Source organism: Pseudomonas sp. GQ91 (genome assembly GCF_059758795.1).
Genome location: NZ_JCAXED010000004.1, coordinates 344,632 through 402,302 on the forward strand (window position 1 = coordinate 344,632; position 57,671 = coordinate 402,302).

Below are 57,671 nucleotides of genomic sequence, written 5' to 3' on the forward strand. Positions count from 1 at the left end.
GCGGGTTCGCCGTGCTGTAGCCGTTCAAGGCCTGGCCCAGGTCCAGCGCCTGCACATGGGGCGCGATCGGCAAAGACAAGTGAGCCTGGGTCAGCAGCAGCTTGAGGCCACTGTCGTCGATCATGTAGCCCAGGCGCTCCTGCGGGTATTCCGGGTCCAGCGGCACATAGGCGCCACCGGCCTTGAGCACCGCCAGCAACGCGATGACCATTTCCAGCGAGCGCTCAACCGCCACGCCCACCAGCACATCCGGGCCGACGCCCAGCTCCAGCAGGCGGTGCGCCCACTGGTTGGCCCGGGCATTGAGTTCGGCGTAGCTCAGTTGCTGCTCAGCAAACACCAGCGCCAATGCCTCCGGGGTGCGCGCCGCCTGTTCCTCGATCAACTGCTGGATGCACCGGCCGGCCGGGTAGGCTACGGCGCTACGGTTCCAGTCTTCGAGTATCACTCGTTCATCCGCCGCCGCCAGCAACGGCAATTGGGCGATGCGCTGCGTCGGGTCAGCCACCACCGCTTGCAACAGGTGCTGCCAGTGTTGCGCCAGGCGCTCGAGGGTGCTGGCGGCGAACAGATCCGTGGCGTACTTGAGCACGGCTTCAATGCCATGGGCATGTTCGACAGTGTTGAGCACGAGGTCGAACTGGGCGGTCTGGCTTTGCCATTCCAGGCGTTCCACGCTCAGTTCACCCAGGCCGGTTGGCGCATCGTTGCGGCTTTCGGCCTGGTGATTGAACATCACCTGGAACAACGGGCTGTGGCTCAGGCTGCGACCGGGCTGCAACGCTTCCACCAGTTGCTCGAAAGGCAGGTCCTGATGAGCCTGGGCGTCCTGCGCGGTCTGGCGGACCTGGCGCAGCAACTCGACGAATGAACACTGGCCATCGATATCAGCCTTGAGCACCTGGGTATTGACGAAAAAGCCGATCAGGCGCTCGATTTCAGCGCGTCCACGATTGGCGACGGGCACACCGACACGAATGTCCTGCTGACCGCTGTAACGGTGCAAGAGTGTCTGGAATGACGCCAGCAACAGCACGAACAGCGTGGTGTTTTCTCGTTTGGCCAGGGCCTTGAGGCCTTCGGCGAGCGTCTCATCCAGCATCAGGCGGTGGCTGGCACCGGCAAAACTCTGCACCGCCGGCCGAGGGAAATCGGTGGGCAGTTCAAGCACCGGCTGTTCGCCGCCGAGCGTGTCTTGCCAATAAGCCAGTTGTCGCTCCTGCTCACCCGCTTCCATCCATTGTCGCTGCCATTGCGCGTAGTCAGGGTACTGGATCGTCAATTCCGGCAGATGAACCGCCTGGCCCTGACTGAAGCCGGCATACAACTGCACCAGTTCCTCGACCATAATCTGCAGCGACCAGCCGTCGGAGACGATGTGATGCAACGTCACCACCAATACATGGTCGTCAGCGGCCAGACGCAACAAACGCGCGCGCATCAGCGGGCCCGTCTGCAAATCAAAGAGTTTGCCTGTTTCCTGTTCGACGAATGCCTGCAGGTGAGCCGTCAGAGGCTCGCCCTGCGGCAGGTGCAGTTCATCGACATCCAGTGCAAAAGGCCCTGCGGGCAGGACCACTTGCACGGGCTGATCATCTTGTTGAGTGAACACACTGCGCAGGCTTTCGTGTCGGTCGACCAGGGCCTCGATGCTGCGTTGCAACGCAGCCACATCCAGCCGGCCCTTGAGTCGCAGGGCCGTGGGGATGTTATAAGCCGTGCTCTGCGGCGCCCACTGCCAGAGGAACCACTGCCGTTGCTGGGCATAGGACAGCAACAACGGTTCTTCGGCCGCGCGCTGGAAAACCGGGGCAATCGTGAAAAGGTTCAGGCCTTTCTGTTTGAGCAGAACTGCCAGAGCCTTTCTTTGTTTGGCCGAAAGTTTCCCTACCGACTCAATTAACTCTTGCACGCGTTGTCCTCACTCAAGAAATCAGTTTTTCAAGATCATCGAGAGATAGACGTTTGAGGGTCTCCAGAGATTTAGCCAATTCATCCTGAACCGGCGACAAATCAGCGCGCAGGGCTTGGATGCGGTCACAGAACTGTTCCAGGGTGTGCGCAGCGAACAGCTCCCTGAGCGGCACCTGGTCACCCAAGCGCTCCTTGATTCGCGTCACCACCAGGGTCGCCAGCAACGAATGGCCGCCGAGGTGGAAGAAACTATCGTTCAAGCCGATCTGCTGGACGTCCAGCACTTCCTGCCAGATAGTCGCCACTTCCCATTGCAAGTCGGTGCGCGGTGCCTCGTAAGCCAATTGCCGTGGGTTGCCACCGAGTGCCAGCAGGCCTTTGCGGTCGAGCTTGCCATTGGGTGTCAAAGGCAACGCCTCGATCAGGTGCAAATGGCTTGGCACCATGTGCGCTGGCAGGCTGGCCGCCAGATGGCTGCGCAGGCTGTCCACCAGGCCGGGCTGTTCGCCGACCTCCGCTTCAGCCACCACATACGCCAGCAGCTGCTTGCCAGCAGCACCTTCCTGGGTCAGCACCACCGCCTCGCGTACCGCAGGATGCTTCAGCAGGCGGGCTTCGACTTCGCTCAACTCGATGCGGAAACCACGAATTTTCACTTGGTGGTCGGCCCGCCCGATGTACTCGATGTCGCCCTCCGCACCTTGGCGTACCAGGTCGCCGCTGCGGTACAGCCGCTCACCCCGGGTGGAGAACGGGTCAGGTACATAACGCTCCGCGGTCAGCCCCGGACGCATCAAGTAACCACGGCTCACCCCGGCGCCCGCCAGGTACAACTCGGCCGCGACGCCCGCCGGCAGCGCTTGCAACTGTGGGTCCAACAAATAGGCCGTGGTGTTTTCCAGCGGCCGCCCGATATTCGCCTGGCCGCCTGCCACACGCAGGGTGAAGGTCGAATAGGTGGTGTCTTCCGACGGCCCGTACAGGTCGTAGATGCGCTCCACCGCCGTGCTGGCGTACAAACTGTCGACCAGCGCCTGCTTGAGCGGCTCGCCCGCCAGGTTGATGGTTTGCACCGAGGACGGAATCTGCCTGGCCCGCTGCAAGGCGGCAATCGCCGATGGCACGGTATTGATCAGCCGCACCCGCTCCCGCGCCGGTAACTCGGGCAAGGCCAGGGCGTTGTCCGCAAGTACCATGAAACCCCCGCCGGCCAGGGTGACAAAAATCTCCCAGACCGACAGGTCAAAGCAGATCGACGTCGAGGCCAGCACCCCTTGCAGGGCTTCACGCGAATAGGTCGCCAACGACCACTGGACCAGGGCCGCGACGTTGCCATGGGTGATGGCCACACCCTTGGGCTTGCCGGTGGAACCCGAGGTGTAAATCACATACGCCAGGTTGGCCGCGCAGGTCAGCGACGCCGGACAGGTGTGCGGCCAGTCGTGCAGCCATTGCGCGCCGGGCTCGACCAACAGCACTTGCGCCTGCAACACCGCCGGCAATACCTCGCGCAACGACGCTTCGGCCAGCACAACGGCGGCCTGGCTGTCGTCGAGCATATGCAGCAGGCGTTCCTGCGGGTACTCCGGATCCAGCGGTACATAAGCACCGCCCGCCTTGAGGATCGCCAGCAGGCTGATGACCATCTGCGGGGTACGGCGCAGACACACGCCGACTCGCACTTCCGGACCCACTCCCAACGCCCGCAGCTTGTGCGCCAACTGATTGGCCCGCGCATCAAGGGTGGCGTAATCCAGTTGCTCCTCGCCAAACAGCATCGCCAGCGCTTGCGGATCATGCCGGACCTGGGCTTCGATCTGCTCCACCACTCCAGTAGTGGCCCGTGCACGACTCGGCGAACGCCCCCAGGCCAATGCGGCCTGGCGCTGGTCCGGGGACAACAACTCCAGCTCACCCAGCGGCTGGCTGGCATCGGCCATGAACTGGCGCATCAGGTGTTCCAGTTGCTCGGCCAAACGCTGGACGCTTGCTGCATCGAAACAGGCCTGGTCAAAACTGCAACCCAGGGCCAACTCGCGACCCGCCACCGCCACCAGGGTCAGCGGGTAGTTGGTTTGCTCCTGGCGGCGAATCGGCGAAAACCCCAGGCCACTCCCCTGCCCTTGCTGCAAGGCTTCGGACATCGGGTAATTCTCGAACACCAGAATACTGTCAAACAGCGAACCGGCACCCAGTCCGGCCCAGCTTTGAATCTCATACAGGGGCGTATGTTCGTGTTCACGCAGGGCCAGGTTAAGGTCTTGCACCTGCTGCAGCCACTGCGTCACCGTCAGGTGCGGCGACGGCGTGGCAACCACCGGCAAGGTGTTGATAAACAGCCCAATCTGCTGCTCGACCCCGGGCAAGTCCATCGGCCGCCCAGCCACGGTGGCACCGAAGGCAACCGTGGTCTGGCCGGTGTAGCGCTGCAACAGCAACAGCCAAGCCGACTGCATCAGGGTGTTGAGGGTGATCTTTTGCTCACGGGCAAAACCGTTCAACCGCGCGGTAAGCTCGGCGCTGAACAGATGTTCATGGTCCGCATAACCGTTGCCCAGTACGTGTTGCGGGCCCATGGCGCCAGCCAGGCGTGTCGGCTCCTGCAAGTTACCCAGAGCCCCACGCCAGAACCCTTGGCTGACCTCGGCATCACGCTGGCTCAACCATTCGATGTAATCGCGGTAGCGCCCCTGTGCCGCGGCCGGCGCCTGCCCGGCATAGCGCTGCAACACCTCGCCAAACAACTGCGAGGTGCTCCAGCCGTCCATCAGAATGTGATGGCTGGTGTAAATCAGGTGATGAGTACGCGCGTCGGTGCGCACCAGGATTACCCGTAGCAACGGCGCATGATCAAGCTGGAAACCCGCTTGCAACTCCTCGCGGGCCAACTGATCGAGGGCCTGCTCAAGGTGCGCCCGGCCCTGCCAGTCGTGAATCACCAGAGGCATAGACACGCTGCCCAGCACGATCTGTACCGGCGCACTCATCTCCGGAGGCCAGACAAACGCCGTGCGCAGGATGTCGTGGGCGTCCAGGGTCTGCTGCCAGGCTGCGCGGAAGCGCTCGGCGTCGAGTTGCTGGACGTCGACCCGCAACTGGTTGGTGTAGGCCGGGCCGTCCGGCTCGTGCAGGGTGTGGAACAGAATCCCTTGTTGCATGGGCGACAGCGGATAGAGGTCGGCGATATCCCGTGGATTCACTGGCAACCGCTCCAACTGCGCCTGGGTGAAATTCACCAGGTTGAAATCCGACGGCGTCACGCCACTGTGCTGTGCGCTGCAGCAATGCTCGATCAACGCCGCCAGTTCAGCCGCGTAATCGTCGGCCAGAGCCTGCACCGTGTGGCGCTGATACATGCCAGTGCTGAAGGTCCAGCTCAGCTCCAGCTCGGCGCCGTACACCTGACCGTTGATGCTCAGCCAGTTGCTCAACTCCCCCAGCTCGCTGCGCGCGGCACCGTCGGATTCGGCTGCTGGCACAAACAGCGCACCTTGGTCGGCGGCAAAATCAGCGTCGAACTGGCCCAGATAGTTAAAGGTAATCCGTGGTTCGCCAAGGTCGGCCAACGCCGCCTGGCTGGCCGCATCACCGCAGTAACGCAGCAAGCCGTAGCCGATGCCTTTGTTCGGCAGTTGACGCAGTTGCTCCTTGATTTGCTTGATCGAAGCGTCGAGATCGGCAGCCGGGGTCAGCTTCACCGGGAATAAACTGGTGAACCAGCCCATTGTCCGGGAAATGTCCAGTTCATCGAACAAGGCTTCCCGGCCATGCCCCTCCAATTGGATAGCCACTGCCGACTGTTGGCTCCAGCGGCACAGCACGCGGGCCAGTGCGGTCAGCAACAGGTCATTGACCTGGGTCCGGTAGGCGGCTGGCGCGACCTTCAGCAGTTTGTGCGTCAATCCCCGATCCAGGCGGGTCGAGACGACGTGGGCTTGAGACAGGCTCAAGCCGCCGTCCGGGTTGTCGCGGGGCAGGTCCAGCGCGCAGCCCTGCAAGCAATCCTGCCAATACCGCAACTCGGCCTTGAGCACGTCGCTCTGGGCATGGCCCTGCAACCGCTCGCCCCAGGTTTGCAGCGAAGCCCCCTTGTCCGACAGCTTGACCGGCTCCCCGCGCGTCGCCTGGGTATAGGCGCTTTGCAAATCTTCCAGCACTACCCGCCAGGAGACGCCATCCACGACAGTGTGATGAATCACCAGCAGCAGGCGCTGCTGCCCCTCGGGCAGTTCCATCAGTACCGCGCGCAGCAACACACCTTGCTTCAGGTTCAGGCTGCGCTGGGCCTGGTCGGCCAGGGCCTGGACCTCATCCGCCGCCGCCAGGGCCGGCGGCGTCCATAGCCACTCGCCGGGCACGCGGGCCTGATAGTCGGCGCGCCATTGCCCGTCCTGTCGCGTGAAGGCGAGGCGCAGCGCATCGTGCTGCGCAAACAGCGCTTGCAGTGCCAGGTTCAACGCCGTCACATCCAGGCGGGCCTGAGGGTGCAGCAGGATCGACTGGTTCCAGTGATGACGCTCGGGAATCTCCATGCCAAAGAAGCGTGCCTGGATCGGCAACAGCGCTTGGGTTCCGTTGATCTGCAGGGCGCTGGCCGGGGTCGCGGGGGCCTTGACCTCCAGCCATTTGGCCACTTGCGCCAATTGGGCAATGGTCTGTTTTTCGAACAACTGCTTGGGGGTCAGCTTAATTCCGCGGCGCTTGGCCCGGGCAATGATCTGCAGGCTGAGAATCGAGTCGCCGCCCAGTTCAAAAAAGTTGTCGCCCGTGCCTACCTGCTCAAGCTTGAGCACCTGGGCCCAGACTTCGGCCAAAACCTGTTCCAGTTCATTGCTCGGGGCCACGTAGTCTTGAACCTGTGCATCCGGGGCCGGCAGGGCCCGACTATCGAGCTTGCCGTTGGCCGTCAGGGGCAAGCGTTCGAGCAGGATGATCCGTGCCGGCACCATGTAATCCGGCAGCCGCCCCCGCAGTTCGCGGGTCAGTTGTTCGGCATCGGTGGTGGCCGTCGGCGCCGGCACACAGTAAGCGACCAGTTGCAAACGTCCGGCATCCCCCTCCATCGACAACGCCAGCACGGCAGCATCTTGTATGTCATCCAACTGCCGCAGAATGTGCCGGACCTCTCCAGGCTCGATCCGGTAGCCACGGATTTTCACCTGATCGTCGCCGCGACCGAGAAACTCCAGCACGCCGTCGACCCTGCGCGCACGGTCACCGCTGCGGTACACCCGCTCGCCCTTGCACCCTTGCGGATCGGGAACGAAACGTTCAGCGGTCAGCCCTGGCTGATTCAGGTAGCCCTGGGCCACACCGGCACCGCCCAGATACAGCTCCCCCGCCACCCGCGCGGCGACCGGGTTGAGGTAGGCATCCAGCAGGCGCGCGCGGGTATTGGCCAGGGGTTGGCCAACGGGCACGCTCAGGGTCGCGGGGCGTTCGTCCGTCACCTCATGGGTCAGCACGCCGACCGTGGTTTCCGTCGGGCCGTAATGGTTGATGATCCGGCACTCCGGCGCCAATTGCGCCACCTGCTGTACCAACGACCAAGGACACGTCTCGCCTCCCAGCACCAACGCATGGGCCGGCAGTACATCCGCCGGGTTGCCGGCCTGCAACAGGCTGTGCAAATGGCTGGGCACGACTTTCAGCGCGCCGACACGGTGCTCGCTCATGTAACCGGCGAAACGGTCCGGGTCGAAAGCGTATGCCTGTGGCACCAGGTGCAACAGGCGACCGCTGGCCAGCGCGGCAAACAGCATGGTGTGCCCGAGGTCCGCCGCCAGGGTGGAAATCATCGCCAGGCTGGCATCGGTCGGCAGGCGCAGGCGCTGCAGAATCGCTTGCACGTAGTTGCCCAACGCCTGGTGGCTGACCAGTACACCCTTGGGCTGACCGGTGGAGCCCGAGGTGAAAATCAGGTATGCCGGTTGTTCCGGGGCCACGTCAAGCGCCAGTGGAGCAGCGCTGCACGAGGCAAACCGCGCCTCGTCATAGTCAAGCACCCGGCACTGACAATCGATACGTTGATCGCCCGCCGTGCGCAGCAGCCAGGCAGCGCCACTGCGACTCACCACCTGCTGCAAGCGTTCCGCGGGTTGCTGGACATCCAGCGGCAGGTACACGCCACCAGCCTTGAGCACCGCCAGCAGGCCTACGGTCCAGGCCACGCTGCGCTCCAGTGCCAGGGCCACCACCTCACCGTTACGCAATCCCTGCTCGCGCAAGTGCCGGGCCAGGCGGTTGGACTGCTGCTCCAGCGCGGCAAAACTGATGAGTTCTTGCTCGCAGCGCACGGCGATGGCAGCGCCACGGGTTTGGCCGTTGGCCTGCCACAGCGCCAGGAAATGCGGGTGCGGGAAATCTTCCGTGAGCTCTTCGCCAGTCACCCCGGCCACGGCCGGCCGTTGATCAATCAGCGCGGCAGGCGCCGCGACCATGTCCTGCAATACCCCCTGCAACGAGTCGGCAATCGCCTCGACGGTGCGCCGCTCGAACAGATCGGTCGCGTAGCTGAAACTGATCTGCAGGCCATGTTCAGTGTCGGTGAAATCCAGCGCCAGATCGAAACGCGCGTCGTTTTCGGCGATCTCGAACACGTCAATATCCAGCGCGGAAAAACTGCCCTGGCCATTCTGGCTCAGGCCACTGCCCGCCAGGTTTTGGTTGATCTTCACCTGGAACAACGGGTTGTGGCTCAGGTTACGCTCAGGCGCCAGGGCGTCCACCAACTGTTCGAAGGGCAAGTCCTGATGGGCCTGGGCTCCGAATACGGTTTCTTTGACCTGAGCCAGCAACTGCTCGAAGCTCTGCTGCTCATCGACCTCGACCCGCAGTACCTGGGTGTTGATAAAGAAGCCGATCAGGCCTTCGGTTTCGCTGCGATTGCGCCCGGCGTTCGGCGCCCCCAGACGAATGTCGCGCTGCCCGCTCTGACGTGCCAACACCACCGAAAACGCCGCCAGCACCAGCATGAACACGGTATAACCGCGCTCGCTGCCAAGGTTTTTCAGGGCCTGGGACAAGGCTGGCGAGCAATCGGCGGTCAACACCGCGCCCCGGTAACTCGGCACGGGTGGACGCTCGCGGTCCAACGGCAACGCCAGCAGCGGTTGCTCGTCGCCCAGCTTCTGCGTCCAGTACTGCAATTGGCGCTCGCTTTCCCCAGCCTCCATCCAACTGCGTTGCCACAGCGCGAAGTCCGCGTACTGGATCGGTAAGGCCGGCAGTCGCGGCTCATGCTGATGGGCGATAGCGTCATACAGATGGACAAATTCCTCGACCATCAACTGGCTCGACCAGCCATCGGAAACGATGTGATGCAGGGTCACCACCAGCACATGTTCATGGGCGTCGAGACGGTACAGCTTGACCCGCAGCAACGGGCCATTGATCAGGTCGAAGGGCTGCGCCAGTTCCTCGGCGACCAGCGCCTTGAGCCCTGACTCCCCCGCGTCCAGAGCCGCAGTTGGGACGTCGATGCGTTGCAGATTCACCGGCGCGCTATCGTGGATTTCCTGATAAAAAGCTCCGTCTTCAGACACAAAGCGGGTACGCAGCACCTCATGGCGCTGCACCAGCGCGTCGAAGGCCTGGCGCAATGTGGTTTCGTTCAGTTCGCCCTTGAGGCGTACCGCGCGCGGTACGTTGTAGAACGAACTCAGCGGCTCCATCTGCCACAGAAACAGCAGACGCTGTTGCGCAAAAGACAAAGGAATGCGTGGCACGTCATGGCGACAGGCGACAATCGGCAACAGCTTGAAACTGTTGTTGGCCTCGTTCATCTTCGCCAGGATCTGCCGCCGCTGCTCCAGACCCAGGCCGATGAAACGCTTGGCAATACGCTCTGCGGTAGTCTTATCCATTTCAAGCCTCCTCCATCAGGTCCATCATTTTTTCAATATCCGACAGCCCTTCCTCACTCAGCGCCGAGCGGCTTTCGAGCACCGCCTGGGCGAACTCGGCGAGGGTCGGCGCTTCAAAGATCAGGCGCAGCGCAATGTCGATGCCCAGTTGGGAGTTGATGCGCGAGACCGCCTGGGTCGCGAGCAGCGAATGCCCTCCAAGATCAAAGAAGTTGTCACCCAGACCAATGCGCTCGACGTGCAGGATGTCCTGCCAGATCGCGGCGATCTGTTGTTCAATCTCGGTTTCAGGAGCCTGGTAGGCCTGCTGTACCAACAGCGGATCAGCCTGGGGCAAGGCTTTGCGATCCAGCTTGCCATTGGGGCTCAACGGCATCCGCGCCAGGACGATCCATTGCCCAGGCACCATGTAGTCCGGCAGGTGGCGCACCAGGCTTGCGCCCAGCGTGGCGCCATAACGCGACTGTTCCTGCTCGCTGCTCTCCAGCAGTTGCGCATCGCTTGGCACCACGTAAGCCACCAGGCGTTTGCCGGTCGGCCCGTCCTGCGCGATCACTACCGCCTCGACCACCGACGGCTGTTCCATGAGACGCGCCTCGATTTCACCCAGCTCGATGCGCAAGCCACGGATCTTCACTTGATGATCGATACGGCCGAGGTACTCGATCACCCCGTTGACCCGATGCCGCGCCAGGTCACCGCTACGGTACAAGCGCCCGGCACCAAACGGGTTCGCCACAAAACGCTCGGCGGTCAACCCCGGCCGGCGGTGGTATCCACGGGCCAGGCCTGCGCCGCCCAGGTACAACTCACCGGCCACGCCCACGGGCAACGGTTGCAGATCCGGGCCGAGGATATACGTGCCAAGGTTGGCGATCGGCTGACCAATCGGCACGCTGTCGCGCCCTTCGTCGACGCATTGCCAATGCGTCACATCGATGGCGGCTTCGGTGGGGCCGTACAGGTTGTACAACCGGGTCTGCGGCAGTTGCTTGAACAACTGCTGTTGAGCGTCCACCGGCAATGCTTCGCCGCTGCACATCACCTGACGCAAGCCGTGGCAACTGGCCGCGCGCGGGTCCAGCAGGAAGGCCTGGAGCATCGAGGGCACAAAGTGCAACGTGGTGACGGCGTGCTGATTGATCAACTCGACCAGCGCGCCCGGATCACGATGCGCCCCAGGTGCGGCCACCACCAGGCGTGCGCCGGTCATCAGCGGCCAGAAGAATTCCCAGACCGAGACGTCAAAGCTGAACGGGGTTTTCTGCAACACCGCGTCCGCGGCATCCAGTGGATAGGCCTCCTGCATCCAGCACAGGCGGTTGGTCAACGCGGCGTGCCGGTTGCCGGCGCCCTTGGGTTGCCCGGTGGACCCGGAGGTGTAGATCACATACGCCAGGCTTTGCGGGTCCAGTTCGCGCTGTAGCCGATCGGCACTGAAGCTGGCCACCGACTCGCCGAGATCAAGCGGCTGCACACCCTGAGGAATCGGCAACTGCTCGCGCAGGTGCGCCTGGGTCAACAACAGGCCGATGCCACTGTCCTGCATCATGTAGTTCAAGCGCTCCGGCGGGTACTCGGGGTCGAGCGGTACATAAGCGCCGCCGGCCTTGAGCACGGCGAGCAAGCCGATGACCATCTCCAGCGAACGCTGGGCTGCCACACCGACCAGCACATCGGTGCCCACCCCCAGACTGCCGAGGCGCCGGGCCCATTGGTTGGCGCGGGCATCGAGTTCGGCGTAGGTCAGTTGCGTATCGCCGAACACCAGGGCGATGGCCTCTGGCGTACGCTCGACCTGAGCCTCAATCAACTGGTGTACGCCCAGATGCAGCGGGTACTCGACCCGGGTCTGGTTCCAGTCCAGCAGCACCTGCTGGGTCTGGGCCTCGGTCAGCAGCGGCAATGCGGCAATCCGTTGCGTCGGGTCGGCGACAATCGCCTGCAGCAGGTTCTGCCAGTGGCCGATCAGTTGCGCCATGCTCGCCGGGGTAAACAGGTCGACCGCATAGGTCAGGGTCGCTACCAGCTGTTGGTCTGACTCGTAGGTTTCCAGGCTCAGGTCGAACTGCGTGGTGCGGCCACGGGCTTCAATACCGCACAGGGTCAGGCCCGGCAAGGCAATGTCGAGCCCTTTGCGGCCTTCGCCGAGATGGTTGTACATCACTTGGAACAACGGGCTGTGGCTCAGGCTGCGCTCCGGTTGCAAGGCTTCCACCAGTTGTTCGAACGGCAGGTCCTGATGGGCCTGGGCTTCCAGCGCAGTCTGTTTGACCTGCTCGAGCAATTCGCGGAAGGCGCCCTGCCCGTCCACCTCAGCCTTGAGCACCTGGGTATTGACGAAGAAGCCGATCAGACGCTCGGTTTCCACCCGGTTACGGTTGGCGATGGGCACCCCGACGCGAATCTCGTTTTGCCCGCTGTAGCGGTGCAGCAACGTCTGGAACGAGGCCAGCAGCAGCATAAACAACGTGACCTGCTCACGCTGGGCCAGGGCCTTGAGCGAGTGCAGCAGGCTGGCCGACAACGTCACCCCCTGGCTGGCGCCGACAAAGCTCTGGACACTCGGCCGTGGGTAGTCGGTCGGCAGGGCCAATACGGGCTGCTCGCCGCCCAGCTTGTCGGTCCAGTAGGCCAGTTGTCGCGCCTGTTCGCCGTCTTCCATCCACTGCCGCTGCCATTGCGCATAGTCGAGGTACTGCAACGGCAGTGCCGGCAGACTCGGGGTTTGCCCCTGGCTGTAGGCGGCATAGGTTTCAAGCAGTTCGTCGACCATCACCTGCATCGACCAGGCATCAGAGACGATGTGGTGCTGGGTGAGGATCAGGACATGCTCGTCAGCCGCCAGGCGTAACAGTTTCACCCGTAGCAAGGCGTCATGCTTGAGGTCGAACGGGCGATGCGCTTCGGCGTCCACCGCGGCATCGATCCCGGCCACGCTGTCCAGCGCTTGCACCTCCAGTTGCAGGCTGGCCTGGGCCTGAATCACCGGCAGGACCTGGCTGTCATTCTGGGTAAAACCAGTACGCAAAATTTCATGCCGGGCAATCAGGCTGTTGAAGCTGCGCTCGAGTGCCGACACCTCCAGCTGGCCTTGCAGGCGCAGGGCCAGAGGCAGGTTGTAGGCGACACTCTGCGGCTCCAGTTGCCAGAGGAACCATTGCCGCTCCTGGGCATAGGACAGGCGTAGTACCTGGTCGCGAGCCACTGGCAGCAACACCGGCGCCGAACCGGCCATGTCCTGCCCCAGGGCCTGGACAAAGGCGTGCAAGGTACTGTGTTCGAACAAGGTGCGCAGCGCCACTTCAGTGTTCAGCAACTGCCGTACCCGCGACATGACCTGGGTGGCCAGCAACGAGTGCCCGCCCAGTTCGAAGAAGTTGTCCGCCAGTCCCACCCGCTCCAGCTTGAGCACTTCTTGCCAGATCTGCGCGACGTGTCGTTGGCGTTCGGTGCTCGGCGCCATGTAGCTCTTTTGCACCTGGCTGGCGTCCGGCTTGGGCAGGGCCTTGCGGTCCAGCTTGCCGTTGGGCGTCAGGGGCAGGCGCGCCATGAACAGCCAGTACTGCGGCACCATGTAATCCGGCAATTGTTGGTGCAGGCGGTGTTTCAACGCTTCACGCAAGGTTTCTTGCGCCGCGTCGGGCGCCACCAGATAACTGACCAGCACCGGGCCTTGCGCACCCTCCTGGGCCACCACCACGGCTTCGCGCACCTCGGCGTGTTCCAGCAGACGCGCTTCGATCTCCCCCAGTTCGATGCGGAAACCGCGGATCTTCACCTGGTGGTCGATCCGGCTGAGGTAGTCGATCACCCCGTCCGCGCGGTAGCGCGCCAGGTCGCCAGTACGGTAGAAGCGCCCTCCCGGCTCACCATACGGGTTGGGCAGGAAACGCTCGGCGGTCAATGCCGGACGCTCGAAATAGCCCCGCGCCAGGCCATCGCCACCGATCAGGAGCTCACCGGCGACCCCCACCGGGTTGGCCGACAGGTCTTCACCGAGGATGTACAGCGAGGTGTTATTGATCGCCTTGCCCAGATGCGGCTGACTGTGCTCGCTGTTCAACGGCTGCAAGGCCGACCAGATAGTGGTTTCGGTCGGGCCGTAGAGGTTCCAGGTTTGCGCCCCCAGCGCGGTCATGCGCACCGCCAATTCATCGGCCAGCGCTTCACCGCCACACAGCAGGCGACGGCCCGCGAGGACGCCAGCGTTGGGGCTTTCCAGCAGCATGCGCCAGGTCGACGGCGTGGCCTGCAACACGCTGATGCCCTGCGCTTGCACCTGCTTGAGGATCAGTTCCGGATCACGCTGGGTAGCCTGGCTGGCCAGGACCACACGACCACCGACCATCAACGGCGTGTACAGCTCCAAGCCGAAGATGTCGAAGGAGAACGTGGTCAGCGACAGCAGGCGATCCTGCGCGCCGATCCCGGGCGCGGCGGCCATGCTCACGATAAAGTTGGTCAGGGCGCCATGGCGCACCATCACGCCTTTGGGCTTGCCAGTGGAGCCGGAGGTATAGATCGCATAGGCGAGGTTTTCCGGGTCCAGCGGCACCTGCGGGTTCGCCGTGCTGTAGCCGTTCAAGGCCTGGCCCAGGTCCAGCGCCTGCACATGGGGCGCGATCGGCAAGGACAAGTGATCTTGGGTCAGCAGCAGCTTGAGGCCACTGTCGTCGATCATGTAGCCCAGGCGCTCTTGCGGGTACTCCGGATCCAACGGCACATAAGCGCCACCGGCCTTGAGCACCGCCAACAACGCGATGACCATTTCCAGCGAGCGCTCAACCGCCACGCCCACCAGCACATCCGGGCCGACGCCCAGCTCCAGCAAGCGGTGCGCCCACTGGTTGGCCCGGGCATTGAGTTCGGCGTAGCTCAGTTGCTGCTCAGCAAACACCAGCGCCAGTGCCTCCGGGGTGCGCGCCGCCTGTTCCTCGATCAACTGCTGGATGCACCGGCCGGCCGGGTAGGCCACGGCGCTACGGTTCCAGTCTTCGAGTATCACTCGCTCATCCGCCGCCGCCAGCAACGGTATTTGGGCGATGCGCTGCGTCGGGTCAGCCACCACCGCTTGCAACAAGTGCCGCCAGTGTTGCGCCAGGCGCTCGAGGGTGCTGGCGTCGAACAGCTCGCGGGCATACACCAGCGAGGCACTCAGGCTGTCGCGGGACTCGTAGGTTTCCAGTGTCAGGTCGAACTGCGCGACCTGGTTTTCCCAGGCCAGGCCTTCGACCCGCAACCCTGGCAAATCGACGTCGATGCTTTTCTTGCCTTCGCTCTGGTGGTTGTACATCACCTGGAACAGCGGGCTGTGGCTCAGGCTGCGCTGCGGTTGCAGTGCTTGCACCAGTTGTTCGAACGGCAGGTCCTGGTGGGCCTGGGCGTGCAGCGCGGTTTGCTTGACCTGGCGCAACAGCTCGATGAACGCGCACTGGCCATCCACCTCGGCCTTGTGCACCTGGGTATTGACGAAGAAGCCAATCAGGCGCTCGATATCGACCCGCTGCCGATTGGCCACCGGCACACCGACGCGAATGTCGCTTTGCCCAGTGTAGCGATGCAACAGGGCCTGGAACGACGCCAGCAGGAGCATAAACAGGGTCGAGCCTGCGCGTTGTGCCAGTTGTCGCAGGCCGGCGCTCAACGCCGCATCCAGCGCAATGTCCAGGCGGACGCCGCGCTGATCCTGCACGGCCGGGCGCGGCCGATCAGTCGGCAGCTCCAATACCGGTTGTTCACCCCCCAACTGGTGGCGCCAGTAAGCCAGTTGACGTTGCAACTCACCGGCCTCCATCCACTGCCGCTGCCATTGCGCATAGTCGGCGTACTGGATCGGCAGGGCTGGCAGCTCCAGGTGCTGGCCCTGGCTGTAGGCGCGGTACAGGGCAATCAGCTCTTCCACCAATACCTGCATCGACCAGCCATCAGAGATGATGTGGTGCTGGGTCAGCAACAACACATGATCATCCGCCGCCAGCTGCAGCAATTTCACCCGCAACAACGGCCCCTGCTGAAGATCGAACGGCGCCTGGGCTTCGGCTTCCACGGTGGCGGCGATCAACGCGTCACTGGCCAAGGGTTCTGCCACCAGTGGCAATGCCACCGGGGCGTCAATGATTTGCAACGCCTGCGGGTCCTGGGCAAAGCGCGTACGCAGGCTTTCATGGCGTTCGATCAGCGCATCGAAACTGCGAGCCAAGGCTGCAACGTCCAGGCCTCCACGCAGGCGCAGCGCCAGCGGGATGTTATAGGCCGGACTCTGGGGCTCCAGCTGCCAGAGGAACCACTGACGCTCCTGGGCATAGGACAGCAAGAGCGGCTGTTGACGATCCACCGCCAGCAGCGCCGGCTCGTCACCCGCACTGTTCTGACCGAGTGCCTGGACAAAGGCTTGCAAGGTGCTGTGTTCAAACAGCGTACGTAGCGGCAGTTCGATGTTCAGCGCATGGCGCACCCTGGAAATCACTTGGGTCGCCAGCAACGAATGACCGCCCAGTTCGAAGAAATTGTCATTGAGGCCGACGCGCTCCAGTTTGAGCACGTCCTGCCAGATCTGCGCGATGCGCTGCTCCGTTGCAGTGCGCGGGGCCACGAAACGCTGCTGCAACTGACTGGCATCCGGCGCCGGCAGCGCCTTGCGATCCAGCTTGCCATTCGGGGTCAGTGGCAGCACTTCCAGGAACACCCACTGCAACGGCACCATGTAATCCGGCAGGCGCTGGCGCAGGCTGTCACGCAGACTGTCACGCAATGCGTCCTGGGCCAGGTCGGTCGACGCCGGCACCACGTAACCCACCAAGGCCTGGCCGGTGCCACTGTCGTAGACATCGACCGCCGCCTCGCGCACCGCGTCCAGCTCCAGCAGGTGCGCACTGATTTCGCCCAGCTCGATCCGGAAACCACGCACCTTGACCTGGTGGTCGACGCGTCCCACGTACTCCAACAGGCCGTCGTTACGCCGACGGCCGAGGTCGCCGGTGCGGTACAGCCGGCCACCGGCCTCCAGGGCGAACGGGTCCGGCAGGTAGGCCAGGGCCGTGCGCGCCGGGTCACTCAGGTAACCACGGCCAACCCCGACGCCGGCCACCCACAGCTCACCCACCGCGCCCACAGGCACCGGTTGCAACTGGCCGTCGAGCAGATACAGGCGGTTGTTGTCCGTCGGACTGCCGATGGGCAGGCAAGCACCCTGGGTCGCGGCCATTTCCACGCGGTACAAGGCCACATCGTCCGAGCATTCGGCCGGACCGTAAGCGTTGACCAGGCTGATCCTCGGGTAGCGCTGCAGCCAGCGGCGCGCCAGTTCCGGCGGCATCGCCTCACCGGTGGGCAGCATACAGCGCAAGTGCTCGAACGCCATCACCGGCTCATCGAGCAAGCCCTGGATCAGCGACGGCACGCTTTCCAGAACCGTGATGCCGGCCTGCCGTACATGGGCCAGCAAGGCCGCTGGCTCTTGGGCAATGTCGCTCGGCACGATGTCGACGCGCGCTCCGCACAGCGGCGCGGTGAGGAACTGCCATACCGAAATATCGAAGCTCTGCGAGGCGGTCTGGGCGATCACGTCCTGTTCCCCCAGTTCCAGGTACGGCAGTTTGCTCAATTGGTTGTTGAGCATGCCGCCCTGCTCGACCAACACCCCTTTGGGCGTGCCGGTGGAGCCGGAGGTGTAGATGGCATACGCCAGGTGACGGGCGCCGACGTAGATGTGCGGGTTGCCCTGCGCAGCCTCTCCCTGCTGCAGGTCTTCCCAGACCAGCAGCCGTGGCGCGCCTTCTGATGCAAGGCTGGCCAACAGGCTGCGGGCACGCTCGGCACAGGCGGCCGTGCAGAACAACACCGGCGTGCGGCTCAACGCCAGCAGGCGCAGCAGGCGTTCATCCGGCAAATGCGGATCGAGCGGCAGATAGCCAGCACCGGCCTTGAAGCTGCCGATGATCATGCCCAGCAACGGCAGATCACGTTCGGCCAACAAGGCCACCGGCTGGTCAATCTGCACCCCAGCCGCCATCAGCCCATGACCGGCACGGTTGGCCTGGCGGTTGAGTTCGTTGTAGCTCCAATGCCGGTCCAGGCACGACGCCACCGTGCGCTCGCCGTACTGCGCCACGCTGGCCTCGAACAGGCGTACATAACCCTGGTCCAGCGGGTAGGTGCGTTCGGTCTGGTTACAGGCTTCAACCAACTGGTAGCGGTCCGCGTCGGACAGCAGCGCCAAGGCCGAGAATTCGCCATGGAAGCCGCTGACCAGTGCGGCCAGTACGCGCTTCATATCGTGCAGCAAGCGATCAATCGTTGCTTCGTCGAAGAAGCGCTGGTCGTAAGACAGGTGCAGCCCCAGTTCGTCGCCGGGGTAGACCACCACCGTCAACGGATAGTTGGTGTGGGTCCGCGCGCTGTCGGCAATCGCGCTCAGTTCCTGGGCGCCGCTGACCACCGCGCTCTCCAGCGGCGCGTTCTCGAACACAAACAGGCTGTCGAACAACTGCTGGCTGCTGTCGATGCGGCTGCATGCCTGGATTTTCACCAGCGGCAGATGCTCATGCTCACGCAGGGCCAGGTTGTGCTCGAACAATGCCTGCAGCCATTGCTTGACGCTGCCGGTCTGCGGGATGCGCACCCGCAGCGGGATGCTGTTGATGAACAGGCCGACGGTGTCCTGCATTTCCGGGCGACTGATCGGCCGGCCGGCCACAGTCACGCCAAACAACACATCCGACTCACCGCTGTAGCGGTGCATGACCAAGGCCCAAGCCGCCTGGGTGAAGGTGTTGACGGTCAGTTGATAATGCTGGGCCAGTTCCCGCAGGGCGCGACCTTCGCTGCGTTCCAGGTTCAGGTAACGGTCACCTATCTGCGACTGGCCACCCTGACGCTGCATCGGTCGGTCGTAAGGCAACCAGGTCGGTTGCTCGACGCCTTGCAACTCTTCGCGCCAGGCGCTGATCGCCGCCGCCTCGCCCTGCTCTTGCAGCCAGGCAATGAAGTCGCGGTAGCGCGCCGCCGGTGGAGGCATTTGCTTGCCCTGGTAAAGGGTGAAGAAGTCTTGCAACAGCAAGGATCGGCACCAGGCATCGATCAAGATGTGGTGGTTGCTGAGGATGAACCAGTATTGCTGGGGCGCACGACGAATCAGGCGCAGGCTGAACGGTGGCTGCTCCAGCAGGTTGAAGCCTTGCTGGCGCTCGCTCTCCAGCAGGCGCTGCAAATCGGCTTCGTGCTGCTCGGCTGGCACCCCGCTCCAGTCCAGGCAGTCGAGCCGCAACGGAGCATGGCGGTGAATGATCTGCAGCGTTTCACCCTGGTGATCGAGGTTGAACGAAGCCCGCAGGGCATCGTGACGCTGGATGACTTGCTGCCAGGCACTCCGGAAGCGCGGCAGGTCGATGTCACTGTCGATGCAGTAGCGGTCCTGCATGAAGTAAATGCCCGAATTCGGCTCCAGCAAGGTGTGCAGCAACAAGCCTTCTTGCATCGGTGACAGCGGGTAAATGTCTTCGATCTGCGCCAGCGGGGTCGCCAGTGTATCCAGACGTTCCTGAGTCAGGCGGGCCAGCGGGAAGTCCGAAGGCGTGGCGCCACCGGCTTCGGCTTGCAGGCAATGAGCGATCAGCGCGCTCAACTCCTGGCGATAGTCTTCAGCCAATCGCTCGATGGTCGCACGCTCGTGCAACTCACGGCTGAAGGTCCACTGCAACGACAGTTCACCCGCATACACCTGGCCCTCGATGCTCAACCAGTTGGCCAGCGGGGCTTGCTCGTCCTGGGCCACGCCTGACTTTTCGGTGGACGGCACGAACAGTGCGCCGTCGTCGAACTGAGCGTCGAACTGCCCCAGGTAGTTGAAGGTGATGCGTGGTGCCGGCAGTTCGGCCAGGGCCGCCTGTACCTGCGGCTCGCCCAGGTAACGCAGCACACCGAAACCCAGGCCTTTGCCGGGTACTGCGCGCAGTTGCTCCTTGACCGCCTTGATCGAACCGGCCAGATCCTGTGCCGGGGTCAGCTTGACCGGGAACAGGCTGGTGAACCAACCCAGGGTGCGGGTCAGGTCAATCTCTTCAAACAGCTCTTCGCGACCGTGCCCCTCGAGCTGGATCAACACCGATGACTCACCGCTCCAGCGGGCAATGACGCGGGCCAGCGCGGTCAGCAACAGGTCATTGACCTGGGTGCGGTAGGCCGCCGGCGCCTCTTGCAACAACTGGCGCGTCAATTGGGCATCGAAGGTCACGGCGACCTTTTGCCCCAGGGCATTACTCAGCCCGCCTTGTGGGTGATCGCAGGGCAAATCGGCGGGCGCATCGGCCAGCGCCTGCTGCCAATAGTCCAGTTCCTGGGTCAGGGCCGGGCGCTGGGCATAGTCCTGCAACTGTTCGGCCCAGGCCTTGTAGGCGCTGGTTTTCGCCGGCAGCGCCAGGGTTGCAGCGGCCTTGGCCTGGTTCAGCAGGCTTTGCAGGTCTTCCAGCAGCACGCGCCACGATACCCCGTCCACCACCAGGTGATGGATCGCCAGCAGCAGTCGCTGGCTACCGTCCGCCATATTCACCAGCAAGACCCGCAGCAGCGGACCTTGGCCCAGGTCCAGGCTGCGTTGCGCCTCATCACAGAGGGCGTTGAGTTCTTCGGCGGTGGCCGCCTGGCGTTGCCATACCGGCGATACATCCGGCATCGCGGCGTGGGCCTGGGTCCAACCTTGGGCGCTGGCCTCGAAACGCAGGCGCAGGCCATCGTGCTGCTCGATCAGGCGCAATACGGCGGCGTCCACATGGGCCAGGTCAAGGGTTTCCCGCGGGGTCAACAACAACGATTGGTTCCAGTGCGCGCGCTGGGCCATCGGCAGTTCGAAGAACCATCGTTGCACCGGGGTCAACGGCACCTCCCCGCTGACCGGGCCTTGATCGATGGTGACGTCAACGTCGGCTTGGCAAACCTGCGCCAGGCTGCGCACGGTCTGGTGCTGGAACAAGTCCCGCGGGCTGAAGGCAAGCCCGGCTTGACGGGCACGCCCGACGACCTGGATGGAGACGATGGAGTCGCCGCCCAACTCGAAGAAATTGTCTTCCAGGCCGACCTGCTCCACGCGCAAGACGTCACGCCAGATCGCCGCCAGGGCTTTCTCGATATCACTGGCAGGCGCAATGTAGTGCGCCTGCATGCCGACCTCGGCGCGTGGCAGGGATTTACGGTCGAGTTTGCCGTTGGGCGTCAACGGCAGCGCCGTCAGCTGCAGCAGGTGCTGCGGCAGCATATATTCCGGCAGGCCCAGCAGCAGGCTGGCCTTGAGCTGTTCGCGCCAGTCGGCCGGCGGTTGCTCGCAGGTCAATACCAGATAAGCCACCAGTTGCTTGCCGTCCTGGGCCAGGACCACAGCTTCACGGACCAGTTCGTGGTCACACAGGCTGGCTTCGATTTCACCCAGTTCGATACGCAGGCCGCGCAGCTTGACCTGATGATCGAGACGCCCGAGGTATTCGATAACCCCATCGACCCGATAACGCGCCAGGTCACCGGTGCGGTACAAGCGCTCGCCGGCATTGAACGGATCGGGCACGAAACGCTCGGCGGTCAGTCCCGGCCGCCGATGATAACCACGGGCCAGGCCAACACCGCCCAGGTACAGCTCGCCACCCGCGCCGACCGGCAGCAGGCTCAGGCCGGAACCGAGGATATGGGTGCGCAGGTTGTCGATCGGCACCCCGATGGGCACGCTGGCCCGGCGTTCGTCGACACACCGCCAGTGCGTCACGTCGATGGCGGCTTCGGTCGGGCCATAAAGATTGAACAGAGCGGCCCCCGGCAATTTGCCGAACACCTGCTGCTGGGCATCCACCGGCAGGGCTTCACCGCTGCATAGGATGCGCTTGAGACTGCCACAGGCCTCGACCCCGGTTTCATGGATAAAGGCCTGCAACATCGATGGCACGAAGTGCAAGGTAGTGACCTGGTAACGCCCGATGGTTTCGATCAGGCGTGCCGGCTCGCGGTGCTCGCCCGGCAGCGCCACGGCCAGCCGCGCACCGACCATCAACGGCCAGAAGAACTCCCAGACCGAGACGTCGAAACTGAACGGGGTCTTTTGCAGCACCGTGTCGCGCGCATCCAGACTGTAGGCGCGCTGCATCCACCACAGGCGGTTGGTCAGTGCCGTGTGCCGGTTGCCCGCGCCTTTGGGCCGGCCGGTGGAGCCCGAGGTATAGATCATGTAGGCCAGTTGTTCCGGCAGGCATGGCAGGGCCGGATTGACTTCGCTGTAGCCTTCCAGCCAGTCGCCGTCCTGGTCCAGGCACCAGGCCTGGACAGCATCGCCCAGCGGCAGGCTGTCCAGCAGATGGCTCTGGGTCAACAGCAAGCGCACGCCACTGTCTTCAAGCATGTAGCGCAGGCGTTCGCTCGGGTATTCCGGATCGAGCGGCACGTAGGCACCGCCAGCCTTGAGCACCGCAAGCAGCGCCACGACCATTTCCACCGAGCGCTCGGTGGCCACGCCCACCAACAGCTCAGCGTCAGCCGGGGCCGATTCGCGCAACTTGTGCGCCAGGCGGTTGGCACGCTGATTGAGTTGCCGATACGTCAGGACCTGTTGATCGAACAACAGGGCAATCGCCTGTGGCGTGCGCTGCACCTGTTCCTCGAACAACTGATGCACACCGCGCCGCGCCGGGAACTGCGCCTCGGTACGGTTCCAGTCGAGTACCTGGGTCTGTACCTGCAGGGCATCGAGCAGCGGCAGCTCACTGACCCGACGCGCGCTGTCGGCGACGATTTCGCTCAGTATCTTGAGCCAATGACCGGCCATGCGCTCGACGCTCGCCAGGGCGAACAGATCGCTGGCAAACGTCAGGGCCGCCTTGAGCGTGCCACCCTTCTCGTAAGTATCCAGGGTCAGGTCGAACTGGGTGGTACGGCTGTCCCATTCGAGACGGCTCAAGCTGAGCCCGGAACTCAGTTTCAACGCCTCGAGGTCGGCCACTTCCGGCTGATGGTTGTACATCACCTGGAACAGCGGGGTGTGGCTCAGGCTGCGCTCCAGCTTGAGCGCATCCACCAGGCGCTCGAAGGGCAGGTCCTGATGGGCCTGCGCGGCGTTGACCACCTCTTTGAGATCCTGCAACAGGCCAGTGACCGGGGTCTGCTCATCAAAACGCGCACGGATCACCTGAGTGTTGACGAACAAACCGATCAGGCCTTCGACTTCCAGCCGGTTACGGTTGGCAATCGGCACGCCGACCCGCAGGTCGGTCTGGCCGGTGTAGCGATACAAGAGAATATTGAAGGCCGCCAGCAAGACGGTGAACAACGACACATTCTGCTGGCGCGCGAACTGACGCAGTTCATCCGCCAGGGCCGGCGGCAGGTCGAACTCATGACGACCGCCTTGATAGCTGGCCACCGCCGGACGTGGGAAATCGGTCGGCAACTCAAGCACCGGATGCTCGTCGCCCAGTTGCGCCTGCCAGTAGGCCAATTGGCGCTCCTGCTCACCGGCTTCCATCCAGCGCCGCTGCCACAGGGCATAGTCGGCATACTGGATCGGCAGCGGCTCGAGGTTAAGCGCCTCGCCACGACGGTGAGCATCGTAGAAGCGGACGAACTCGTCGATGATGATACTCATCGACCAGCCATCGGAAACGATGTGGTGCAAGGTCAGCAACAGCACATGCTGCTCAGCCTCGAGCTTGATCAGCTTGACCCGCAGCAACGGCCCGGCAGCCAGGTCGAACGGCAGCATTGACTGTTGCTGGGCTTCGCTGCGGACCCTGCGCTCACGCTCGTCATCGGGGAGGATGCTGAAGTCCTCGCGCTCGACAACCAGCGGGGCACTGGCGGGCACTTGTTGCAGACGCTCGTCGGGCAACTGGCGAAAGACCGTGCGCAGGGCTTCGTGGCGCGCCACCAGGCTGGCAAAGGCCTGCTCCAGTGCCGGTTCGTCGAGCCTACCCTTGAGCCGCACGGCACTGGGCAGGTTATAGGCAGCGCTTTGCGGATCAAGCTGCCAGAGGAACCACATCCGTCGCTGTGCGTAGGACAACGCCTGACGATCCTCGACCGCTACACCCGCCGGGATCGGAAACCGAGCAAAATCCACCCCTTCCTTTTGCAAGGCCGCGAGGAACAACCGGCGTTTTTCCAGGGGCAACCCGATAAACCGGCGAGCGAGTTTCAAGGAGTCTTCAGCATTCATTTCTTAGCATCCGGGTCAATAGGCAGGAAGCGCAAAGGCACGTCATCCCTATAAAACGAATGCAGCCGGGGAAAATTAGCGACGGAGAACAACTAACTTGTAGTCGCTGGCGCAGGCTGGAATCAGCCCGGAACGACCTTGAAGCTTGAGGATTTTTGCGCCCGGCGCGGCGGCTTGCAGGGCAGGTCGATAGCGCCACCCTGATGCGGGTCAGATCGCTCCCGCTGGCGCGGGAACGATCGAGGATACCGATTACAACTGGTCGGCGGAAAAGCCTTCGGCCATGGCCACGATGACCTTGCGCTTGCCTTCGAAGGGCGCACGCGCGTGAGCCGCAAGCATGTTGTCGAGCATCAGCACATCACCTGACTGCCAGGGGAAGCTGACCATGCACTCGTCGAGTACCGCGCGGATCTCGTCGAGCACCTGGTCTTCAATAGACGAGCCGTCACCGTAGTAGACGTTGCGCGGCAAATCTTCCTCGTCGACGATGTCCAACAGCGTCTCGCGCACCTCCGGCTGCAGGTTGGAGATATGGAACAGGTGCGCCTGATTGAACCAGACCATTTCACCCGTGCGTGGATGGCGAGCCACCGCCTGGCAGGTCTGGCGGGTGCGCAGTTCGCCGTCATCCTTCCATTCGCAGACAATCCCGTGAGCATCGCAGTACGCCTCGACGACTGTCCGGTCCTCGGTATTGAAGACCTGCTCCCACGCCACATCCAGGCCGTTGCCGAAGTTGCGCACATACATCAGGCCCTTGCTGACGAAACGCTCGCGAATATACGCCGGGATGCGCTTGTAGACTTCGCGGCTATCGGCAATCGGCGTCTCGCCCCCCGCCTGCGCGGCGAGCATGCTGTAGAACCAGATCCGCATTGGCCAGTCACGGGAATAAGCCTGCTCGTTATGCAGCGGAATACTCTGGTGCGCCGGATACTCGGTGGAGGTGTACACCCCTTGCGTAACACTGCTGCGCGGGGTCGAGCCAAACTCATAGTTCAACAAAGGGTGACCAAAACTGGCGGCAAATTCGCGAAACTGCTCGGCGCCCGCCAGGGTAAACCCACGAAACAGAATCCCGCCGTCGCGCAACAGATGCTCATCTACCAACGCCTTGAGTGCTTCAAACACCGCCAGCAGACTGGTGTCTGGCTCAGTGGCCTCGACCAGCAGCGGCAAACGCCCCTGCCCCACCCGTAACGGACCAACGGAAAATCCCAAGGCAACACCCATGACGGGCCTCCTGTAAACAATCAATTGCGCCAGCGGGCGCGGTTCTAGCGAGCGAGTGCGCGCATCTGGACGTAGCGGCGATGATGCGCCTCCAAGTGTTCCTTGATGACCCGCAGCACCCGCGCTTCATGCTCGTGAATAAAGAAGTGGCCACCGGTCATCATGTCCACCGAAAAACTGCCGGCGGTTTCCTTGCGCCAACCCATCAGTTGCTCCGTGGTGGCCTTGTCTTCTTTGCCTCCGAGTACGTGTACCGGGCATTTGAGTGGTGGCCGCTGCAGAGGGCGGAAACCTCCGCACAGCAAGAAGTCGGCACGCAGCACTGGCAGGGTCAGACTCATCAGCTCCTTGTCCGCCAGCACCGCCTCACTGGTGCCCTGGAAAGTGCGCAACTGATCAATCAGCTGCTCATCGGTCTTGGGCTCGGCAAAGTCACGGTCGTAGTCGCTGCGCAGGGTTGGTGCCGCCGTGCCCGAGGCGAACAGCGCCACCGGTTCGGGACAGCCCAAGGCGCGCAACGCATGCGCCATTTCGCACGCCAGCAAGGCTCCCAGACTATGCCCGAACAGTGCATAGGGCGCTTCGAGCGCCGGCTTGTGTTCCGCGGCCAACTGGCGAGCCAGGGCGCGCATGTCAGTGTGCAAGGGCTCATCAAAACGCGAGCCGCGGCCTGGCAGCTCCACCGGATGCACGTGCAACCATTCCGGCAGCTTGCGCCGCCACCGACTGTAGACCATGGCGCTGGCGCCGGAGTACGGCAGGCACAGCAGTGTCAGCTGGGTCACCACGTTTACCTCAATCCATTACGTGTAAAAGGAACGGATGAGCACGCGGGCAAATTAGGCACACGCCAGGCCGTCCGCGGCATCTCCTATAAATTTCATGCAGCAGTGCTCGTTCCCTTGTTCAGACCAATACCCGATACAAGAGGGATCACCGTGGATTTGCATGCCATTCTGACCAAGCTGTTTGCCAATGCCGGTGCCGTCGGCATTGAAGGTATTTTTCAGTTCGCGTTCGCGCCCGAGCAGGCATTCTGGTCCGAGGTCAAGGCCCACAGCCGCACCGAGCGGGGTCGCCATGCCCACCCCGACGTGACCATCGAGGTGACGGAGCAGGATTTCCTGGGGATCATGGGCGGCGTGGCCAACGTCGAAGAACTGTTTGCCAGCGGACGCCTGAAGATCAGCGGCAACATGGGCCTGGCCACGATGCTGCCGCAGATCATCGACCATGCACGCCAGGGTGGCACCAAGACCGAAAAGGTCGACATGAACAAACGCTACCCAACACCGGCACGCTTCAGCGAACGAATTTCAGCCAGCCTGCCGCCTCTGCGCAGCGTGGAACGCCGGCCGCGCAGCGAGGTTTCGGTCAGCGAATTTCGCAGCCGCTACCTGCCCCACGGCATCCCCCTGGTCATCAGCGATGCACTGCAGGATTGGCCACTGTTCAAACTCAGCCGCGAAGAATCCCTGGTGCATTTCGCCGAACTGCAAGGGATCACCCGTCACGGCGATTACGTGAAGAAAACCTTCTCCGCCGATCGCGACTTTCGCTCCACCTCCATGGCGGACTTCATCGCCTCGCTGGACACTCCCGCATCGAAAAACGCCGACGGCACGCCGCCCGCCTACATGGGTAACAACATTTTACCGGCACAGCTGATGCAGCAGATCAAGCACCCGCCCTACTTCGAGCAGTCGCTGTTCATCGCACCACGCATCTGGATCGGTCCCAAAGGCACCCTGACACCACTGCATCGCGATGACACCGACAATATGTTTGCCCAGGTCTGGGGACGTAAATCCTTCATCCTCGCCGCGCCCCATCACCGTGAAGCGCTGAGCACCTGGTCGACATCGCCGGAAGGCGGACTCGACGGCTGCGAAGTCAACCCCGACGCACCGGACTACCAACGTTTTCCGGCCTCCCGCGACGTGAACTTCCTCCGAGTGACCCTGGAGGCAGGCGACCTGTTGTTCCTGCCGGAAGGCTGGTTCCATCAAGTGGAGTCAGTGTCCACCTCGTTGTCCGTGAATTTCTGGGTCAACTCCGGGCGCGGCTGGTAAGGCCCGTCCCATCGCCAGCAGGCCGCCCCCGTTTCACGGCTACAGCGTCCGCTCCCTGACCTTCAGATGCCGCGCATACCAGGGGCGCCTGGGCACCTTGCGCAACAGCGGGGTGAGCTGGTCGTCGTCAGCAGCAAAGGTGATACGCAGCGCCAGCTTCATGGTTTCCGGATCCATCTCCACTGACTTACCCATCTGCAACCCCGGTGTGGTGCTGCAACCGTGAGTCACCGGACCGAGCCAGGGGTCCGCCACTTCCACCCAGCGTCCCGGCGCGAACCAGGGCACGCCATTGACCTCGAGGCGACTGACTGTACCTGGGTGAAAACGCTCGTGCGCACGAAACCAGTCCTCGATACGGTCATCGATCCAGCCATGGAAATACCAGAACACCGGATTCACATGCGAAGAAAACGGATCACCGAGAAAGTCGTTTTGCGCCGTGTACCAACGACCGGCGAAGTCCGCCGGGTCGCGAGCGAACGGCACCGGGGCGCCGTTGGACGGGTCCCGCGGTACCGAGGCCCAGCGCATGTGCAGCCAATCGTGCAGCCCCAGCTCGACCTCCGAGCCAAACTGGCCCAGGGTGAGTTTCGCCAGATAACGCGGATCGCGGTACCGCGATTCCCAGACCTGGAAATTGCTGTGGTAGGTCTCGGTCGCCTTGATATCGCTGACCCATTGGGTGTAGTCGCTATCACCACTGGCCAGCCAGGTGGGCGGAAGTGCAAAGCCATCGTGATTGTCGAAGTAGCGGGCAAACCCCTGGCGGTCACGCTCAAGCTCCGGTTGCGGCGCAGGGAAACGCGGCCAGGACGGCAGGTCCTGCATCGAGCGCGCCGTCCCCAGCATGTGCCGATGCATGAAAAAGAAGTCGATCCCCGAACCGTTGCGGTCCTTGCGCGGACCACGCGCATCGCGCTCCTTATCCCGTGGCCCGGGCTGCCAGCCAATGCCGCGCAAGGCGTCACGCTTGTCTTCGGCCAGCTTGTGCCACTGGTCGCGAGAGGCGTGCCAGAGCTGGTGAAACAGGCGATGTTCAGGAGCGATCAACCAGGCCATCAATGTCGCATTCAAACCGATACGTTCCCGAGCTTCGGGAAACAGTTGCTTGATGGCAACAAAGCGGCTGTCTTGTTCGGGCAGCGCCAAAGGTCGGTCCAGGCGCAGGATGTGCCCGCTGAGGGTGCCGCTGCCAGCATTGCCAAACTCCGCCCAGACCTCATCCAAGGTCATTTTCAGTTCATGGGTCGGCGCGCCGCCAGGCGTCTCGCGGTCGATCAGCCGCCAATACAGCTCGGATGCATTGCCTGGCGCCAGATCGCCCATCACCTGATAACGCGGCTCGGCGTCGCCACGCAGCTGTTCGGCGGTGCCCAGGTAACCCCGCAGCCCGCGCCCGCGCGGGGCAATATCAAGAAACAACTCCAGCCCTTCAAGCGGCAGGCCGTCGAGGCCAGCCTCGCGACCTTCCAGACGCAGGCTCCAGACACCTCGCAAGGAGTCGGCAAGGCGCTGACCGACGGTGTCGGCCAGATCGACAGTCGCTTCCTCCGGCGTCACCGGGAACTCTTCACGCGTCAACTCGCGATGGGCATAAAAGGCCGCGGGCACTGCAGCGCCCGTCAGCGCCAGGCCTGCAATGAACCCTCGTCGAGAAATCGTCATTTTCCTACCTGCATTGTCCCGCCTGAAAACAGCCATGAAGCAGGCTTTATCCAAGCTAGAACGTTTGTTGCGGGGGGAAATTTACCGCCACGGACCAGGTGCCTAAATTTTTCTCCGCAGCGCTCGTTCTTCCCAGATAGCGAAGGCCCTTGCGCCTGCACTTCGACGGCGAACTGATTGAGATGGCAATGACAAAACCACGTTCGAGAAAGGCTCTCTACATTGGCCTGCCGCTGGCACTCGCCATGGGCGCCGGGGCCGGCTTTCTGGCCTGGGATCACTGGTTCAGGGGCAACGCCGGTTACCCACTGGAGGTGATCAAGCACGCCAATGAAATGCAGGATCGCTTGCTGTCCTTCGACAGCCACATCTCGGTGCCGCTGAATTTCGGGACCCACGGCCACGAAGCCGACAAGGATGGCGATAGCCAGTTCGACCTGGTCAAGGCCAACCGTGGGCGCCTGTCCGGGGCCGCTCTGACCATTTTCGGCTGGCCCGAAATGTGGAACGGCGCCAATGCCCCTCATCGCCCGACCGCAGGCTTTGTCGAGGAGGCGCGCAACCAGCAGGAGGTGCGCTACAAAATCATTTCCGGAATGGTCCGCGACTTCCCCAATCAGGTGGCCATCGCCTACACCCCGGACGACTTCCGACGCCTGCACGGCGAAGGCAAGTTCGCCATTTTCATCAGCATGCTCAACGCCTACCCACTGGGCAGCGACCTCAACCTGTTGGACATGTGGGCCGCACGCGGCATGCGCATGTTCGGTTTCAGCTATATCGGCAATAACAGCTGGGCCGACTCCTCACGCCCGCTGCCGTTCTTCAACGATTCCCCTGATGCTCTCAACGGCCTGTCGGACATCGGCCAACAGGCCGTGCAGCGGCTCAATGACCTGGGGGTAATCATCGACGTCTCGCAGATGTCGACCAAGGCCCTGGAACAAGTCGCGCAACTGAGTCGTACACCGATGGTGGCCTCGCACTCGGCACCACGGGCCTTCGTCGACATCCCGCGCAATCTCTCCGACAAAGAGATGCAACTGATCAAGAACAGCGGCGGCGTGGTCCAGGTGGTGGGGTTCTCCCAATACCTGCGTCCACTGACCCAACCTACCCAGGACAAGCTCAACACCCTGCGTGCGCGTTTCGACCTGCCGCCGTTGCCGAACCTGGCCATGGCGCTGATGCCAGGCGACCCGATCATCTCCGCCTGGTCCGAACAGAAGTTCGGCCAATACGCCAGCGGCCTGTATTCGATCCTTGAAGAAGAGCCCAAGGCCAGCCTCAAGGACTACGGCGACGCCATCGACTACACCGTGCGCAAGATCGGTATCGACCACGTCGGCATTGCCTCCGACTTCAACGAAGGGGGCGGGGTCAAGAACTGGGACAACGTCGGTGAGATTCGCAACGTGACCGCCGAACTGATTTCCCGGGGTTACTCCGAAGCCGACATCGCCAAACTGTGGGGAGGCAACTTCCTGCGGGTCTGGGAGCAGGTGCAAGCAGCCGCCAGGCCGGTGGCCGAGCGCTGATTACCTTCCCTTTTGCCGACAAGTGAACCGAGCACATGACTGATCGCCGCACGTTTCTCAAACAGGCCGGGGTACTCGCCGCCGGTCTTCCGCTGGGCACCGCCGTGCTGAATCAGCACGCCTTGGCGAATACACCACCGCCCGTGCCCGAGGGAAAATGGGCGCAATTGCGCCAGTTATTCACCCAAGACCCGGACTACATCCACTTTTCCAATTTCCTGGTCACCTCCCACCCCAAGCCCGTGCGCGACGCAATCGATCTGCACCGCGCACGGATAGACCGCAACCCCGGCCTGGCCATGGACTGGGACTTGCAGGAAGCCTGGAAACGCGAAGCCGAGGTGCGTGACTGGGCCGGCCGCTACCTGCAAGCAAAACCGGGGCAGATAGCCTTGACCGGCAGCACCACCGAAGGGCTGGCGATGATCTACGGCGGCATACATGTGCGCCCGGATCAAGAGATTCTGACCACGGTCCACGAGCATTACTCCACCGAATTCACCCTCGATTACCGGATGCGGAAGGAAGGCACCCAGGTCCGCAAGATCAAGCTGTTCAAGGACGCCCAGCGGATTTCGGTGGATGAAGTACTCAGCGCGATCAAAAGCCATATCCGCCCCAACACCCGGGTGCTGGGTATGACCTGGGTGCAATCGGGCAGCGGCGTGAAACTGCCCATCGGCGAAATCGGCAAGCTGGTGGAAGAGTTCAACCGCAGTCGCGACGAGAAAGACCGCATCCTCTACGTGGTCGACGGTGTCCACGGCTTCGGCGTCGAGGACCTGAGCTTTGCGCAGATGCACTGTGATTTCTTCATCGCCGGCACCCACAAGTGGATGTTCGGACCACGGGGGACCGGGATCATCTGCGCCCGCTCCGAGGAACTCAAGGACGTGACGCCGACAGTGCCGACCTTCTCCGAAGACACCAACTTTGCCACCACTATGTCCCCTGGCGGCTACCACGCCTTCGAACATCGCTGGGCCTTGAACGAAGCCTTCAAGCTGCACCTGCAACTCGGCAAAGCCGAGGTGCAGGCCCGTATCCATGGGCTCAACAGTGACTTGAAGGAGCGCCTGCAGGCCCACCGGCAGATCGAACTCGTGACGCCCACCAGCCCCGAGCTATCGGCAGGCTTCACCTTCTTCCGGGTCAAGCAGCAAAACAGCGACCAAGTCGCTGCCTATCTCATGGAAAACCGAGTGGTCTGCGACGCGGTGCACCGCGACGCCGGGCCGGTGATCCGCACCGCACCGGGATTGCTGAACAGCGAGATCGAAGTCGAGCGTTTCATGACGTTGCTTGGCAAAAAACTCTGATGCCGCCGTTGAGCACCGATTACTTCTATCGAGACGACTTATGACCTCCACTCCCACTACCGCGACGCGTTCCCTGAAGGCCTTGGCGGCGCTGGCCGCCGCCCTCTGCCTGCAGCCAGGCCTGGCTGCAGCTGCAACCACGACACCGCAGCCGGGCAAGGTCTTCAAAGACTGCAAGGATTGCCCGGAAATGGTCGTGTTGCCGGCAGGTACCTTCACCATGGGCTCCCCGGACGCTGAAGTCGGCCACGAGCCTGACGAAAGCCCGCAGCATCCAGTGACTTTTGCCAAGCCCTTCGCCATCAGCCGCTTCCAGGTACTGGCCAGCGAGTTCAATGCCTATCAGAACGAAACCGGCGCCCGCCTCGATGACTTCGATGTACGCCCCGGCCGCCGCTGCACCAATGGCAAACCGAGCTACCCGCAAAAGTCGCAGCAGCCCGCGGTATGCATGAACCTGGCCGAAGCCCAGGCTTATATTGCCTGGCTGTCGAATAAAACCGGCAAGCAATACCGCCTGGTGAGCGAAGCGGTGCGCGAGTACGCCGCTCGCGGCGGCAGCCCTGGCCCCTTTCCGTTCCCCTTCGATGAAGGCCAGAACTACCAGATCTCCAAACACGCCAACACTTACGGCCCGGCCGACGGCTATACCTACACCAACCCGGCCAAGGCCTTTGCGCCCAACGCCTTTGGTGTTTACAACATGCACGGCAACGTCTCCGAATGGGTTGCCGATTGCTATCACCCGAATTACCTCGGCGCCCCTGCTGACGGCAGTGCCTGGGTCGAGAAGAACTGCGAGCTGCAGAGCATTCGCGGCAACGACTACCTCGAAGCGCCGGTCTTCTCGCGCTCCGGCAACCGCAACAACATGTACCCCAACGAGAGCGGTGACTGGCTGGGCTTTCGCGTAGAACGCGACCTCTGATCCGGCCAGCGGACCGCGGTCTTGCGCGGTCCTTTAAATAAACTGCCTGGCCATTCGTTTTCGTGAGTAGCGGCCCTACGTTCTTCTCCTGACAGGAAACCTCAATGAACAAGCCAACACGCGGGGCTATCAAAGAACTGCTCGCCCTGCTCAAGCCCTTCCGCCTGATCGTCTGCCTCTCCATTGTGCTCGGCATGATCGGCGGCCTGAGCGTCACCGTGTTGCTGGCCACGATCAACAATGCCCTGCACGCCCCCGAGGGCCTGACCCAGACCGTCATCGCAGTGTTCGCCGGCCTATGCCTGCTGGCGCTGGCCAGTTCGATCCTCTCGGACATCGGCACTAACTATGTGGGCCAGCACATCATTGCCAGGCTACGTAAGGAGCTGGGAGAAAAGGTCCTGTCGACCCCCATCGAGCAGATTGAACGCTATCGCACTCATCGCTTGATTCCGGTGCTGACCCATGACGTCGACACCATCAGCGACTTTGCCTTTGCCTTCGCCCCGCTGGCGATTTCCCTGACCGTGACCCTCGGTTGCCTGGGCTACCTGGCAATGCTGTCGTGGCCGATGTTCGTGATGATACTGGTCGCTATCGGTATCGGCAGCGTGGTCCAGTCGATCGCCCGGGCCCGTGGTATCAAGGGTTTCATCGCCGCGCGCGAAGCAGAAGACGAATTGCAAAAGCACTACAACGCGATTGCTGAAGGTGCCAAGGAACTGCGCATTCACCGGCCCCGCCGCCAACGCATGTTCACCCTCGGGATCCAGCGTACCGCCAACGCCATTCGCGACACCCAGATCAGCTCGATCAACACCTTTATCATCGCCAAGAGCTTCGGCTCGATGCTGTTCTTCGTGGTCATCGGGCTGGCCTTGACCCTGCAATCGCAATGGCCAAGCGCCGACAACACGGTCATGAGCGGCTTCGTACTGGTACTGCTGTACATGAAAGGCCCGCTGGAACACCTGATCGGCACCTTGCCGATCATCAGCCGCGCACAGATCGCCTTCCGGCGTATCGCGCAACTGGGCGAACAGTTTTCCTCACCCGAGCCGTACTTGCTGCTCAGCGACAAGGGCGCGCCTGCTACTCCCGTGACGACTCTGGAGCTGAACAATGTCAGCTACACGTTCCCGGCCACCGAGGGCAGCGCACCCTTCCGTCTTGGCCCGGTGAACCTGAAGATCAACCAGGGCGACATCACCTTTATCGTCGGCGAGAACGGTTGCGGCAAAACGACGCTGATCAAATTGCTGCTGGGGCTGTATGCGCCGCAACAGGGCGAGATCACGCTCAATGGCGCCACGATCGATGCGACCAACCGCGATGACTACCGTCAATTGTTCACCACGATTTTTGCCGACTATTACTTGTTCGATGACATTGTCCAGGGTGACCAACACCTCCCGGACGACGCCAACCGTTATCTGGAACGCCTGGAAATCGCCCACAAGGTCAGCGTGCGCGACGGCAATTTCACCACCACCGACCTGTCCACGGGCCAGCGCAAACGCCTGGCGCTGGTCAACGCCTGGATGGAAGAGCGTCCGGTCCTGGTATTCGACGAGTGGGCGGCGGACCAGGACCCGACCTTCCGCCGGATTTTCTACACCGAACTGCTGCCGGACCTCAAACGCCTGGGCAAGACGATCATCGTGATCTCCCATGACGACCGTTATTTCGATATCGCCGACCAACTGGTGCGCATGGAAAGCGGCCGGGTCATGACCCAGGCGCAACCCGCGTGAGGGCACGCTGAAAAAAGTTGCGCGACGCTTCCGTTTTTCTTCACCCCCAACGTCTTAATAAGAATTATCTGCCTCCTATTCACAAGGTAAAAAAATGACAAGGCCAGTTCCTCGACCAATGAATCCGTATGTCAAAGCCTTTCTTATGTCTCACGCCCTGAGCAAGCGCTTCTCCCTCACCGCTCTCAACCTGGCGATGGCCATGGCCCTGCCCCTGGCGGCACATGCACAAGAGCAGGCGGTGGATTTCAATATTCCGCAACAGCCACTGGCCGATGCCCTGCGGACATTCGGCCAGCAGTCATCGGTACAGGTGCTGTACAGCCCGGATGATATTCAGGGGTTACGCAGCGCACGGCTCAACGGCAGGTTCAGTGCGCAGGAGGGACTGGCGAAGTTGTTGCAAAATACCGGCGTCAGTTACAGCTTCCAGGGTAATTCGGCGAGCATCAGCCGCAAAACCGGGGATGCCATGGAGCTGGCTACAACCACTGTCGTCGGTCAATCCGGCCTGGGCGTCAACACTGAAAACACGCGTTCCTACACCACCGGCGCGGTGACCATCGGCAAGAGCGAACGCAGCCTCAAAGAGATACCGCAAACCGTTACGGTACTGACTGCGCAACGTATCAAGGACCAAAACATCACCACCCTCAACGACGTCTACGGCCTCGTGCCAGGGGTGGTCACCTATGGCGCCCTCAACGGCGACAACCAACCGTACGCCCGTGGCTTCGAGATCGACAACTTCCAGGTCAACGGCATTCCGATCCCGGCCGGCACCAGCACCGGTATCAGCTCGCTGAACTGGTCAGACCTGATCTCCTATGAACGCGTGGAAGTACTCAAGGGCTCGGCCGGACTGTTCCAGGGCGCGGGTTCGCCAGGTGGCGCGATCAATCTGGTGCGCAAGCGCGCCGGTGGCGACTTCAAGCTGAGCACCGTCACCCAGGCCGGGACCTGGGACAGTTACCGCCAGGAAGTCGATGTGCAAGGCGCACTCAACGAAGAAAAAACCCTGCGCGGTCGCCTGGCGACCTCCTACAGCACGCGCCATTACTTCTATGACGGCGGCAAGAGCAAGCGGGCATCGACCTATGGCGTACTGGAGTTCGACCTCAACCCGGATACCTTGCTGAGCGCCGGCTTCACTTATCAGAATGCCGATAACCGCTCGACCATGGACTGGGGCCTGCCGGGCTACAAGGACGGCTCGAAGATCGACTTCAAACGCTCGACCAACCTCAGCTCGCCGTCGGACTATAACGACGTCGAGTCGACCCAGTACTTCTTCGAAGCCAAACATCAGCTCAACGACGACTGGAAAGCCACCCTGGCCACCAACTACACCCGCTTCAACCTGGATGCCCTGTACAGCAACACCGGCGGCCAGATCGACCCGGTCGACAACTCGGGGGCCTACAACTGGGCCGAGGGTCGTGGCGAAAACAACTACCAGTACAACACCGACCTGTTCGTCAACGGCAATTTCGACATGCTGGGCCATCGCAGCGAAGCGATCCTGGGCGCCAATATCTCCCACAGCAAGCGGGTCGCCGGGCGTTATAACGTGACCGACCACAAGGGTGCCTACGATTTTATCCCGGACATTCTGAATTTCATTCCACCCAAATACGAGCGCACCGACAAGTACCGCACCACCACCTCGACCCTGGACCAGCAAGGCCTGTACGGTTCGCTGCGGGTCAATGTGTTCGAGCCGCTGGACGTGATCGTCGGCGCGCGTGTCAGTTGGTGGGATTACAAGCAGGACATGCTCAACGAAACGAACGGCCGACACACCAAGAGCGACATGCAAACCAATGCCAAGGTGGTACCGTTCTATGGCCTGGTCTATGCGCTGAACCCCAACTGGTCGGCGTACGCCAGCTACGCGGAAATTTTCACCCCGCAACTCAACGTCGAAACCGCTGCGGGCAATGCCTTGACACCGCGCTCGGGTGATACCTACGAACTGGGCCTCAAGGGCGAGTTCTACGACGGTACGCTGAACACCAACTTCGCGCTCTTTCGCACCACCTACTCCGGCCTTGCCCAGCGCGACCCTAACCAGCCAACCACCTGCAATTGCTATGTGGCAGGTGGCAAGGTCCGCGCCCAGGGCTTCGAAGCCGAGATCACTGGCAGGGTCATGCCCGGCCTGGAGCTGACCGCGGGCTACACCTTCAACACCAGCAAGTACGTCAAGAACCCGAACAACCCGGACCTGGAAGACACCACATTCCAGACGTCCATGCCCGAACACATGCTGCGTGCCTGGGCCAACTATCAGTTGCACGGTGAATACTCGAAGTGGCAAGTGGGTGCGGGCACTACCATCCAGAGCGGCGTTTATGGTCGCCATGTGGGGGGCAACGTCGGCACCGGGATCAAGAATGAGACGGGTGGCTACGCAATCTACAGCGCGCGCGTGGGCTACGACGTGACCAAGAACGTCAATCTGGCGGTCAATATCGAAAACATCTTTGACCGCACGTATTACTCGCAGACGGGCACCATCGAGAGCAACAGCTACTACGGCAACCCGCGCAACCTGATGTTCACCATGCGCACCAACTTCTAAGCACTGCCGCGTCCCGGACAGGCACCCTGCCTGTCCGGACTTTGCCTTCTCGTCGCGCCTGCGGCGTTCGGACTGTCACCCCGCGCAGGGCTGACTTTTTACACCGGGGCCCAAGCACCGTTCGCCCAGCAGCCCCGCCACCAGCGCCACCCAGAACCCGCTGGGAGCGCCGAAGCGGTCGATCATCCAACCACAACTCGCGGCGCCAATTGCCACGCCGATGCTCAGGCCAGTGATCAGCCAGGTCATGCCTTCGGTCAGGCGACTGGGCGGTACCACGCGCTCCACCAGGGCCATGCAAACGATGAGCGTGGGGGCGAAAAACATCCCGGCAAAGAACACCGCCAGCGAGAGTCCGAGAATGTCCACTGCCAGCAGCAAGGGCAGCGTGGTCAGCGCCGTGGCCAAGCCACAGAACAGGAGCTGCCGAGGTAAAGACATGTTCAACTTGAGGGCACCGAATGCCAGGCCGGCCAGGCACGAACCAATGGCATACACCGACAGCACGATGCTTGCGGCAGCCGGCTGACCCTGGTGTTCGGCAAACGCAACGCTGGCCACATCCACGACCCCCACAATCGTGCCCATGGCCATCAACAGGATCATCAGCACCAACACCGAGGGTGAGGCGATCAGCCAGCGGTCATGATGATCGTGATGGGCGTGAACGGGTGGTTCAGTGTGTTTTTGCAGGACGAACGCGGTGACGCCCAGCGCCAGCAATAGCGTGCCTACCAGCGGACCCGCCTCGGGAAACAGTAATACACACAAGCCGACAGACAACGGCGGGCCGAAGATAAAGCACACCTCGTCCAGCACCGACTCCAGGGCAAATGCGGTTTGCAAGCGCGGCTGGCCCCGGTACAGCTCAGTCCAGCGCGCGCGTACCATGGCCGACATACTGGGCATGCAGCCGGCCAGCGCGGCAAAGATAAACAGGGTCCAGTCCGGTGCCTGCAGACGGCTGCAGAGCAACAGCAACAACAACGCCCCACCGCCCACGGCGGCGGCCACCGGCAAGACTCGACTCTGGCCGTAACGGTCAACCAGCCGCGAAACCTGAGGCGCACAAAAAGCCGTGGCCAAGGCAAAGGTCGCCGCCACCGCGCCGGCCAGAGCATAACCGCCGCGAACCTGGGACAACATGGTGATCAGTCCGATCCCAGTCATGGAGATCGGCATGCGGGCGAGCATGCCGGCCGCTACAAAAGCCCTGGATCCAGGCGCCTGAAACAGCTCGGCGTAGGGGTTTGCCATGGTGCGTAACCTCGTCCTGGTGCCCTGGCACTTGCTATCTGGTGCTATCAGGGCAAAATACATACGGTGCGTATGCGACAAATCATGCATAACATACGAGCCGTATGTCAATCACCCATCCATCTATTACGAGCGTTAATCCATGCCCCGAGCCCGTGCCGAGATGATCGAAGACACCCGCGCCCGGCTGATCGCCAGCGCCCGCCACGCGTTCGCCACCCAAGGCTACGCCAATACGTCGATGGATGACTTTACCGCCCGCGCGGGTCTGACACGTGGGGCGTTGTACCACCATTTTGGTGACAAGAAAGGTTTGCTGAGCGCAGTGGTTGCGCAACTCGATAGCGAAATGGATGCGCGCCTGCAGCACATTACCGACCAGGCCGATGAGCCCTGGCGCGGTTTTCGCGAACGCTGTCGCGCCTACCTGCGCATGGCCCAGGATCCGGAGATCCGCCGCATCGTGCTGCAAGATGCACCGGCGGTACTCGGGGATGCCGCATCCGCCAACCAACAGCAATGCATCGAGTCGCTGCGCCGGTTGCTCGATGTACTGATCCAGGCCGGCGTCATCGAACCCGCGCCCAGCCAGGCATTGGCCCGCCTGATCAACGGCAGTCTGGTGGACGCCGCGCTGTGGATTGCCCGCGACGACCAGGCGGGCGAGCGCCTGGAGCAAGCGCTGCAAGGCCTGGAGTTGTTGCTTCGCGGCTTGAAACCGCGAACCTGAATCAAGCGCGCCACGATAACCATGCCGCCAGCGCACACCACATGGCCACAGGCATTGCGATCATGAGGAGCGGTATAAACAGCTATCGTGGTATTGCAGACTAGGGATGAACTTGTGCGGTGCACCGTCAGTCAGCTGATGGGTGTCCCGAAAAAGGTCAGGTGATATGCACATCTCGTTGGATAAACAAGTGGCGCTGGTCACCGGCGCCAGTTCCGGCATCGGCGCGGGCGCCGCCAAGGCGTTGGCTGAAGCGGGGGCCGCGGTGGTGCTGAATTACCACCGCCAAGCCGCGCCCGCCGAGGCGTTGGCGACGCAGATCAACCAGGCCGGCGGGCGCGCGATCGCCATCGGTGCCGATGTGTCGAACGAAGCCGAGGTCGAACGCCTGTTTGCACAGACGCTGGAGGCATTCGGCCACCTGGATATCCTGGTGGCCAATTCCGGCCTGCAGAAAGACGCCGCCATCGCCGACATGTCGTTAGACGACTGGAACACCGTGATCGGCGTCAACCTCACCGGCCAGTTCCTCTGCGCACGCGCCGCACTGCGTATCTTCAACCGCCAGGGCCTGCGCCCCGGTGTGTCGCGGGCCGCCGGCAAAATCATCCACATGAGTTCGGTCCACCAGTTGATCCCGTGGGCCGGGCACGTCAATTACGCCGCGTCCAAGGGTGGCGTCGAGATGCTGATGCGCAGCCTTGCCCAGGAAGTCAGCGAGCAGCGGATTCGCGTCAACGGCATTGCACCGGGTGCCATTCGCACCGCAATCAATCGGGATGCCACGCAAGGCGATGCCGAACAAGCGCTGCTCAAACTGATTCCTTATGCCAGGGTCGGCGATGTCGAGGACGTCGCCAACGCCGTGGTCTGGCTGGCCAGCGATGCCTCCGACTACGTGGTCGGGAGCACCCTGTTTATTGACGGTGGCATGAGCCTTTATCCGGAGTTCCGTCACAATGGTTGATCTGAAGAACGAACCTCAAAGCGCGATTGATGCCCACGGCATTATCGGCGACATGCGCAGCGCCGCGCTGATCAACGACAAGGGCAGCGTCGATTTTTTCTGCTGGCCGGAATTCGACAGCCCGTCAATCTTTTGCTCGCTGCTGGACTCCCCCGCCGCCGGGATTTTTCAGTTGACCCCGGACCTGCCCGATGCCCGCCGGGAACAGATCTACCTGCCGGACACCAACGTCCTGCAAACCCGCTGGTTAAGCGATGCGGCGGTGGTGGAAATCACCGACCTGCTGAGCATCAGTGACGACGTCGACGACCTGCCGCTGTTGATTCGCCGGGTCCGGGTGATCAGCGGCAAAGCCACGCTGCACCTGCGCTGCGCGGTGCGCCACGATTACGCCCGGGCGCCGACCCGCGCCACGGCGGACAACGCCGATGTGTGCTTTTCGGCACCGAACCAGCCCGGTCTGCGCCTGGCCAGCAGTCACGCGTTGACGATTGAAGATGACGCCGCCGTCGCGCATTTCAGTCTGGAACAGGACCAGGGTGCCGAATTTGTCCTCGGCGGGATCGAGGACAGTCGCGTCGAGAGCTGCGGCACCGACCTGCGCCTGGAACGCACCCTGAAGTTCTGGCGCGGCTGGCTGGCCCAGTCCAACTACCGTGGCCGCTGGCGTGAAATGGTCAATCGTTCGGCGTTGGCCCTGAAACTGCTGACCTCGCGCAAACATGGCGCAATCCTCGCCGCCGCGACCTTTGGCCTGCCGGAAACACCCGGCGGCGAGCGCAACTGGGACTACCGCTATACGTGGATCCGCGACGCCTCGTTCACCGTTTACGCGTTCATGCGCCTGGGCTTCGTGCAGGAATCCAACGACTACATGCGCTGGCTGCGAGGACGCGTCAGCGACTGCTGCGGCCAGCCGATGAAGATCAATATCCTGTACGGGATCGATGGCCGCCAGGAGCTGCCGGAAACCGAACTGAAGCACCTCGCTGGCCACGGCGGCGCGCAGCCGGTGCGCATCGGTAACGGCGCCTGGGATCAGATTCAGCTGGATATTTTTGGCGAGCTGATGGATGCGGTGTACCTGGTCAACAAGTACGGTGAAGCCATCTCCCACGAAGGCTGGAAACATGCCGTGGAAGTGGTTGACCAAGTGTGTGAAACCTGGAATCAGAAGGACGTCGGCATCTGGGAAATGCGCGGCGAGTCGCATCACTTCCTGCACTCGCGCCTGATGTGCTGGGTGGCGCTGGACCGTGCCATCCGCCTGGCCTCCAAACGCTCGCTGCCGGCGCCATTCGCGCGCTGGGACCAGACCCGCCAGGCGATCTATGAAGACATCTGGAGCAACTTCTGGAACGCCGAACGCGGGCACTTTGTGCAACATATCGGCAGCACTAACCTCGACGGTTCAATGTTGCTGATGCCGCTGGTACGCTTCGTCGCGGCCACCGATCCGCGCTGGCTGTCGACCCTGGAGGCGATCCAGAAAACCCTGGTGCGTGACGGCATGGTCTACCGTTATCGCAACGACGACGACCAGATCGATGGTTTGCCAGGCACCGAGGGCGCGTTCACCGCGTGCTCCTTCTGGTACGTCGAATGCCTGGCACGCGCCGGCCAGGTGGAAAAGGCCCACCTGGAATTCGAGCAACTGCTGCGCTACGCCAATCCGCTGGGGTTATATGCCGAGGAGTTTGACAGCCAGGCACGCCATTTGGGCAATACCCCCCAGGCCTTGAGCCACTTGGCGCTGATCAGCGCGGCGACGTTTCTGGATCGCAAATTGAGCGGTGAAAAGACCGTCTGGCAACCCTGAAACAGGACGCGCACACTGGCGGGCCGCTTCGACGACAGCAAGGAACGCCATGAACACCTTCCCGATCCTGCACACCGAACGCTTGCGCTTGAGAGAGTTGGTCGCCGACGATGCACCGGTACTGTTCGAGATTTATCGCAATGCCGAAGCCATGCGTTGGTTTGGCATCGATCCCATGACCGAGCTTGCCCAGGCCCATGCATTGATAGCGACGTTTTCCCACTGGCGAACCCAGCCCAACCCGGGCACGCGCTGGGGGCTTGAGCATGACGGCAGATTGCTTGGCAGTTGCGGGCTGTTCAAGTGGAATCGTAGCTGGAACAGCTGTTCCCTGGCCTGTGAACTGGCGCCTTCGGCCTGGGGCAACGGGCTGATGAGCGAGGCGTTGCGCGCCATGCTCAAGTGGGGCTTTACCCAGATGCAACTGCACCGGGTCGAAGCCTTGGTACACCCACGCAATCGCGCCTGCCAAACGCTCCTCGGCCGCCTGGGCTTCACTCGGGAAGGCATGCTGCGCGAAGCGGGATTCTGGGACGGCCGCTATCAGGACCTGCAAATCTTTTCGTTGCTTTGCCATGAGTACAGCGCCGTCGGTTTCGGGCTAAAGTCCAGGCGCACTTCTGGTAGACACACGGAGTCGCGATGAATCCCACGATCCCGCTGTTTTACACGCGTACCCCGCTGCTCGATATCGCCTACGAAGCCCATGGCCCAGCCGGCGGCGAGGTGGTGATTCTGCTGCACGGGTTCCCCTACGACCCTCGCGGCTACGACGCGATTGCGCCGGCACTGGCGGAGCACGGCTATCGGGTGCTGGTGCCGTATCTGCGCGGTTATGGCCCGACCCGGTTTATCCACGCCGAGGTCATGCGTTCCGGTCAACAAGCCGCCCTGGCCAAGGACTTGCTGGACTTCATGGATGCGCTGTCCATCGACCGGGCCGCCCTCGCGGGTTATGACTGGGGCGGGCGTGCAGCCTGTATTGTCGCCGCGCTGTGGCCCGCGCGGGTACGCTGCCTGGTGACGGGCGATGGCTACAACATTCAGGATATTGCCCGGTCGACCCAGCCTCGGGCGCCAGTTACGGAACATCGGCTCTGGTACCAGTTTTACTTCCATACGCAACGGGGCGTCGATGGCTTGACCGCCAACCGCCGTGAGCTGTGTGAGTTGCTGTGGTCGCTTTGGTCGCCCTCCTGGGCCGCAGGACCCAGCCTGTACCCCGACACCGCGCCATCGTTCGATAACCCGGATTTCGTCGAGGTGGTGATTCACTCCTATCGCCATCGCTTCATGTATGCCGAAGGCGATCCGGCGTTGGAAGCGCTGGAACAAGCACTGGCGCAGCAGCCGCCGATTTCGGTGCCGAGCATTTCCCTGTGCGGAGCCGACGATGGCGTCGGCCCACCCTCCGAGGTGGATGATGACGTGGCGCACTTCAGCGGATTTTATCAACGACGAGTGCTCGCCGGGGTCGGCCACAATATTCCTCAGGAAGCCCCCCAGGCCACGCTTCAAGCGCTGTTTGAACTGCTCGAGCTGACTCAAGCCGGTGCCGAAAACCGTTCGCGATAAACCTGGGGCGTCACCGACAAGGCCCGCAGGAAACTACGGCGCATGGTTTCTTCGCAACCGAAACCACATTGCTGGGCGATACGCTTGATCGCCACGCCGCTGTCCGCCAGTTGCCGGCGCGCGGTTTCCACACGGATCAATTCCACGGCCCGGGCCGGGGTCTGGCCGGTTTCGGCGCGGTAGTGACGCACGAAGCTGCGCTCGCTCATGCCGGACTGCGCCGCCAGGGTCGGGATGCTCAGGTCCAGATTGAGGTTCTCGGCGATCCAGGCATGCAATTCGGTGAAACGGTTGCCGCCGTTTTGCAACGACAGGGTCACACTGAACTGCGATTGCCCGCCGGGACGCTTGAGAAACACCACCAGTTGCCGCGCCACGTCCAGGGCCGCCGCACGGCCGAGGTCATCTTCCACCAGCGCCAGGCACAGATCGATACCGGCAGTGACGCCCGCCGAGGTCCAGACCTTACCCTGGCGAATAAAGATCGGATTGGCTTCGACCCGCAGTTTCGGGTATTTGCGCGCCAACTCCGCGCAGCGGGTCCAGTGGGTCGCCACCCGACAGCCGTCCAACACGCCGCTGGCAGCCAGCAGGAAGGCACCGGTACACACCGACGCCGTACGCCGCGAACGGGCAGCCTTCAACCTGACCCAATCCACCAAACCTGAGTCTTCGGCCGCACCGTACACCCCCCAGCCGCCGGCGATCACCAACGTATCGCACGCCGCATCGGCCGCCGGCAGGGGCTCGGCCAGCAGGGCCAGACCGGCGGAAGTCATCACCGGTTCGGCCTGGGATGTGATCACATTCACCGCATAGGGAGACGGCAAACCTTGCTGGCGCGCCAGATCGTTGGCCGAAGCAAACACCTGCAAAGGCCCCGTGACATCAAGGACCTGCACATTCGGAAAAGCCAGCACATGAACGATTTTTGGCATGATTGGCGTAATAGGTGGGGTTAATGGCGTATTCGCCAAATCCTAGGTCACTAGAGTGAGGTCGTCCATCCCTTTTCAGGAGTTTCGCCATGACCTTGCATATCGGCTTTGTGTTGTTCCCCGGCATCCAGCAACTGGACCTCACCGGGCCTTACGACGTCCTGGCGTCGCTACCGGAGGTGAAACTGCACCTGATCTGGAAAGACCTGGCGGCGATCACCTCCAGCACCGGCCTGATCCTCTCCCCCACCATCACCTACGACAAATGCCCGGCGCTGGATGTAATCTGCGTACCGGGAGGGTCGGGGGTTGGGGCGCTGATGGAGGATGAGCAAACCCTGGACTTTCTCACCATGCAATCGCAGACCGCACGGTATGTGACGTCAGTCTGTACCGGCGCGCTGGTGCTCGGGGCGGCCGGCCTGTTGCGCGGGCGTCGAGCCACCACTCACTGGGCCTATCACGACATGCTGAGCACCCTGGGCGCGATCCCGGTGCAGGAACGCGTGGTGCGTGACGGTAATCTGTTCACGGGTGGAGGAATCACCGCGGGCATCGATTTTGCCCTGACGCTCGCGGCCGAGTTGTACGGCGAGGCCACCGCACAGTTGGTGCAATTGCAGCTCGAATATGCGCCGGCCCCGCCATTCAATGCGGGTCGGCCAGACACCGCGCCGGCGCAGGTGCTGGCAGAAGCCACCCTGCGCACCGGCGAATCGCGCAAAGCCCGTGGGCAAATCGCAGCGCGAGCGGCAGCCCGACTGGATTGAGAACCGCAGCCCGGTATTGACGGCGACCCCCCGCTCGGTCGCCGCGTCAATAATCCGCACCACCGCGTGAAGCACTTTGGCCTGAGCGTGCTCCCCAAAAGCCCCACCGCAGATAGCGCCCGTCAAGAAAACCTGCCTGCCGCGAACAACATCAAATAGCCATCACTCATTCTCGACAAATCTGAGCAGCCCCACAAACACGTCAACAAAACGTCATATCGATAGTATCTTATGAACTCAAATTAAACAAAAACACAAAAAAGCCAAAACATTGACATTAACTTCAAGTGAGTGCCATCATTAGGCCACTGCCCAGCCAATAACCTGCGATTAGACAGGCAACTGCGTTTTACCCAGCGAAAGTAATCGTTCGCGTTGCGCCACTTGTAAAGCAAACCTGCCTTACGGATGAGCACACGAACAGGGAAGTACTGGTGGTGCCTGGAGGGTTGATTTATGCGTGAGAAGTCGTCAATCGACAGTCGGTTTTTGACGCGCACCGGCTTTGTTGAGTTTTTTGTGGTGTTCGTCAAATTACTTCACGGCTTGACGGCGGTCATGCCCGCAATGGTCCTGCTGTTCTACCCAGACCCGGTCGCTCAGGAGATGCGCAGCCATTACCTGGGCCTACTGCTGTTTTTTGCGCTGCTGACCATCATTCTGTTCCAGGCCTTGGGGGTGTATTCCGATGACCTGTTCAGCAATCGCTTGCGTTTCCGGGTCATGCTGGTGGCCTGGATCTCGGCATTTTGCATTTTGCTGTTCATGTACCAGATCCTGCAGCTGTTTGCGCAGTTAAGCCCACGCAATCTGTTGTTCTGGTTTTGCGTGAGCCTGGCGCTGTTCGGCGTAGAGCGGATACTGATGCTGCGCCTTTATCGCTACTTGATGAAGAACGGCAAATTCCTCCAGCGCACGGTGATCCTCGGCTTTACCGAAACAGCCATCCATGTGGCCGAACACCTGTCGCGCAACAGTGACATCCGCTCCGGCCTGATCGGCTTTATCGATGACCGCACCGAACGCATTCCCCAGGAACTGAGCAACCTGCCGTTGCTGGGCAACACGCGCGACCTGGAAAAACTGATCCGTTGCGAACAGGTCAACCAGGTCATGATCACCCTGCCCTGGGCCGCCGAGCAGCGCATCAACGGACTGGTCAAGCGCCTGCGACAGATGTCGGTCAACGTCATGCTGGTGCCAGACATGGCCGCCCTGCGCTATGGCCACAACCGCATCACCGACGTCGGCGGCATCCTGATGTTCAACACGTCGCAACTGCCGCTGCGGGGCTGGTCACCGTTTATCAAGCGTTGCGAAGACCTGTTGCTGGCGAGCGCTGGCCTGTTGTTGATGTCACCGATCATGTTGGCGACGGCCATCGCCATCAAACTTGATTCGAATGGTCCGGTGCTGTTTCGCCAGAAGCGCTTTGGCTATAACGACAACCTGATCCATGTGTTCAAGTTTCGCTCGATGTATGTCGAGCAGACTGACTTTAACGCCGAGCACCAGACCACGCGCCTGGACCCGCGCATCACCCGCGTTGGCCGGATCATCCGCAAGACCAGCATTGATGAACTGCCGCAACTGTTCAACGTGCTGCTGGGCAACATGTCCATCGTCGGCCCGCGTCCCCATGCCACGGCAACCAAGGCCGCCGGGATTCCTTTCGAGCAAGCGGTCAGCGAATACAGCTCGCGGCACCGGGTCAAGCCGGGCATCACCGGCTGGGCGCAGATCAATGGCTACCGCGGCGAAACCGACACCCTGTTCAAAATCCAGAAACGGGTCGAATACGACCTCGAGTACATCGCCAAATGGTCGGTGTGGCTGGACCTGTACATCGTTTTCATGACGGTCCCGGCCGTCCTGTCCACCAAGGAAGTCTACTGATGAATACCCTCGACGGCTTGATTCCCTGCATCATCTCCGGGGGGTCGGGCACGCGGCTGTGGCCGGTTTCCAGGCAGAACATGCCCAAGCCGTTCATGCGCATGCGCGACGACCAGAGCCTGTTGCAAAAGACGTTCCTGCGCGCCAGCCGCTTGCCGGGGGTGGAACGTGTGTTGACGGTAACCAACCGCGACCTGCTGTTTCGCACGCTGGATGACTACCGTGGCGTCAACCCCACGCCTCTGGCACTGGACCTGTTGCTGGAACCGTTCGGCCGCAACACCGCCGCCGCTATTGCGGTCGCGGCCCTGCATGTGCAGGAGCATTTCGGTGGCGAGGCGTTGCTGCTGGTGCTGCCCGCCGACCACCTGATTCTTGATCAAAGCGCGTTTGCCGAAGCCGTGGCACAGGCCCGCGAGCTCGCCGGGGCTGGCTATCTGGTGACCTTCGGGATTCAGCCCGACCGGCCCGAGACCGGCTTCGGCTATATCGAACAAGGCGCAGCCCTGAGTCAGGGTTTCCGGGTAAAACGCTTTGTCGAAAAACCTGACCTGGCCACCGCCCAAGGGTATCTAGAGGGCGGCGCACACCTGTGGAATGCCGGGATGTTCTGCTTCAAGGCGAGCACCCTGCTGGAGCAACTGAGCACCCACGCACCCGCGGTGCTGGAGGCCGCCGTTGCCGCCCTTGAGCACAGCCAGACGCTGCAAAACGCCAACTGTCGTCAGCGCGAACTGAACGCCGACGGTTTCGGCAGCGCACCGGATATTTCCATTGACGTGGCGCTGATGGAAAAATCCGCTCAGGTCGCGGTCGTGCCCTGCGACATCGGCTGGAGCGATATCGGTTCCTGGGAAGCGCTGCGCCAGCTCACGCCCAGTGACGACCTGGGTAATCAGGTCAACGGCGAGGCGATCCTGCACGACGTCCACCACTGCTATATCGACTCGCCCAAGCGTGTACTCGGCGCGGTGGGTGTCAGCAACTTGATCATTGTCGACACGCCGGACGCGATTCTGATTGCCGACGCCAACCGCAGCCAGGACGTGCGCCACATCGTCGCCGAACTCAAGCGCCAGAACCATCCGGCGTTCAGCTTGCACCGCACCGTCACCCGGCCCTGGGGCGCCTACACCGTGCTGGAGGAAAGCACCCGGTTCAAGATCAAGCGCATCGTGGTCAAGCCCAACGCCTCGTTGTCCCTGCAAATGCACCACCACCGCAGCGAACATTGGGTGGTGGTCAGCGGCGCCGCGCTGATCACCAATGGTGACCGGGAAATCCTGCTCAACATGAACGAGTCCACCTACATTCCCGCCGGCCACAAACACCGCCTGACCAACCCCGGCATCATTGATCTGGTGATGATCGAGGTGCAGAGCGGCGAGTACCTGGGGGAAGACGACATCGTGCGTTTTGACGATATCTACGGCCGTGGACCGGCGACTGCCGTGCCGACAGAGCCGAAAAGCTGATGCGCACCGCACTGATCATCCCCACCCGCAATGCGGCCAGCCATCTGGATCGTCTGCTGCCGGCGCTGCGCATGCAGACCCTGCAGCCGGACGAAATCCTGGTGGTCGACAGCGCGTCAAGCGATGACACCGTGGCGCGCTTTCGCGCGTTCGGCGCACGGGTCGAAGTGATCGAGGCCAAGTGCTTCAACCACGGCGGCACACGGCGCTGGGCCAGCGAACAGGTCGGCGGCGAGGTCGTGATCGTGATGACCCAGGACGCGATTCCCGCCGAACCCGAAACCTTCGCCAACCTGGTCAACGAACTGCAACTCGACCCGCTCAATGGCGTGGCCTACGGTCGGCAACTGCCGCACCCCGGCGCCGGCGTGCTGGGCGCGCAATCGCGGCACTTCAATTATCCGCCGCAGAGTCGTACCAAACGCCTGAGCGATGCGCCACAACTCGGGATCAAGACCTGCTTCAGCTCCGACTCGTTTTCCGTGTACCGACGCAGCGCCCTGCAAGCGGTGGGCGGTTTTCCGGGCGATGTCATCGGCAGCGAGGACGCCTACGTGGCCGCGCGCATGCTGCTCGCGGGCTACTGCGTGCGCTATGCCGCCAGCGCGCGGGTGCATCACTCCCACGATTACCGCCTCATGGAAGAGTTTCACCGCTACTTCGACATCGGCGTGTTCTACGGCCGCGAGCCATGGATCCGCCACGCGTTCGGGGACATCGGCGGTGAAGGTAAACGTTATGTACTGGCCGAACTGCGCGCCTTGCGCGAGGCCAACGCCCTGCACCGCGCACCCGAAGTGGTGGTGCGCAGTGCCTTTAAATTGCTGGGCTATCGCCTGGGCCACCTTGAACGCTACCTGCCCACCTCGCTCAAGCAGCGCCTGGGCATGTTTTCCACCTACTGGACTTGAGCCGTCATGAAGACTACCAACCGACGTTCCCGTCTTACCCTGCTCGGCCTCTTGACTGCCTCAATCTGGCTGGCCGGCTGTTCGACCCCCGCGCGGGTGCCGCTTCCTGATAACGCTACGCTCAAGGCCGGTCACCAGGCGGCGCTGTCCCTGGCCGACCTGCCGCCCCCGCAGGTGCTGATCCAGAGCGGCGACTCGCTGCGCATCGTGCGTGATGCCCAGGAACCTGCGGCAGCCGATGACATGACGGTGTTCATCGTGCGCCCCGACGGCGTGATCTCCCTCCCCGGCATTGGTCGGGTCAAGGCCGCATTGCGTACGCCGGAGGATCTGGGCAAGGAAATTACCGACAAGTACAAACGCATTTACCGCGAACCCGCAGTGACGGTGAACATCGCCAGCGCGCCGAGCAACAAGGTGTTTATCGGCGGCGCGGTGCCTAACCCGGCGTTTTTCGAGCTGGCGGGTAACGTCAGCGTAGAGCAGGCGCTACTCAGTTCAGGCGGTGTATTGCCGTCGGCGGACAGCGCCAATGTGGCGCTGCTGCGTACCGGTGCCGACGGCAAGTACACGATGTACTTCATCAGCCTGGAGAGCATGTTGACCAACCCCAATCAGCCGCGCGTGGCGCTGCAGCGGGGCGACTTGATTTACGTGCCGCAGTCGACGATTGGCGCCACGGTTGAAGCGGTGGACATGTATTTCACGCGATTGTTTCCGGTTAACAAAGGGGTTGGCTTGGGCTTGAATTATCAGCTCAACAACAAGTCCGGCGATACCGTCTATCAAATCACCCCATGATCATGGCGCAGGCTTGGAATCACCCAAACCTGCTGATTCCATCCGGCATACAACACTTATTCAATGGAGTGATCCTGTGATCGAAATCCGCTCTCTACGCGACCTGCTGCGGCTGTTTTTTATCTTCCGCCGCGAATTCAAACTGGCAGTGATCACCACCCTTGTGATCGCCGTGCTGGGCGCCTTCCTGTTGCCGGCCCGCTACGAGTCCGATGCGCGCCTGCTGGTCAAGCCTGGACGGGATAACACCACGCTGCCGATCGAGGCCGCCAACCGCCAGACGCTGGTTGCCCCGAGCACCCAACATGATCCGATTGTCGACGAGGAGAAAATGCTCACCGGCCGGCCGATCGTGCACATCGTTGCCGAGCGCTACCTGGCAATGACATCCGAGCCGCCGCAAGGTTTCTGGAAAGTCACCAAGTTCTACATTAAGAACGCCATTGGCGAAGTGTTCAATATGCTGCGCAGTGTGCTGCAATTTGTCGGCCTGGCAGAAAAGCAAAGCCCGTTGGAGCGCCTGGCGACCAAGCTGGAAAAGAATTTCGAGGCAAGCCATGAACCCGGCTCGTCGGTGATCGAGATTGCCTTCACCTGGGACGACCCGGTCATCGCGCAGAAAATTGTCGAGACCTGGGTCAACGCCTACCTGGAAGAACGTGCGCGCATTCTCGGGCGCAAAAGCCTGCATACTTTCTATGAAACCGAAGGCACCAAGGTCGCCGCCACCATCCAGGGCCTGAAAGACCAACTGCAAGGGCGCCTGAAGCAAATCGACTCGATCAGCGTCGAAGCACGCCTGGAAAACCTGACCAACCAGATCGACCGCGCCACCGACGCCAAGGTGTCCGCGCAAAACCAGGTATCGGGCATTCGCAGCTTCCTGGCCAACGCCAGCGAGCAAATCAAGAACCAGCCGGCCGAAGTGGTGACCGCCCGGGAAACCAGCCTCAACCCGACCCAACTGGACCTCAAGCGCCAGCTCAATACGCTGCAAGTGGAACGTGCGCGCCTGCTGCGGACCTACCTGCCGGGCACGCCGCAGGTCAACCAGATCGAACAGAACATTCGCGACTTGCAAGCCCTGAGCGCCCAGCAAGCCACGCGCCTGGAACGCTCACAGAACACCGCGCCCAACAGCCTGGTGATCAACGTCAAACAGCAAGTGATCGACGCCCAGTTGCAGGAGCGCAAACTGCTCGGGGAAATCGACAGCTACGACAAGCTCCTCGAGGCCCTGCGCACCGAACGCGACCGGGTGATGACCGAAGAACCCGAGCTCAATCGCCTGACCCAACAACTGCGTACTGCCGAAAAGAGCTACGCGCTGTACTCGGAGAATCTTGAACAGGCCCGCATCGATCACGCGCTGGACAGCAGCCAGATCAGCAACATCGCCCTGATCGAACACGCCACGCTGAACCCGGCGCGGGTGTTTCCCAAGAGCCTGCTGATTTTACTGTTCACCGTTCCCGCCGGCGTGGCCGTGGGCTTGCTGACCATCTATGTGCTGTACCTGTTGGACCAGCGCATCCACGATGGCACACGGTTGCAGGAGATGTTCCAGGTGCCGCTGTGGAGCAGCATCCCGGACGTGCAGGACGCCACGCCGGCGGCCGTCACCGCCAGCATTTATCGCCTGTACAGTTTGCTGCCCCTTGATCGCATCGCCAGCGCGGGCTTTGCCCTCGGCCTGACGTCGGCGCGTCATGGGGAAGGCGTGAGCTTCATCGTCGAGCAGCTCAAGCGCTTGTTGGAAGAACGCGGCCACCGGGTCTCGGTGAATGGCGCGCAAGCGCCGCAGCCGGGCGAGGTGTTGTTGCTGGACGCCTCCGCGCTGTCGTCCAGCTCGCAGGCGTTGTTGATGCTGCGCCGCGCCGACCAGATTGTGCTGGTGATCGAAGCCCGCACCAGCACCGTACCGACCACCGAAAATGCCCTGTCGCTGCTGACCACCGCATTCGGCAAGGTGGATGGCATGATCCTCAACCGTCGCCGCTTTGAAGTGCCGGCCAAGGTCCTGGCGCGAATCAACAGCTGGCGCGGGGTGGCCTGATGCGTATTGCCTTGCTGGCACCGCTGCCACCGGAGCAGACCGGTATCGCCGACTACGCCGCGCACCTGCGCTGCGCGTTGCGCGAGTTGGGCCTTGAGGTGGTCACGCCCCTCGAAGGTTGCCAGGACCTGTCCGAGCAACTGCGGCGTCTGCAAGCCTTTGACTGGCGCGGCGTGAACCTGGTCCACGCCGAACTCGGCGGTGGACGATTCGGCGAGTTCCAGGCCCTGGAATACCTGCGTCGGGCCCAGCCGCAGTTGCCGCTGACCGCGACCGTACATGACCCGGAGCGCCTGATCTGGCGCCGGGCTAAATTGTTTTTTCCGCTGACCGTGCTCGAACGCCTGCCCCCTCCGCTGCCCCAGGCCGCGGCATTGCTGGCCGACCCGCTGACGCTGCATGAAGAGCGACGCCTGGCCAAAGGCATGCAGCGCCTGATCACCCTCACCCGACTCGGCGGCGAATGCCTGCGCCAGCGCATGGGCCTGCGTACCGAGCAAGTGGCGGTGATCGCCCACGGCAACCTGTCCATCACTCCGGTTGAGCTGCCACCGCTGGCGCCGCTACGTCTGCTGTACTTCGGTTTTATCTACCGTGGGAAGGGCATTGAGGATTTGCTCCAGGCCTTGGCCCGTACCCTTACGGCCCACCCGCACTACCGGGCTCAGGTGCGCCTGACGCTGGCCGGCGGCAGCGCGCCGGAGATGACTTTCGACCCCTCGGGCAACTACCTCGACGGCCTGCGCCAACAGATCGCGGCGCTGCACTTGAGCGATGTGGTGGACTGGCAATTGGACCTGCCCTCGGCAGATATTCCCCACACCATCCAGGCCCACCATGTGATGGTGCTGCCCTACCGCGAATCGAAAAAACTGGGTTTTCTCGGCCAGATGCGCGGCACCAGTGGCGCGCTGTCCTGGGCCAATGCGTGCGGACGCGGGGTGATTACCTCCAATGCCCGCGCCTTCGCCGAAGAAGTCGCCGGCGGTAATGGCATCACCTACCGGCAGGGCGATATCGACTCACTGAGCAACGCCTTGAACCGCTTGCTGCTGGACCCGCACCAAGCTCGCCAATGGGCTGGCACCGCCGCCGACATCGGCCGCCAACGCCAGTGGAACAACACCGCCCAGCGTTTCGCCGAATTATTCCGCGACGCCTGCAAGGAGCCTTTGTGATGAACCCTTCGTCCATTCGCCCGCTGTTGCGCTCCTGGCCTGTACTGGTTGCGCTGGCCGTCGGCAGCGCACTGCTGCTGAGCGAGAAGGTCGACGCGGAGCCCGTGAACCTGGCGCCCGAGCGCACCCTCGTGTGGCGAGACTTCCTGGGGGTGAACGCGCACTTTCTGTGGTTCACGCCTGAGCAATACCGCAAGCAGATCAACCAGTACCAGAAACTCGGGCTGGACTGGGTCCGGGTCGATCTGCATTGGGATCGCCTGGAGCCCAAACAGCACGATTATCAACTGAGCACCTTCGATGAACTGGACCGGACCCTGACCGCGGAGAAAATCCGCTCGGTGTTCTACCTGGTCGGCTCCGCCCCGTTTATCACCACCGCGCCCAAGGGTGCAGCGTTCCAGGATCAATACGGCCCACGGGACGCCAAGGTATACGCCGAACGCCTGGCGATGCTCGCCAGGCGCTATCCGAACATCGACGCCTGGCAGGTGTGGAACGAACAGAACCTGCCCAACAACTGGCGCCCTGAAGTGAACGCCAAGGAGTACGGAGCGTTGCTGTTGGCCAGTCACCAGGCCTTGAACATCGCCGCGCCGGGCAAGCTTCAGGTCATGGGCGGCATGGCCTACTACAGCCAGATGCCGCCACGGGGCAAAACCCTGATGTTTGAGGCCCTCGGCGCGCTGGGTGTACAGAAGTTGGGCATGGTCGCGGCCTATCATCCCTACTCGATGACCCCGGAAACCGACGAGCCGGGCAAGAACGAAGTGCTGCTGCGCGGCGATCAGCTCAACGCCATTTTGCACAACGCCGGGATCAAGCATGTGTGGGCAACCGAGTGGGGCTGGTCCAGCTATGCCGGGCCCAAGGAGATGCAGGAACTGATCGGCGAAGATGGCCAGGCCGACTACACCTTGCGCCGCCTGGCATTGATGGCATCCCAGGATTACCAGAAAATTTTCCTGTTCGCCCTTTCCGACCTCGACGCACGCGCCTCGGCCCGGGACCAGCACTACGGCCTGCTGGACCTGAACGGCAAAGCGAAACCGGTGTACACCGCCCTCGCCCGCTTTCTGCAAATCACCGGCCCCCGCCTCAAGCCCGGCGCCACGCCACGGCTCAAGGACGTGCCGGCGACCCTCTACAGCGTCGCCTGGACCCGAGCCGACGGTAAACGCTTGTTGATGTACTGGAGCGCCGAAGGCAGCAGCATCACGTTACCCGACGTGAAAAGCGCGGAACTGCTGGACCCGTTGACCGGCGCCCGGCAGTCCCTTGACGACAACAATGGTATTCGCCCTGCGCTGAAACCGAGTTTGCAGATACTGGTGTGGTAGTCCGCCCAGGCATGGAGAGCTGCACGTGAGAATCCTGTGGATTGTGCCCTATCTGCCGTGGCCCATGACCAGCGGCGGCAAGACCCGGCAGTACCACCTGCTGCGAACCTTGAGTGAGCGCGGGCATCGCATCACGCTGCTGGTGCAATCGAAAACCGCGCCTGACGCCACGGCACATGCGGCCCTTGCCCCGTTGCTGGAGCGGCTGATCGTGCTCCCGCGCCGCTCGCTCAAACACCCCATGACCGTGCTCGGCGGCGTGTGCGCGCCCTGGCCGCTGTTGACCACCGTCAACGGTCTGTCGGCGCCCTTGCAAGCGCGCTTTGCCGAACTGCTGAACGAGGCCTGGGACGTGATCCAGGTGGAGCACAGCTACAGCCTGCAACCTTTTCTAAAACCACTGCGGCAACAAGGGCGGGATTTCGTGCTCACCGAACACAACCTGGAATCCAGCCTGGGCGGCGCCACGTATGACCGGTTTCCAAACTGGGCCGGACTGTTTGTGCGATACGACCAATGGCGCTGCCGATTGTGGGAACGCAAAACGTTCGACGCCGCCCGTCATGTCATCGCCGTCACCCAGGCGGATGCACACGCCATGCGTACCCTCAGTTCAACGCCGATCAGCGTGGTGGTCAACGGAGTCGACAGTCGTGCCTTCAGTGACGTAAGCGCCGATCCACAGAGCCAGCGCCTGTTGTTTGTCGGCAACTACGAATACGCACCGAACCTGGATGCGGTGCAGTGGATGCTCGAGGAGATTTTCCCCAGGGTCTGGCTGCAGTGCCCGTGCACGCGTCTGGCCGTGGTCGGTTACGGGCTGCCCGACCACTGGCGTAGCCGTTGGCCGGACGAGCGCATCGAGTGGCTGGGTTTCGTGCCGGACCTGACGGCGTTGCAACGTCGCTGCGCGGGATTTGTCGCCGCGTTACGCCATGGCGGCGGCTCCAAGCTCAAAGTGCTGGAGGCAATGGCCGCCGGCCTGCCGCTGGTCAGCACCGCACAAGGCGTATCCGGGCTTGCCGTGCAGCCGCAAGTACATTATTTGGCGGGCGAAAGTGCCGAAGCCTTGGCCGATGCGATTGTCCGTCTGCTGGACGAGCCGGCGATGGCGCGCCAACTGGCCGACGCCGCACGTGACTATGCGCGTGACCATCACGACTGGGCGGTGGCGGCTAACGAACTGGAGCAGATCTATCGCGCCTTGCCCACCCGTCAGGAGCCTAAAACATGCGCGTAGCCCTGGATTATCGTCCCGTGACGGTCGCGCCGTCATCGGGTATCGCTCGTCAGGTCAAGGCCCTGGAGCAAGCCCTGCGTACGCTCGACGACACCGAAGTGGTGGTGTTCAGCGAAGCACCACTGGATCATCCGCAGCGCGCAACCGCGATGTGTCCGACCTGGGCCAGCCCGCTGGAAGGCCTGCAGCGTCCTCAGGTGCGGATGCGCTTCGAACGTGGTTTCTTGCCCAGGGCGATCCGCGAGCAGCGTATCGATCTGTACATCGCCACGGCCAACATGGGCCTGCCGTTGGGCCATAAACCCGCCGGGACCCGTTATGTACTGGTGCTGCACGACCTGTTTCAACTGACCCATCGAAACTTCCATCGCTCCCGACTCAAGGCCCTGGCCTATCGTTTGATCGACGCGGCTTCGATTGCCTGGTCCGTGTGGCGGGCCGACCAGGTGTGGTGCCCGTCGCAGTTTTCCTGCAGCGAGGCTGCACGTTTGTTTCCGTGGGCTCGCGCCAAGTTTCGGGTGCTGAGTAACCTGGTACCGGCGTTTACCGAGGCCGCGCAACCATTGCCCGACGGTGTGCCATCGCGTTACTGGCTGGTGGTCGGAACCCGTGAGCCACGCAAGAACATGCGGTTTTTCCTTCAGCAATGGCAGGCCTGTCGCGCCAAAGACGCCAACGTGCCGGACTTGGTACTGGTCGGCCACGCCAGTGATGTGCCCGCACCGCTCGGCGAACTGGCCGGGCTACATTGGTACAGCGGCTTGTCAGACGGCCAATTGCAAGCGCTCTATGGTCATGCAGCGTGTTTGTGGCAGCCGTCCTATGCCGAGGGGTTTGGCCTGCCGGTGGTCGAAGCATTGAGTGTCGGAACGCGGGTGGCCGTCGCTCGCGGCTCGGCGCTGGATGAAGTCGCGCCGCCCTCGGCCCCCCGTTTTGACCCCCATAACCCGGAGCAACTGCAGACGCTGATGCTGTCGCTGGCAGCCTCCGAGACCCCAGTTGACCCCGAGCCCCAACACGCGTGGGCCCGGCGGTTTGCCGAACCGGCCTATCGCCGGCATCTGGATACTTTGCTCAAGGGATTGAATCGCTAATGCAGCCAGGAAAACTCGTTAGTCTGCTCCTGGGCCTGGTCTTCGGCAGCCTGCTGCTGGTCCTGCCGCCGATGAAGGTCCTGATAGTCGTGGCCGGTGTCGGCGTGGCCCTGACCCTGATCCGCCATCCTTTGTGGGGGCTGCTGATTTTCGCCGTACTGGCCACCAGTGTTCCTTACACCACGCTGCAACTGGGGATTCGCACCACCGTCAGCGAAGCCGTGCTGGGGCTGACCTGGGTCGGGGTGTTCTGGCAGTCGTTCATCGGCAAGACCCGCGGTTTCCTGCTGTGGCGCCCGACCGAGCGGGCGCTGATGTGGCTGATGCTGTTCAGCACCCTTGCGTTTATCTGGGGCATGCTCATCATTCATGCCGAAGGCAATGGACTGGTGAACTGGGTGCGCTGGCTGATGAACCTGTCGCTGCTGTTTATCGTGCCGCTGCTGCTGCGTACCGAGGCCGACCGCGACAAAGTGGTGGTCGCCCTGTTGCTGGGCAACCTGGCAATGCTGCTGTTGTCGATTTTCATGTTTCTGAAGACGCGCAACGCGATGTCGATGA

General features: G+C 62.4%; 30 protein-coding genes (2 of these 30 only partly in view). 22 read left to right on the forward strand and 8 right to left on the reverse strand.

Features of this window, described 5'->3' with window-relative positions; all coding sequences use genetic code 11:
• The 5 genes from AC6CIA_RS08410 to AC6CIA_RS08430 all read right to left on the reverse strand — a co-directional run.
• Positions 1 to 1,912, reverse strand: the 5' end (the start) of a protein-coding gene (locus AC6CIA_RS08410; RefSeq protein WP_498311465.1) for a non-ribosomal peptide synthase/polyketide synthase. 13,019 nt of this gene lie to the left of the window's left edge; 1,912 of the gene's 14,931 nt are visible here — the first part of the coding sequence; the start codon lies at positions 1,910 to 1,912; its stop codon lies beyond the left edge, outside the window.
• Positions 1,913 to 1,925: 13 nt separating this feature from the next.
• Entirely contained in the window at positions 1,926 to 9,779 is a 7,854-nt protein-coding gene (locus AC6CIA_RS08415) for an amino acid adenylation domain-containing protein (RefSeq protein ID WP_498311466.1), read from the reverse strand.
• Between the two features lies 1 nt (position 9,780).
• The gene (locus AC6CIA_RS08420) at positions 9,781 to 23,964 is read right to left on the reverse strand and encodes a non-ribosomal peptide synthase/polyketide synthase (protein WP_498311467.1); all 14,184 of its coding nucleotides are present in this window, start codon (positions 23,962 to 23,964) and stop codon (positions 9,781 to 9,783) included.
• Between the two features lie 252 nt (positions 23,965 to 24,216).
• Complete coding sequence (locus AC6CIA_RS08425) at positions 24,217 to 25,200, reverse strand: TauD/TfdA family dioxygenase (protein WP_498311468.1); 984 nt, start codon at positions 25,198 to 25,200, stop codon at positions 24,217 to 24,219.
• Positions 25,201 to 25,244: 44 nt separating this feature from the next.
• The gene (locus tag AC6CIA_RS08430) at positions 25,245 to 25,985 is read right to left on the reverse strand and encodes a thioesterase II family protein (protein ID WP_498311469.1); all 741 of its coding nucleotides are present in this window, start codon (positions 25,983 to 25,985) and stop codon (positions 25,245 to 25,247) included.
• A 153-nt stretch (positions 25,986 to 26,138) separates the two neighbouring features.
• Here AC6CIA_RS08430 and AC6CIA_RS08435 point away from each other — a divergent pair, with 153 nt between their 5' ends.
• A complete protein-coding gene (locus tag AC6CIA_RS08435) occupies positions 26,139 to 27,272 on the forward strand; it encodes a cupin-like domain-containing protein (RefSeq protein WP_498311470.1) in 1,134 nt (377 codons plus the stop codon).
• Between the two features lie 39 nt (positions 27,273 to 27,311).
• Here AC6CIA_RS08435 and pvdP read toward each other — a convergent pair whose 3' ends face one another.
• Entirely contained in the window at positions 27,312 to 28,940 is a 1,629-nt protein-coding gene (gene pvdP, locus AC6CIA_RS08440) for a pyoverdine maturation tyrosinase PvdP (RefSeq protein WP_498311471.1), read from the reverse strand.
• Positions 28,941 to 29,128: 188 nt separating this feature from the next.
• On the opposite strand from pvdP, the gene pvdM reads away from it, so the two are divergent.
• The 5 genes from pvdM to AC6CIA_RS08465 all read left to right on the forward strand — a co-directional run bounded on the left by pvdM (position 29,129) and on the right by AC6CIA_RS08465 (position 37,063).
• Complete coding sequence (pvdM, locus tag AC6CIA_RS08445; protein WP_498311472.1) at positions 29,129 to 30,478, forward strand: pyoverdine-tailoring dipeptidase-like protein PvdM; 1,350 nt, start codon at positions 29,129 to 29,131, stop codon at positions 30,476 to 30,478.
• Between the two features lie 35 nt (positions 30,479 to 30,513).
• Positions 30,514 to 31,797, forward strand: a complete 1,284-nt coding sequence (gene pvdN / locus AC6CIA_RS08450; RefSeq protein WP_498311473.1) for a pyoverdine-tailoring periplasmic protein PvdN — start codon at positions 30,514 to 30,516, stop codon at positions 31,795 to 31,797.
• Positions 31,798 to 31,837: 40 nt separating this feature from the next.
• Entirely contained in the window at positions 31,838 to 32,725 is an 888-nt protein-coding gene (locus AC6CIA_RS08455) for a formylglycine-generating enzyme family protein (protein WP_498311474.1), read from the forward strand.
• A gap of 104 nt (positions 32,726 to 32,829) precedes the next feature.
• Positions 32,830 to 34,479, forward strand: coding sequence for a cyclic peptide export ABC transporter (locus AC6CIA_RS08460; protein WP_498311475.1), 1,650 nt, complete (start codon positions 32,830 to 32,832; stop codon positions 34,477 to 34,479).
• 145 nt (positions 34,480 to 34,624) lie between these two features.
• The gene (locus AC6CIA_RS08465; protein ID WP_498311476.1) at positions 34,625 to 37,063 is read left to right on the forward strand and encodes a TonB-dependent siderophore receptor; all 2,439 of its coding nucleotides are present in this window, start codon (positions 34,625 to 34,627) and stop codon (positions 37,061 to 37,063) included.
• A 75-nt stretch (positions 37,064 to 37,138) separates the two neighbouring features.
• Here AC6CIA_RS08465 and AC6CIA_RS08470 read toward each other — a convergent pair whose 3' ends face one another.
• Positions 37,139 to 38,320, reverse strand: coding sequence for an MFS transporter (locus AC6CIA_RS08470; RefSeq protein ID WP_498311477.1), 1,182 nt, complete (start codon positions 38,318 to 38,320; stop codon positions 37,139 to 37,141).
• A gap of 142 nt (positions 38,321 to 38,462) precedes the next feature.
• Here AC6CIA_RS08470 and AC6CIA_RS08475 point away from each other — a divergent pair, with 142 nt between their 5' ends.
• The 5 genes from AC6CIA_RS08475 to AC6CIA_RS08495 all read left to right on the forward strand — a co-directional run bounded on the left by AC6CIA_RS08475 (position 38,463) and on the right by AC6CIA_RS08495 (position 43,411).
• Entirely contained in the window at positions 38,463 to 39,050 is a 588-nt protein-coding gene (locus AC6CIA_RS08475; protein WP_498311478.1) for a TetR/AcrR family transcriptional regulator, read from the forward strand.
• Positions 39,051 to 39,216: 166 nt separating this feature from the next.
• Positions 39,217 to 40,017: a glucose 1-dehydrogenase gene (locus AC6CIA_RS08480; protein WP_498311479.1), complete on the forward strand. Its 801-nt coding sequence runs from the start codon at positions 39,217 to 39,219 to the stop codon at positions 40,015 to 40,017.
• Entirely contained in the window at positions 40,010 to 41,836 is a 1,827-nt protein-coding gene (locus AC6CIA_RS08485) for a glycoside hydrolase family 15 protein (RefSeq protein WP_498311480.1), read from the forward strand. The genes AC6CIA_RS08480 and AC6CIA_RS08485 overlap by 8 nt, the downstream gene beginning before the upstream one ends.
• A 49-nt stretch (positions 41,837 to 41,885) precedes the next feature.
• Complete coding sequence (locus AC6CIA_RS08490) at positions 41,886 to 42,482, forward strand: GNAT family N-acetyltransferase (protein WP_498311481.1); 597 nt, start codon at positions 41,886 to 41,888, stop codon at positions 42,480 to 42,482.
• The gene (locus AC6CIA_RS08495) at positions 42,479 to 43,411 is read left to right on the forward strand and encodes an alpha/beta fold hydrolase (RefSeq protein WP_498311482.1); all 933 of its coding nucleotides are present in this window, start codon (positions 42,479 to 42,481) and stop codon (positions 43,409 to 43,411) included. The genes AC6CIA_RS08490 and AC6CIA_RS08495 overlap by 4 nt, the downstream gene beginning before the upstream one ends.
• Here the strand turns inward: AC6CIA_RS08495 and AC6CIA_RS08500 are convergent.
• Entirely contained in the window at positions 43,381 to 44,349 is a 969-nt protein-coding gene (locus AC6CIA_RS08500) for a GlxA family transcriptional regulator (protein WP_498311483.1), read from the reverse strand. The two genes, AC6CIA_RS08495 and AC6CIA_RS08500, sit on opposite strands and share 31 nt — an antisense overlap.
• An 89-nt stretch (positions 44,350 to 44,438) precedes the next feature.
• On the opposite strand from AC6CIA_RS08500, the gene AC6CIA_RS08505 reads away from it, so the two are divergent.
• From AC6CIA_RS08505 to AC6CIA_RS08555, 11 genes are all read left to right on the forward strand, one after another.
• Positions 44,439 to 45,119, forward strand: coding sequence for a DJ-1/PfpI family protein (locus AC6CIA_RS08505; protein ID WP_498311484.1), 681 nt, complete (start codon positions 44,439 to 44,441; stop codon positions 45,117 to 45,119).
• A gap of 456 nt (positions 45,120 to 45,575) precedes the next feature.
• Positions 45,576 to 47,015 carry an undecaprenyl-phosphate glucose phosphotransferase gene (locus tag AC6CIA_RS08510; protein ID WP_498311485.1) on the forward strand — a complete coding sequence of 480 codons (1,440 nt, stop codon included), beginning with the start codon at positions 45,576 to 45,578 and terminating at the stop codon, positions 47,013 to 47,015.
• On the forward strand, positions 47,015 to 48,490 hold the full coding sequence (locus tag AC6CIA_RS08515; protein ID WP_498311486.1) for a mannose-1-phosphate guanylyltransferase/mannose-6-phosphate isomerase: 1,476 nt from the start codon (positions 47,015 to 47,017) through the stop codon (positions 48,488 to 48,490). The genes AC6CIA_RS08510 and AC6CIA_RS08515 overlap by 1 nt, the downstream gene beginning before the upstream one ends.
• Positions 48,490 to 49,401 (forward strand): glycosyltransferase family 2 protein, encoded by a 912-nt coding sequence (locus AC6CIA_RS08520; RefSeq protein WP_498311487.1) that lies wholly within the window; start codon positions 48,490 to 48,492, stop codon positions 49,399 to 49,401. Before AC6CIA_RS08515 ends, AC6CIA_RS08520 begins: the two co-directional genes overlap by 1 nt.
• A gap of 6 nt (positions 49,402 to 49,407) precedes the next feature.
• A complete protein-coding gene (locus AC6CIA_RS08525; RefSeq protein ID WP_498311488.1) occupies positions 49,408 to 50,202 on the forward strand; it encodes a polysaccharide biosynthesis/export family protein in 795 nt (264 codons plus the stop codon).
• Positions 50,203 to 50,278: 76 nt separating this feature from the next.
• Positions 50,279 to 52,258, forward strand: coding sequence for a GumC family protein (locus AC6CIA_RS08530; protein WP_498311489.1), 1,980 nt, complete (start codon positions 50,279 to 50,281; stop codon positions 52,256 to 52,258).
• Entirely contained in the window at positions 52,258 to 53,436 is a 1,179-nt protein-coding gene (locus AC6CIA_RS08535; RefSeq protein ID WP_498311490.1) for a glycosyltransferase, read from the forward strand. Before AC6CIA_RS08530 ends, AC6CIA_RS08535 begins: the two co-directional genes overlap by 1 nt.
• Complete coding sequence (locus AC6CIA_RS08540; protein WP_498311491.1) at positions 53,436 to 54,776, forward strand: glycoside hydrolase 5 family protein; 1,341 nt, start codon at positions 53,436 to 53,438, stop codon at positions 54,774 to 54,776. Before AC6CIA_RS08535 ends, AC6CIA_RS08540 begins: the two co-directional genes overlap by 1 nt.
• A 25-nt stretch (positions 54,777 to 54,801) precedes the next feature.
• Positions 54,802 to 56,016 carry a glycosyltransferase family 4 protein gene (locus AC6CIA_RS08545; protein ID WP_498311492.1) on the forward strand — a complete coding sequence of 405 codons (1,215 nt, stop codon included), beginning with the start codon at positions 54,802 to 54,804 and terminating at the stop codon, positions 56,014 to 56,016.
• Positions 56,007 to 57,110, forward strand: coding sequence for a glycosyltransferase family 4 protein (locus AC6CIA_RS08550; protein WP_498311493.1), 1,104 nt, complete (start codon positions 56,007 to 56,009; stop codon positions 57,108 to 57,110). Before AC6CIA_RS08545 ends, AC6CIA_RS08550 begins: the two co-directional genes overlap by 10 nt.
• On the forward strand, positions 57,110 to 57,671 hold the beginning of the coding sequence (locus tag AC6CIA_RS08555; RefSeq protein ID WP_498311494.1) for an O-antigen ligase family protein. Its footprint extends 842 nt past the window's final position; only the first 562 of its 1,404 coding nucleotides appear in the window; the start codon lies at positions 57,110 to 57,112; its stop codon lies beyond the right edge, outside the window. The genes AC6CIA_RS08550 and AC6CIA_RS08555 overlap by 1 nt, the downstream gene beginning before the upstream one ends.

Coding starts and splice junctions, on each gene's coding strand:
- AC6CIA_RS08415 (WP_498311466.1), bottom strand. CDS start 9,779: ATGGATAAGACTACCGCAGAGCGTATTGCCAAGCGTTTCATCGGCCTG.
- AC6CIA_RS08500 (WP_498311483.1), bottom strand. CDS start 44,349: ATGCCAAAAATCGTTCATGTGCTGGCTTTTCCGAATGTGCAGGTCCTT.
- AC6CIA_RS08505 (WP_498311484.1), top strand. CDS start 44,439: ATGACCTTGCATATCGGCTTTGTGTTGTTCCCCGGCATCCAGCAACTG.
- AC6CIA_RS08495 (WP_498311482.1), top strand. CDS start 42,479: ATGAATCCCACGATCCCGCTGTTTTACACGCGTACCCCGCTGCTCGAT.
- AC6CIA_RS08515 (WP_498311486.1), top strand. CDS start 47,015: ATGAATACCCTCGACGGCTTGATTCCCTGCATCATCTCCGGGGGGTCG.
- AC6CIA_RS08425 (WP_498311468.1), bottom strand. CDS start 25,200: ATGGGTGTTGCCTTGGGATTTTCCGTTGGTCCGTTACGGGTGGGGCAG.
- AC6CIA_RS08490 (WP_498311481.1), top strand. CDS start 41,886: ATGAACACCTTCCCGATCCTGCACACCGAACGCTTGCGCTTGAGAGAG.
- AC6CIA_RS08525 (WP_498311488.1), top strand. CDS start 49,408: ATGAAGACTACCAACCGACGTTCCCGTCTTACCCTGCTCGGCCTCTTG.
- AC6CIA_RS08470 (WP_498311477.1), bottom strand. CDS start 38,320: ATGGCAAACCCCTACGCCGAGCTGTTTCAGGCGCCTGGATCCAGGGCT.
- AC6CIA_RS08485 (WP_498311480.1), top strand. CDS start 40,010: ATGGTTGATCTGAAGAACGAACCTCAAAGCGCGATTGATGCCCACGGC.
- AC6CIA_RS08465 (WP_498311476.1), top strand. CDS start 34,625: ATGTCTCACGCCCTGAGCAAGCGCTTCTCCCTCACCGCTCTCAACCTG.
- AC6CIA_RS08550 (WP_498311493.1), top strand. CDS start 56,007: ATGCGCGTAGCCCTGGATTATCGTCCCGTGACGGTCGCGCCGTCATCG.
- AC6CIA_RS08460 (WP_498311475.1), top strand. CDS start 32,830: ATGAACAAGCCAACACGCGGGGCTATCAAAGAACTGCTCGCCCTGCTC.
- pvdM (WP_498311472.1), top strand. CDS start 29,129: ATGACAAAACCACGTTCGAGAAAGGCTCTCTACATTGGCCTGCCGCTG.
- AC6CIA_RS08420 (WP_498311467.1), bottom strand. CDS start 23,964: ATGAATGCTGAAGACTCCTTGAAACTCGCTCGCCGGTTTATCGGGTTG.
- AC6CIA_RS08475 (WP_498311478.1), top strand. CDS start 38,463: ATGCCCCGAGCCCGTGCCGAGATGATCGAAGACACCCGCGCCCGGCTG.
- AC6CIA_RS08540 (WP_498311491.1), top strand. CDS start 53,436: ATGAACCCTTCGTCCATTCGCCCGCTGTTGCGCTCCTGGCCTGTACTG.
- AC6CIA_RS08480 (WP_498311479.1), top strand. CDS start 39,217: ATGCACATCTCGTTGGATAAACAAGTGGCGCTGGTCACCGGCGCCAGT.
- pvdN (WP_498311473.1), top strand. CDS start 30,514: ATGACTGATCGCCGCACGTTTCTCAAACAGGCCGGGGTACTCGCCGCC.
- AC6CIA_RS08520 (WP_498311487.1), top strand. CDS start 48,490: ATGCGCACCGCACTGATCATCCCCACCCGCAATGCGGCCAGCCATCTG.
- pvdP (WP_498311471.1), bottom strand. CDS start 28,940: ATGACGATTTCTCGACGAGGGTTCATTGCAGGCCTGGCGCTGACGGGC.
- AC6CIA_RS08535 (WP_498311490.1), top strand. CDS start 52,258: ATGCGTATTGCCTTGCTGGCACCGCTGCCACCGGAGCAGACCGGTATC.
- AC6CIA_RS08510 (WP_498311485.1), top strand. CDS start 45,576: ATGCGTGAGAAGTCGTCAATCGACAGTCGGTTTTTGACGCGCACCGGC.
- AC6CIA_RS08455 (WP_498311474.1), top strand. CDS start 31,838: ATGACCTCCACTCCCACTACCGCGACGCGTTCCCTGAAGGCCTTGGCG.